Consider the following 57,671-nt stretch of genomic DNA (forward strand, 5'->3'; position numbering starts at 1 on the left):
CAATTCAAAGTTTTGCATGTTCCGCGCGCCGATCTGAATGACGTCAATGTAATCAATCGCTTGCTCAATGTGGGCGGGCGTTACGATTTCACTGATCACCGCGAGGTCATATTCATCAGCGACGCGTTTAAGAATTTGCAGGCCTTCAACGCCGAGACCTTGGAAATCATACGGACTTGTGCGGGGTTTAAACGCGCCCCCGCGCAGGATTTTAATGCCTTGTTTTTTCGCTGCGGCCGCTACTTCGGCAACCTGCTCATAGCTTTCTACGGCACAAGGTCCGACGATGAATCTCTGATCGCCGTCACCGATTTTTTCGCCTTTAATGTCAACGATCGTATCTTCTGCTTTTTTCTTCCGGGAGACGAGCAACGCTTTGCTGTGATCCTCTTCTTGAAGTTCAAGTCCGGCTTTGAAAATTTCTTTGAAAATATGCTGGATCGTTGAGTTTTCAAATGGGCCGTCATTGCTTTCAATTATGCGGTTAAGCATTGTACGCTCTCTGACAGGGTCAAATCGGTTGACACCCTGTGCTTCCTTTGCTTTACCGATTTCTTTTACAACGGCTCCGCGTTCATTGATTAATTTAAGGATTTCTAAGTTTAGTGCGTCTGCCTGCTGTCTTAGGCTCTCTAATTCCTTGTTGCTCATCTTTTTCATCCCTTCTATGCTATGTTTTATTTTAATGGTTAACATGCATCTTACTACAGTTATGCGAAAATAGGAATATGAAATAATAAATTTTTTCACATTCGGCTTTATCACCAAAACGCTTTTAAGCTTTTATGCGTTGAAGCGGTATATATTGATATCCTACATGATCCGGCTGAAATGATCAATAGTTTTTTTCAAAAAAAAAACCGCCGGTATCAACCGGCGGCCAGCAATTATGAAAGGTGCTGCTCTATTGCGTTTTTTGTGATTTGTGAATGAGACGCGTGCCATTTCACTTCGCCGTTTGCAATGACGAATACTTGCGGGCTTTCATGTTTCACGCCGTATGTCTCGGCGATATAGTTTGAAAGCGGCCGGCTGTCCTGCACCTGCAGGTAATAAGAAGGCACTTCTGAATGCGCCGATGCAAAGGCGTCAAACTCCTGAAACGCGGCTTGGCTGATCGGGCAGGTTGTGCTGTGTTTCAAAAACACGAGCTTGTTTTCTTTCTCAACGGCATTTTTGAACTCTTCTTCAGACGATATCAGCTGTTTTGTCATGTCGGTTATCTCTCCTTATTGAAGATCAGCGATTTGCCTGACCGGCTTTTTCCCCGGCGTCTTCCGCTTCGGCCTTTATGCTTTGTGCCGTGTCCTGCATTTCGCTTCTCGTCTCTTCGGCTTTCTCGGTTAGTGTGCTCTTAGAACGGTCTTTTAAATCCTTCACTTTATTCATAATCTGGCCTGACTGATCAGCTACCAGCTGGGTGATATTAGATGTTTTGTCTTTGGCGATGCTGACATATTGAGAGCCTTTTTCTTTCGCGTCGGCCGTCATTCTGTCCGTCTTATCCTTTAACGCAGAAGCCTGACTGCCGAGATCGTCGCGCAGCTCCTTACCTGATTTAGGCGCCAGAAACAACGCCGTTGTCGCGCCGATAATTCCCCCGATCAGCGTTCCGATTAAAAAATCCTTACTATTGATTCCATCTTTGCTCATTATGATTCCTCCTTAGTGGATTTTTCTTATGATTAAAGCGATGTTTTTTTCTTTTGCTTCCACTTGTCCCATATTTCCATAGCGGCCTGGCTCCAGGTGACAACCTGACTGATCTTATCCTGATTCTCTCTTACAGAGGCCGTAACGGAACCTGCTGTCTGCTTTATGGATGTATTAAACTGCTGGACGGAAGTTCCCACTTCCTGGACAGCATGGACAACCGTATTTAATTTCTCTGATTTTTCCTGAATGTCTTCCGCGAGACGGTTTGTCTTATGTAACAGCTCGGTTGTCTCTGCGGTAATGCCTTTCATCTGCCCTTCAAGGCCGTCTAAAGTCGAGGCAACGTTTGTTAAAGTCATCTGCACGGACTTTAATGTTTTGGACAGATAGATGACGAGGATGAGAAATGCAACGGCAATGAGTGCGACGCTTAAGTAAAGAATGATGATCATCTAATACCTCCTTAATGCAGGATATAGTGGTATATACCCAATTCTTAAAATGATAAACATATATGAAAGATCTGTATGTATACTATTTCTCCGTTTCTCGGTAAATCCCTTTGCAGCACGCGCAAAAAAGCAGTGAGAGCCCCACTGCTTTTTCGTTACGCTATGACGTTTTCATAGGCTCTCATATATTTTTGAATGTCTCCGGCGCCCATGAAGATCAGCACTGCGCCTTCATGCGCTTTTAACACGGATGTGTCATTTTCTTCAATGAGTTCTGCGTTAGCGATTTTTTCCTGAAGATCCGTGATCGTGAGCTTGCCGACGTTCTCGCGGGCAGAGCCGAAAATGTCGCACAGATACACGCGATCGGCCGCGCTTAAGCTTTCTGCGAATTCATCCAGGAATGATTGCGTCCGTGTAAACGTATGCGGCTGAAATACCGCGATGATTTCACGTTCGGGATATTTTTGACGCGCCGCCTCAATCGTGACTTTGATTTCAGTCGGATGGTGGGCGTAGTCGTCGATCAGTACCTGGCTGCCGATCACTTTTTCATTGAATCTGCGTTTGACGCCGCCGAATGATTCAAGTCCGCGCTTAATCATGTTCACGTCTATCTCTTCATAGTGGCAGAGCGCAATAACCGCTAAGGAATTGAGGACATTGTGATGCCCGTATGCCGGGATGTAGAACGTATCGTAAAACGTATTGCGGACAAAGACGTCAAATGTCGTGCCTTCCGTATTTTTCACGATGTTTCTCGCTTGAAAATCATTTTCTTCTCCCGTGCCGTAATAAACGACAGGCACATTGGCGTGAATTTTCGGCAGGTACTCGTCATCACCGCAGGCAATGATGCCTTTGTTGACTTGAAGCGCCATGTTTTGGAAAGCATCAAACACATCGTCAATGTTGGCGAAATAATCAGGGTGGTCAAAATCAATATTCGTCATAATCGCATAATCAGGCTGATAGCTTAAGAAATGACGGCGGTACTCACAGGCTTCAAATACAAAGTATTCGCTGCTTTCATTTCCTCTGCCCGTTCCGTCCCCGATAAGAAACGAAGTCGGCTTCGCCTGCTGCATCACGTGTGCCAAGAGGCCCGTTGTGGACGTCTTGCCGTGTGCGCCCGTTACCGCGACACTTGTGTATTTTTTCATATATTCAGCTAAAAATTTATGATATCTGATGACAGGAATCCCTTCAGCGAGCGCCTTTGCGATTTCCGGATGAGAATCAGGGAATGCGTTTCCGGCGATTACCGTTAAGCCGGGTTTGATGTTATCGGCGCTGAACGGATAGATCGGGATATTTCTTTTTTCAAGGGCAGCCTGAGTGAAAATCTGCTTCTCGATATCCGATCCCTGCACCTGATACCCTGTATCATGCAGGATTTGAGCAAGCGGGCTCATACCTGTCCCTTTTATTCCAACAAAATGATAAACAGTCATAATCGTACCTCCAACAAACGTCTATCTGTTCCCCAGTATATGACGCTCATTTCATTTTGCGACCGCCGCGGGCGAAAAGCCCGCACAGCGGCGCTTCCATTTATTTTTACGTTATCGTCAGTATCTGTAACTTTCTTTTTGATTAAACCTGCCGCATGATATTTCAGCGCGTGACAGTGATGCAGTTTTGATGGTCCATCCACTATCATACCATGTTTGTGAGAAAAATGAACGATATTCTTATTCTTGAGCAATGTCAGCGGCCGTAATCAGCACTTCACGGGGTTTGCTGCCCTTCGCTTCTGAGATCATGCCTTCGGCTTCCATCATGTCAATCAGCCTCGCGGCGCGGTTATAACCGATTCTGAACCTTCTTTGAAGGCTTGAGGTGCTGGCGCTGTTTTGCTCCACGACGAATTGGCACGCCTCAGGAAACAGTTCGTCTTCTTCCTTGAGGGCGGTTCCCTGCCTGATCAGTTCTTCCTGTTCAAACAAATAAGAAGGCGGCAGCTGCTTTCTGACATGAGAGACGACGCGGTCAATTTCTCTGTCGGATACAAAGTTGCCCTGCAGGCGCACCGGTTTTCCGGTACCGTTTTCCCAGTACAGCATGTCGCCTTTTCCGAGCAGCTTTTCCGCTCCCGCCATGTCGATGATTGTTCTGGAATCTACCTGGCTTGAGACGGAGAATGCAATCCTCGTCGGAATGTTTGCCTTGATCATTCCGGTAATGACATCGACAGACGGACGCTGTGTCGCAACAAGCAGATGAATGCCACAGGCTCTCGCTTTCTGCGCGATTCTGGCAATGCTTTCTTCCACATCGTTCGGCGCGACCATCATTAAATCGGCAAGCTCATCAATGACCACTACGAGGTACGGAAGCTTTTCGCCTGTCTTATGATCGGCGGTTAATTCATTAAAGCGGCCGATATCTCTCACACCCGAATGGGCAAACAGTTCATATCGCCGTTCCATCTCTTCCACAACCCATTTTAACGCGGCGGTCGCGGCTTTGGCGTCCGTGATGACGGGGCTGACCAAATGCGGAATTTGGTTATATGGCGCAAGCTCGACCATTTTCGGATCAATCAGAAGCATTTTGACATCACTCGGATCCGCCTTATAAAGCAGACTGACCAAAATGGTATTGATGCAGACGCTTTTTCCCGATCCTGTCGCACCCGCTATCAACCCGTGCGGCATCTTTTTCAAATCAATGACGACCGGGTTTCCGGAAATATCGACACCGAGCGCGGCTGTAAGCGGAGACGGATTCGTCCTGAAAGCGGCGCTTCTGATCATCTGCCTTAAATCAACGACTTTGCTTACGCGGTTCGGAACTTCAATGCCGATCGTGTTTTTACCGGGGATCGGCGCCTCAATCCGAATATCCTTGGCAGACAGGCTCAGTTTAATATCATCTGCTAAGTTTGTAATTTTGTTTACTTTCACTCCGGGCTCAGGATGCACTTCAAAACGTGTGACGGACGGGCCTTGTGTGACATGAACGACTTGGGCGCGCACATTAAAGTTTTTCAGTGTAACGTTTAAAAGCTCGCGCTGTTCTTCAATCCACGATTGGTCGTCATGTCTTTGCGCCGGCGGTACGTCCAGAAGCGACAGATTCGGAAAGACATAGCTCGCTCCGCCCTCTGGCGTCTTCGCCTGCTTGTGTTTATCGCTTTTAAGCATCATGACGTTAAACGGTACATTGCGCTCTTTCGGCCGCTCCGCTTTTTTCACAGTCTGAGGCTGTCCTTGATGCTCCGTTTTTTCTTCGGCAGGCCGGGACGAGGCATCGGCCGTCTCGATGCTTGCAGGTTCAGGCTCGGGGTCTGAATGCCGCGTGACTTCATTGTACTCAGGCTGAGAGTCTGCTTCCTGTTCCGCGTCGGTTTCAGCTGATTCGGGCTTGTCTTCAGACTGCGGCTGAACTTCCTCATCGTATCCGGGTTCTGTGTATGTATACACCGTTTCTTCCGCGGTTTCAAAAGGCGGTGCTTTTTCCGGCTCAGGCTCCTGATATTCCTCCTGCGGCGCCGCTTGTTCCTCTGTGTTTTCAGCCGTTCGGGATACTTCATACTCAGGCTCTTTAATAGGCTGCGGGCGGGTTTGTTCATGCTCTTGTTCTTCTGTAAAGCCGGCAGACTCCGCGCTTTCCGTGTGCTCCCGCTCTTCAGTCTGCTGCGGTTCTGCTGCTGCAAACACTTGCTCTTTTACATTCTCAGCCTCGGTGTGAAGCTCCTCTTTTTTAACGGCCGGGATTTCTTCCGTCTCTTGTTTCGCAAACGGTTCTGGCCGGTCATTCGTCTGTTTTGTTATGCCGGATGTTGTGAAGACGGGCTCTTTTTCTGTTTCCTGGCCGGCTTTTGGCGGAACAAATTGCTCCTCTGAAAGCAATGTTACGTTCTCTTCACGCCGCTTTTCGGAATTAGGCGCTTTTTTTATGCTGTGCTGAGATTGAAAGCCGTAAACCGGTGAAGGAATGGATGACGGTTTAAAGGGCTTTTTCACCGTTTCAGGCTCTTTATGTGTATGCTGTTTCCGCTCGGTTTGATCCTTCCCGGCGGCATAATCCCGGGACGGCTGGCGGCGTTCGTGCCTTTCCCGCTGTCTTTGGTTTTGCTCTGTTCGCTTATAGCCGTCCGGAACGACGGGGAAGCGGAAATTCCCTTTCGGATATTCGTAATATATTTTAGGATCTTCCATGCGCGTGAATTTGCCTTCTGGCTGATCCGGTATCTGCTGTTTCGGGATTTGGGCATGCGTGTTTGGTTCACGTTCATGCTCTTCTTCTTTTTCACCTAAAAATAAGTCAAAAAATTTATTCAGCCAACTCATGTTTAATCACTCTCTAACTCCCTTTTTAGTAGTCTGGGACGATATTTAGTATACCATTGCCGGGCGGCTCAGAAAAGATTAAGCTCCCAACTGAAGAAAGCCGTTAAGCAGGCCTGCTTAACGGCTTTCTCTCACATCATTCGATTCTGTGCGCTTATTTATGGGAGTTAGAATTGAAATGCTTCGCCGGCCTCGCGGCTGTCTTCAAGAACAAGAATCCCTTTTTCCGCCGGCGCATCCGGCAAAGCGAGTTCTTTCGCGGAGCAGATCATGCCGCTTGACGGAACGCCTCTTAATTCAGCGTCTTTAATCACAAGTCCGCTCGGCATCACCGCGCCGACTTTAGCGACGACGACTTTTTGCCCTTTGTCCACGTTCGGCGCGCCGCAAACGATTTGAAGGGTTTCCTCTCCCACATTCACTTGGCAGATATTCAGTTTATCCGCATTCGGATGTTTTTCTTTCGATTCAACGTGACCGACAACAAATTTCGGAGAAAGGTCAACCGTCAGCGTTTCTGAAACGCCGTTTCTGTTCAGTATTTCATTCACATCCTGAACGAATGTCTCAGACAAAGCGACGGGGCCGTTGTCCTCAATCTGTAGATAAGAAGACACATTAAAAATGTTAAAGCCCGTCGTTTCTTTTGTTTCTTTGTTAAAGATTCTGATGACATCGCCTTCTCTTTCATAGGCGATTTCTTCGCGTGCCGCATCTTTAAGAGAGATCAGAAGCGTATCTCCCACACCTTCTTTATTGTAAAAAGCGTTCATAAGAAAAATCCTTTCTAATCCTTTTTCGGCCGGCTTTTCGCCATGATAAACACAGGTTCCAGTCTGCCTTCATTATACAGAAATGAAAGGGCCGTAATCGGCACCGTGCCGCTTGCAAAGAAGCTCATGGACATTTGCCCTAAAATATCATAACCCGATTCATTTCGAATGTCAGCAAGTATTAATACATCCTGATGCGGGACGGAAATCGCCAATTCGCCTTCAGCGGCCTGCTTGTATTCATGAAGAATCGAATCATTGAGAATCCGGCTGGCGTCATAGCCGTCATTCGCCCTGAAAAAATAAAAATAATTGTCCGCAACCGTATCCTGTTTCACAACTGAAGGAAGAGAGCGGAGATTGAATGACGCCGTCTCCCTGATCCGTTCTTTTGTCCAGTTTTCTTTCTCGAGCATACGGCTGTCAATTAAGCGGTACGTCTTGCCGAGGTCAAGCGCGTAGTAGATTCTCGTTTCGGCCGTATGGTCATCATACACGAGGGGAATGCCGTCGCTCGTTTGATCGGGAAATGATGTGGAGCGGATGACAGGATAGATACCGGCTTCCTTTCCGGACATCTCCTGTCCGCTGCCTTCCATCGCCTCCATTGCTTCTGACACATAGTAGACGATTTCGTCGATCGCTTCTTCTTTTTTCGTCTCCCACTTCGCAATGATCGGCGGGAGCTCCAATGTGATGCCTTTTTTGGTCGTTTGATCCTCAACACGGAGGGTGTCTTTTTCTCTGTCAAAAAAGAAGGATCGGTTCTCGTGCTGCAGGCGCTGTTTTAATAAATCCGCCAGCTTCCTTGACGTCATTTTCAAAGCCCGTGGCCTCCTTTATGCTTTAGCAAGGGAATCGGTTAAAAATTGCTCAATTTCTTCTTTTGTTTTACGGTCTTTGCTGACGAAGCGGTTCACTTCTTTTCCTCCGTTAAACACAACAAAGCTCGGAATGCCGTAAATTTCCCATTCCGCGCATGTATCAATAAATTGATCGCGGTCTACGTAGTAATAAGTGAATTCAGGAAAGTCCGCTTCCAGCTCAGGGAGAAACGGCTCCACAAAGCGGCAGTCCGGGCACCAATCCGCTGAAAACATAAATACCGTCCAATCGTCTTGTACCGCTTTTTGCAATTCTTCCGTGCTTTCAATCTTTTTCATTGTCATTCCTCCATCTGGATTATGAGTTTTTTATATGCTGATGTTTGTCCAATTGGATCATACCAGACTGTTTACGGCAAGACCAACTATATGCAATATCATTATCATATTTCATTTGCATTATCAAGCAAGTTTCGTTTACCATTTTGCTTGTAGCCGTACGAAAATCTGAATATGTACATAAGGAGGGGCAAAAGATGCAGTTTGTCGTGTATTTAGCGGGTGAAATCCACAGTAATTGGCGGGACGAGATCAAACAAAAAGCAACAGCGCTGGACCTGCCGATTACGTTTGTCGGCCCGATGGAAAACCATGAACGCTCAGACAATATCGGAGAAGAGATTATGGGCGTGCAGCCCGATTCTGTTTTAAAAGACGCCAGAGCTTCTGATATCAACAATTTCCGTACAGAGGTGCTGATGGAAAAAGCCGATTTTGTGATCGCCCTGTTTGGCGAGAAATATAAGCAGTGGAATACCGCGATGGATGCTTCTTATGCCATCGCAAAAGGAAAGCCGCTCATTCTCATCCGTCCGAAAGAACTTCATCATCCGCTGAAAGAGCTTTCCGGAAAAGCGAATATCACGGTCGAAACCGTCAATCAAGCGATGAAAGCACTCTCTTATTTATTTGAAACAGAATAAGCAGGCCGCCTTTATGCGGTCCTGCTTACCTATTTACAATAGAATGATGTCAAGTCTTACTTTTCAGACTCTTTTCTCAAATCCAAAAGAATTTGTCCGCAATCAATTACTCCCACACCCACTTCATTCATAAATGATTTTACTCAACCTCAAACTAACTATATATTGTTTTCTTTATATGTAAGGAAGGAGAGCGAAATCCGTGCAATAACGGATACATATGCTGCTCGTTGAAATTGATTAAAACCAAAAAGTGGGATACTGCCGGTTATTTCGCAAGTTATTAATAATAACTGCTGCCGCAACAATAATTACAGACCCCACAAAAACCGGAAAAGCTAAATAGCTCCAGGCATACGCCCCTTGAATCACTACAATAGGGTCCGCTCCAGCAGGTGGATGAGTAGTCTTTGTAACCGCCATAAAAAATATAGCTAGCCCCACTCCTAAAGCCAATGTCCAGGGATGAGAACCAAAAAGATTATATATAACAAGTCCAGTCAATGTCGAGATGAAGTGTCCGCCAATAATATTTCTAGGTTGTGATAAAGGGGCATTCCACGCTCCGAAAGCCAGTACACAACTTGCCCCAAAAGGCGCCATCAGCCACAGAGATCCAGTTTTATAGGTTATCAGTGACAAGATTAAAATTGTTATAAAACCACCTAATAAGCCTGTTGAAGCATCTTTAACATTTACTTTTAAAGGACTTTTTCCTCCTCCTTTCATTTTTTTGAAATAATAACCTTTTTTACTTTGTGCATTTTCTGCTGTTTGCTCAATCTTCAATATAACCCCTCCTTTTCACTAAGTTTAAATCAACTTAACTAACCTGTAAATGACATTTTATGAGGTTATAATTTAAAGATTACAATCCATCCCTCTTCATGGATCATTCTTCTCTTCAAAAGGGATCCTTTAAGAACGCTTGCGGTAACATTTTTTTGTTTGAAATTTTAAACGTTCATTTGGTTTTAGCTACGAATGAGTTGTTTTATGAAACCATATTTTTGTTTTCGTTATGAATTGTTTTCAAAAAAGACAAACAGCCTTACCCAAAGAAATATTGAGATAAGGCTGTTCATTAATTTTTATTTATACATGATGATTCAACATTAAAATAAAGTGCAAGATTTGTTTCGACAACAATGTAGTAGAGGAAATTCGTTTTATGTTTTCTTAAGATGACGGGAAACCTTTTCTCTGTTACCGCATATTTTCATTGAACACCATTTTCTCCTTCCGGTGTTATCAAGGAACAATAGCACGCATTCCTCATTAGCACATCGCTTAATTAAATTGATCTTTTTTGTATATATAAGCGATAACCCTTCATAAGCGATGAGCGACATAATTGCATCATCAATTTTTCCAATCGGAATACGAGCGAGTTTAGCATCGAGAATCTTATATGAAAATGGAGCCGATTCAATCTTTTTTTCTAAAAAAGTGATAAAAGATTCTTCAGGTTCTTCATCATCTGCAATTTTCTCGAAATTTTCTCTTAGTATTGATCGAAACTTTAGTATTTTCTCAACCATCACAGTTGACAATTCATCTTTTGCTTTTTTTAAAGTTGATTGATTGAAAAAAGGGGTTCCTTTCCCCATTAACCTTAACCATTCCAAAAGATCCTCTTTTGATTTTATTAAATTATGACGCTTACCATAACTCACCACCTCAGTATTAACCAGATCAAGAGGAAGATGGTTAGAGATAAGAGGAAATTTTATGTTTGTCTTTTTTGGCATAATCATACCTCCTTGCAGAGCAAATAAAGCATACAAATGTCACTCGACTTTGTGAAATCACTACTCATCTCAATGCGTGCAGCATGTTTTTGATCTGAAACGTTACCTTCCAGATCAAATTCCGGCATTTGTTCACATCAATCCATGAATTAAGATAAAACCCTTCATAGTAACACTAAAGGTTCAGGATTGTTTATTTAGATTGGAACAATTTTGATAATAATATTGAGAAGCATTTACAATACGCTTTACACCTATATTCACAACAAAGAACTGTCTAGATCATGCGGCTTAAAACAAAATGTAAAAACAGCAGTCAATAAGTACTCAAGGAGACTTATTGACTGCTTATTTTTTCACACATTTTCTCTGATCGTTTCAACCGTCTGCTTGTCACTCGCCATGACCAGCTTAATGAGCATTTCTTTCGCCGCGGCATAATCATCGACATGGATGATGGCGGCATTTGTATGAATGTATCTTGAACAAATGCCGATGACGGCTGACGGAACCCCGCTGTTGGATATGTGAACCCGCCCGGCATCCGTTCCTCCGCCGGAAGCGAAATATTGATAAGGGATATTGTGCGTTTCCGCCATATCAAGGACGAACTCTCTCATCCCGCGGTGCATGACCGTCGTTCTGTCGAGAATGCGGAGCAGCACCCCCTCGCCGAGACGGCCGAACAGCTCCTTATCGCCGCTCATATCATTTGCCGGGCTGGCATCAAGCGCGAAAAAGAGATCAGGCTGAATCATGTTGGCCGCTGTCTGCGCCCCTCTCAAGCCGACTTCCTCCTGAACGGTGGCCCCGGCGTACAGATTGTTCGGCAGGTCTTTTCCGTGCAGCTCTTTTAATAGTTCAATGCTTAGCCCGCAGCCGTAGCGGTTATCCCACGCTTTGGACAATATTTTCTTCTCGTTGGCCATCGGGGTGAACGGGCAGACAGGCACGACCTGCTGTCCCGGTCTGATCCCCATTTTGACCGCGTCCTCTCTGTCATCGGCACCGATATCAATCATCATATTTTTGATCTCCATCGGCTTTGCGCGCTGGGCATCCGTTAAAATGTGGGGCGGGATGCTTGAGATGACGCCGATAATCGGTCCGTTATCCGTCTGCACCTCGACGCGCTGGGCAAGCAGCACCTGACTCCACCAGCCGCCGAGCGTCTGAAATCTCAGCATGCCGTTATCCGTAATCTGCGTTACCATAAACCCGACTTCGTCCATATGGCCGGCTACCATAACGGTCGGCGCATCTTCAGCGCCGCGCCTTACTCCGAAAACACTTCCGAGTCTGTCCTGCACGATGTCATCCGCATATTTCGCAAGCTCCCGTTTCATAAAGGAGCGGACCTGATGTTCATTTCCCGGTGCGCCGGGAAGCTGCGTCAGCGTCCGGAAAAGCGTTTTCGTTTCCTCATTCATATTTTCCCCTCATTTCTATGTAATGCTTTTATTTTATTAGAAAAACAACCGTTTTCCAAGCGCTCAGATTGAATGGGCTGGAAAACCGCCGCTTTACTTAACACCGTCTGGCATCTTCTGTATAATAAAAACTACGACATAATTGGAGGTGCTTCATATTGAAATTACGTCATTTTCTCTTAGGTGCAGGAGTCGGATTATGCGCTGCCATCGCAGTGAAAAAGTATGCGATGAAACCTTATATCTCTTCAGAAAAAGCGCTCCGTATCGTGAAAGCGGCTTTTAAACAGCGCGGGCCGATAGACGGATCATGGATTTACACAGAGCCCGAGCCCTACCAGGTAAACGGAGAAACCATCCAGGTATACAAGACCGGCGTGACACGTTCGGCATTCGGCGAACTGGAGCAATATGAAGTTATGGTCAATGCAAAAACAGGCCAGATTGTCGATGTCATTGATTCTGTCGCCTCATAATTCGGACAAGCAAAAAATAAAGCCCAAAACCATCAGCGTTTTGGGCTTTATTCGGTTACATCGGCCGAATTCGTTTATATACGGGGTGCCACATCGCGTCCTGCACCGCTTGGATCAGATCCTCGGGTTCCGTTTCCGCTACACCGTCCTGAATCGCAGCTTTAGCTACAGCTACCGCCACAGTTGCCGATACCGTCCTGAGATCCTCCACTTTCGGAAGCATCGGCGCCCCCGGCTTGCCGACGTCCACCATACCGGCGATGGCATTCGCGCAGGCAACGAACATATTGTCCGTAATGAGCCTTGCTTTTGTCACAATCGTGCCGAGTCCGAGTCCCGGGAATACGAGCGCGTTGTTCGCCTGTCCGATATGGTAGGTAACGCCGTTATACGCAACAGGCGGAAACGGACTACCCGTAGTGACAAGCGCGCGGCCTTCCGTCCATTTAATCAAATCTTCAGGTTTTGCTTCTGATAATGTCGTCGGGTTTGACATCGGCAAAATAGCGGGCCGTTTGACATGCGAGGCCATTTCTTTGACGATTTCTTCCGTAAATGCGCCTGATACGGTGGATGTGCCGATCAGAATCGTCGGCTTGGCCTGACGCACCGTCTCCGCCAGATCAATTGATCCGCCTTCACCGCTGCGGCCGTACTCTTTCACTTCATCAGCAGGGCGCGCGTACGGAACCTGAAAATCACGCAAGTCCTTCATATCATCCGTTAACAATCCGTTTCTGTCGATACACCAAAAATGGCTGTAGGATTCTTCTTCGCTTAATCCGTCATGCACCATGGCTTCGCGCAGCTGCTCAGCAATTCCGATACCGGCCGTTCCCGCGCCGAAGACGACGACTTTATGCTCTTTTAAAGGCACTTTTGATGCTTTTGCACACGCTAAAACAGCTGCAAGCGATACCGCGCCCGTTCCTTGAATGTCATCGTTAAACGTACAGACTTTATCTTTATACCGTTTTAATATGCCGCGGGCGTTAGCCGTACCGAAATCCTCCCAATGAAGCAGCGCATTCGGGAATGTTTCCCGGGCAAGCGAGACATACTCATCAATAAAGCGGTCATATTTCTCGCCGCGCACTCTTGAATGCTGGTTTCCGACATACAGCGGGTCATTTAAGAGGCTTTCCTGATTTGTCCCCGCGTCCAATACGACCGCAAGCACTCGTGACGGATCAATTCCGGCCGCCGCCGTATATACCGCGAGTTTTCCGACAGAAATGGCGATGCCGCCGACGCCCCAGTCACCGATTCCCAGAATGCCCTCCGCATCTGTGGCAACGATTAAGTCTATGTTTTCATTTTTTCCGAACTGCTGAAATGCGGCGCGCATTCCTTCAGGATCATCTATTGACAAATACAGACCGCGGGGTTTTCTGTACTCATGGCTGTAACGCTGGATCGCAGTGCCGACGGTCGGCGTATATACGATCGGCAGCATTTCGCCTAAATGATCATTTAACAGCCTGTAAAATAACGTTTCATTCCGGTCATGGAGAGCGGTCAAGTAGACATTTTTGCTCAGCTCATCAGGCTGCGAACTGAATTGTTCGTAGGCCCGCCTCGCCTGCTCTTCGATTGTCAATACTTTCGGCGGCAGAAAGCCCTCGAGCCCGAGTTCCTTTCTTTCCTCCTGTGTAAAGGCCACCCCTTTATTTAAAAAAGGCGTAGAAAGCACTTCTAATCCGCGCAGAGTTGTTTTGATTTCTCCATCTTTCGTCACTTGAAATTGATTCACCTGTCTCTTCCTTTCAAAGCAATTTGTCTTAGGTTTGCTTTTATTCCCGAAATTCATACAGGCAAATCATCGATCCGCTTATTTTTTCTCCCGTTTAACAGATGCAGCCACTTCGCCGTCTTCTCCCCATTTTACCGCTCTGTAAATCGCGTCGTGATAGAAAATCAGCCAGGCGTCTTTTTCTGCCGCGAACGTCTGCCATTTCTGCTTTTCTGGAATAGAGGTCATCGGATAATCATCATAGGCCAGCACCCATAACGGATTTTTATGCGCATTCGTCGGCATCAGGTCGGCAAAATGCACAGCCGCCTCCCCACCGTCTTCTAAGACGATGACGCTGTGGCCGTCGCTGTGGCCGCCGGTGTGGTGCATCGTAATGCCTTCTGTCAGCTGATACTCGTTTTCAAAGGTTTCGACCTGATCTTGTACCGCCTCCCAATTTTCTCTCCAATATGTATTTTTCGATCTGATATTAGGGTTTCTCATTTCGCGCCACTCTGTTGCAGAAGTGATAATGCGGGCATTCGGGAAAACAGAGACAAGCTCCTCTCCGCTGTACTCCGTCAGGCCGCATGCATGGTCAAAATGAAGATGGGTCATCGCGGCAATATGAATGTCCTCACAAGAAAGCCCGAGGTCACGAAGAGATTGTTTCAGATTGGATTCCTGTGTTACGCCGTAATTCCTTTTTTGTTTATCAGAGAATTTCCCTCGGCCGATACCCGCGTCAACCAATATATTCAGGCCGTTTTTTCTGATCAGAATCGGGTCTGTTCTTAATTCAATCTGGTTTTTGTCATTTACGGGGTATTTTCTCGACCATAAAGGTTTCGGAACAACGCCGAACATCGCTCCGCCGTCCATATGCGTTACACCGCCGTCCAGCCATGTTAATGAAATATTCCCAATATTCAATGTCTCCATCTTGATCCCTCCTGATGTAATGGTAGCAAATGGCGGCATAAAAAAACAGACTCCCGCATCAGAGTCTGTCTTTTGTTCTCCATTCAACTTCGGCCCGGTAAATCGGCTGGCCGAGCGCGGAGAATTTTTCTTCGTATTCTGTCATAATATTGCCCTTCGGATCGCTGTTGTGCAGATCAAGGCTGACTTCCGTCAGAAGCAGGCCGTATTCGGAAAAGCTTTTCAGAGAGTATTCGAATAAACCGCGGTTATCGGTTTTAAAATGAATCTCACCTGTTTCGCCCATCACTTCTTCGTATTTTTTCAAGAACGTTTTAAATGTTAAACGGCGCTTTTCGTGGCGGTTTTTCGGCCACGGGTCAGAAAAGTTTAAATATACGCGCTTGATTTCTCCCCGTTCAAATACGTCATTCAGTGTTTCCGCGTCTATATTTAACAAACGGACATTGTGAGCCCCGCTGTCCTTAACTTTTTGGACGGCAGTGACGATGACGCTTTTAAACAGCTCAATCCCGATATAGTTGATATCCGGATTCTGCTTGGCCATTCCTGAAATGAACTGCCCTTTTCCCGTACCGACTTCAATATGGATCGGGTTGTCATTGCCAAAGACCGTGTTCCACCGCCCTTTATACTGGGCCGGATCACTGATGGCGATGTCAGCGTTTTCTGCCAGAAAATCATTCGCCCAAGGTTTATGGCGCATTCTCATATGATTGACACCTCTATCTATAATTTCGAGTAACAACATACCATGAAACATAAAGAGCCGCAAGCGCCTTTTAAAGGCGCCGGCTGCATAAAAAAAGAGGCTCCCCGGTCCGGAACACTCATGTGATGCATAAAACCGCACCGCTTTGCACAATGTATGACACAGAAAGGATGTGTATATGAATCATGGGCTTAACAAGCGAACATCAGGTCCGGTTATTAAAGGACATACTGGCCGACCATCAATTGGATTGCTGCGGCACGGTTGCCGAGTATGAACAGCTGGAGCGCGTCATCAAATCACTGATGGCCAACACCGGGCTTGATTCAAATATAAAAAACGTGCTCGAGGATGTCTACCGCTACAGCCAGTCCGGCATCACGGCCGATTCCATCGACACGCATATTCAGGAGCACCAAAACCATTTGTCCCAATGGGTGGAGCAGATGGATTCGTACTCCTGACTACTTGACAATCCGCTTCATCAGGGCATGAAGCTCTTCCATGGCATCATGATACGCTTTGTCGTTTCCTTTTGATTTGTGCCAGGCGATGAAGGTGATGGTCTCTGATAACATGTACCACGCCATCCGCAGCCGAAGCCCTTCCGTGAGCTTCATGCCGTACATCCCAAGCCAGCTGTCCCACGCTGGCTCTTCGACGTAATGATACAATAAAGGGCCGAGATCCATGGCCGGATCAGCTATCATGGCGCCGTCCCAATCTATTAAATACAGCTGGTTGTCTTCAGACAGAAGCCAGTTATTATGATTCACATCACAATGGCAAACGACTTTTTCACCGAATTGCACCTGATCCACATGAGCTTCCAAATAAGCAAGGCCTTCCTGAATAAGCGGCGAAAATTGCCGCACGGCAAAGACGGCCTGCTTCAGCTGCGACAAAAGGGCGCCCGGATCAAGCGGTTCTTTTCCCAATCTTTTCAGCATGTCGAGCAAAGCTTTTGATGTGTGGATTTTGCGGAGCAGCTCAGCCACCGGGCGTCCGCTCATATCCTTTGCCTTCAGCTCCCTGCCCGCCATCCAATGCTGAGCCGTAATGACGTCTCCGTTTTCCATCCGTTTCGTCCAAACCAGCTTCGGAACAATGCCTTCGGCGGATAACACGGCTAAAAAGGGCGAGCTATTACGTTTTAAAAAAAGCTGTTGGCCGTTATGTTTCGCATAATATGCATCTCCTGTAGCTCCTCCGGCGGGGAAGATCTCCCAATCGCTACCTAGTAATTGTCCCAACCAGTTCATATCAATGTTCAACCCATCATTTCTTAAAATATTTTAGAATAGGCCTCCAGCCTTTCTCTATTGGCGGAGCGGCCTGTCATAAACAATTTCATGAGAATAAAAAAGACAGCTATTGAGAGTCTCATATGCTAATCAATAGCCGTCCTATAAATTTTAGCGCTACAGCACAAACTTCGTCAAGCAAAACTAGCAAGAACACCTGTGAATTCTGAAGATTTATGCCGCGAACCGCTCTTTGCCGTAAAACATTTGACGGGTTTCATTTGTTTATTATGTTTTTATTTTCAACGGCGTACCGCCCGGCATAAGCCGAAACGGCGTCGTTCCGATCAGCTCGCCGTCAGCGTGAAACGGAATTTTCCCATCTGTTTCAAAAACGAATTCCTTCCCCTTTATCATCGTCACTCCGTCCATTTTGATATGCCGGCCGAAGCTCATCGCCCATAAAAAACGATACAGCGAGAAAAAGGACAGGTTTTCTGCGATGACAATATCAAAATGGTTTTGACGGGGATTTGCTGAAGGCGCCGCTTTCATGCCGCCTCCGTAATAAGGGTGATTAGCCGCTATGACAAACCAGACATTGCGGAATTCTCGCCTCTGGCCGTCTGCCGTGCAAACAAATCTGAACGGCTGAAACCCCGAGGCCGTATGTAAATGCGCGAGCGGGTAAATCACAAAGCCGAGACGCAAAAACCGAAGAACGCGCGATAACGGAAAATTCGCCGCTGCCTTCAAAACTGAGGCATCGAAGCCGACAGACAGGTGGTTAATAAAATAAAGTGATTGCGTTGTGTCATGAAAAAAGTTGATGTTTCCCGCAAAAAATTTCCGTGTGAGCGGGCGGTGCAGACTTTTGATTTCTTGGAGGAGCGCCGACTTCTTAATACCGAGCCCTTTGGAAAAGTCATTGTACGAACCGGCGGGCACAAAGGTCAGCTCAATCTGGTCCGTTCCTTTCAGTCCGTTAATGACTTCATGCATCGTCCCGTCACCGCCGATGACGAACAGCCGCTTAAGCTTATGATCCTGCATCATTGAAATCTGCCTCGCCAGCACTTCCGCATGTCCGGGACGCCCGGTCAAAAAAGAGCGGTGGCTGACCCCGCGCCTGTTCAGCTCTTTTTGAACTGATTTCCAGACACGCCGGCCCCGCCCGCCTCCTGAGACCGGATTAATAATAAAAAACCATTGACTCATCGTTTGTTTTCACCTTCTTCATAGATGAAGAGACAGCCGGCAAACGTCCGTTTTAATCTAGCCATTCCTGTCTCCGGCTTGAATTGCTCAAGCCGTAAGACAAAAGAGCCTTCGCCGCCTTCAGCTGGTGGTGCTTGATCGGCGCCGTATTTTTCTGCTGCTTTTCCAGCCACTCTGCGGCAGTCCGTTTATCAGCTATTTCCAGCCCGTACGGCGGCTCCGGATAATCAATATAAGACGTTCTGCTGAGCAAAAGCTTCCGCACGGGAATGTCGGCCTTCTTTTCTTTTACGATTTGCGAAACGACCGAGCCTGTCCGGTGCAGGCTGAGAGACGGATTCAATACTTGACGCGTGCTGCCGGAGCCCCTTTCTTCCCAAAAACGGTGTTTTGAACCGATATATACGCTGTCCTCTTCCGCTTCCATAAAAGCGGCGCAGAAAATCTCCAGCGGCGAGATGATGATCATGCTCAGTTCGACGGACGCCTGCTGAATTTGCAGAACCGGATGATACATCACAAAATAGGAATCGGGCAGCTTTTGAGCCAGCATTTTTAACATCCCGTCCCTTTTGACCGCCTGTGAAAGCTCAGACTTTTGAGAAAGCGTGGAGCTCGCCCATTTTAATTGAAAGTCATACAGCTGATCTTTGAAAAAAGGCGCGAGCTCAGACTTTCGAGACGGGAGATTCCCGAACAGCGCCTCTTCTCCCTCCGGCTCATCAAACCATTGGTGCCTCTTTTCATTTATATCGGCCGTATTTTCTTCTTTTCTCTTTTTTAAGGAAAATATTTTCCTGGCCGGCGCTTGATCGGTTTCCCCGCCGGCAGCCGTTTCCGTTTCTTTTTCTTCCGTCATCCGGTCAAACGCTTCAAGAAGCGCCTCAAAGCGTTCTTTCTTCAGCCGGATAAACTGGTTCATATAATGATATGGATCAAGTTCATATCTGGATATGCAGTCGTGAATTTTGATGATCTGTGCCATGTGATTTCTCCACTCCGAATATTTGTTTATGTCAATTGAAACTGTGCGATTTCTTCGTATTTAGGCGACCGGTCAAGATGGGTCTGAAACAGGGAAAACCGGCTGACGGCACTTTGCACCCTGCCGCTTTCAAACGGCAGATCGTCAGGAAACGGCCGGTCTCCCGCCCACTTCCGCGCCATCGTCATATGAGGGTGATACGGGCGTTTTTCCACTTGAAAACCGGCTTTCAAAACAGCCTGTTTTGTTTTTTCCCGCAAATCAAAGAGCAGTTCATTCCGTTCGGGCTCAAGGTGAAGCACTCTCGGCTGTCTGCGGTCGCCGAAAATATCCAGATGCTGAAACTGGACGGTAAACGGCTGCGCTGCCGACGCAGCATCTGCGAGCAGAGACGATAATTTCGCAAGCCGTTCTTCATCCGCGGCTCCGAGAAAAATGAGTGTAATATGATAGTCATGCGGGTGCACCCATTTTTTGAATGATAACGCCGGCTCCTTTTTGGCTGCTTCCCAAATCGGTTCAGCAATGTCAGCCGGAATCGGAATGCCGATAAAATAATGCGGCAATGAAGCTCTCATACGAGGATCTCCCCCTCTTTGGTTATGGTGTTATTATAAAACGGATAAGCGGAGAGGAGAACCCTGTCCGCTCATTATGATAGGATATTATGTACCGAACGTTTTATACAGAAAGGAATGAGCCGGCCTTGAAAATCGTAAACAGCACGGCGGAGCTGATCGGCGGCACACCGATCGTAAAGCTCAATCGTCTTCAGCCAGAACATGCAGCACAGGTCTATTTAAAATTAGAATCGTTTAACCCGAGCGGCAGTGTCAAAGACAGAGCGGCTTACAATATGATCATTGAGGCGGAAAACAGCGGGCATTTAAAACCCGGCTCTGTCATCATCGAACCGACAAGCGGCAACACAGGCATCGGCCTGGCGATGAACGCGGCGGCGCGCGGCTACAAGGCAATCCTCGTCATGCCTGACACGATGACGAAAGAACGCATCAACCTCCTGAAAGCGTACGGCGCGGAGGTTGTGTTAACACCGGGGGCGGAAAGAATGCCCGGCAGCATCAAAAAAGCGAAAGAACTCGCCGAACAGATTCCGGGAAGTTTTATCCCTATGCAATTCGATAACGGCGCAAATCCAGATGCCCACCGAAAAACGACCGCCATTGAAATCTATCAGGCCGTTCAGCAGCTCAACAGACCGCTCGGTGCTTTTGTGGCAACGGCGGGAACGGGCGGAACCATTACCGGAACCGGAGAAACGCTGAGGGAGCTTTTCCCGGATATGATTGTTCATGTCGCCGAGCCCGCGGGGTCTCCCGTCCTGTCTGGCGGAAAACCCGGCGCTCATAAGCTTGTCGGGACAAGCCCCGGATTTATTCCCGGCATACTGAATCAGGACGTTTACGATGAAATCATGAAAATATCTGATGAAGATGCGTATACGACAACACGCCGTCTGGCCCGGGAAGAAGGTATACTCGTCGGCCCGTCTTCAGGCGCCGCCTGCTTCGCCGCCATTGAAACCGCAAAACGCCTCCCTTCCGAACAGATCGTCATCTGTATGACGGCCGATACGGGAGAACGTTATTTATCAACGGATTTATGGTCATTTGAATGATAAAAAGGGATGCCGCTTTCGGCGTCCCTTTTTATTATCACTTGGCAAGCTCATAAATGGCTTCGGCGTATAAAGCGGTTGACCGGAGAAGGTCATCGATTTCAATGTACTCATCCTTTTGATGCGCGCTGTCAGGCCGGCCGGGGAACAGCGGCCCGAACGCGACGCCCGCCGAAAGGGATCTCGCATACGTTCCTCCGCCGATTGAAATCAGATCCGCTTTCTTTCCCGTCTGTCCTTCGTAAACCTTTTGAAGCATCTTTACGAGCGGATGATCGGCAGAAACGTGGTGCGGTTTGCTGTCTTTAAATTCTTCAAGCCGGAATTCTTCAGCAGACGTAAAAGCATCACGGATGACTTTGCTGTCTGAAGTGACGGGATAACGGATGTTGATGCCGAGTTCTCCTTCCTCACCCTTTCTGTATGTAAAGGTGCCGACATTCAATGTAAGCTCTCCGCTGATGTCATCCCTGCAATTAATTTTCAGTTTTTTGCCTCGTGTATCATTTAAAAAATAGTCACTGACGGTTTTGACAAAGTGCTTTCCGGCTTCATCCAGCTCTGTTCCGTTAAGGCATTCAGCAAGCTTTAAGCCGGCATTGACACCATTATCCGGTTCCATCGCGTGGCATGATTTTCCGTATACCCGAAGCGTCAGTTTTCCATTTTCCGAAACTGCTTCACCTTGTGTTTTTGACTGCTCAAGCCATTTGCTGAAATATGCGTGCACGGCATCAAGACCGTCCCCTTCAATAACCGCTTCAGCCGCATCCGGCACCATGTTCAAGCGCAGTCCTGAACGGAATGACAGTAGCCCGTTTTTTGCGTCTTTGTCAGAAGCGCTTTTTGCAATGCGCAGTGACGCATCTATAATTCCTTTTTCGGCGTTAATGATCGGAAAATCCGCGTCAGGAGCAAAGCCGATGTCAGGCATTTTTTCGTGTTTGAAATAGTGATCCACACATCTCCAATCACTTTCTTCATCCGTTCCGATGATGATTCTCACGCGTTTGGATAAAGGGAGCTGCATGTCTTTGACGATTTTCAGCGCATAAAACGCCGCCATTGTCGGCCCTTTATCATCTATGGCGCCTCTGGCATATATCCGGCCGTCCCTGATATCGGCTGAAAACGGATCGCTCGTCCAGCCGTCTCCGGGCGGAACGACATCGACGTGGCACAGAACGCCGACGATTTCGTCACCCGTTCCCCATTCAATATGGCCCGCATAGCCATCAAGATTCTTTACGGTGAAGCCTTCTTTTTCACCGAATTCCAGCAGTGACGTCAGGCTGGCATTGACGCCTTCTCCAAACGGCCGGCCGGGACCGGCTGTTGATTCGTCCATTACGCTGTTGATCTGCAAAAACTTCTGCGTGTCACGGATCAGATCTTCTTTGTTTCTGATGACTTCAACTTCCCAGTTCATCACAAATCCCCTTTCTTGATAAAGACTTGCAAAATGTCGATAAAACGAATAATATAGATGATGTTTTGAAAAAATGTTCGTCATTGGAGGTACTTATGTTTCATCTCGACAAGCATCAAACGACAATAAAAAGAGAAATTACCGCGGGATTGACCACCTTTTTCACAATGGTGTATATCATTGTCGTCAATCCGGTGATCCTTTCCAATGCGGGAATTCCGTTTGACCAGGTGTTCACCGCGACGATTATCGCTTCCATTGTCGGAACTTTATGGATGGCTCTCGCTGCGAATTTTCCGATCGCCATTGCCCCCGGCATGGGCTTAAACGCGTATCTTGCCTTTCACGTTGTCGGCACAGGCAGCGGCATTACGTATCAGACGGCTTTCAGCGCCGTTTTTATCGCGGGAGTCATCTTTATTATTTTATCGTTAACGCCTTTAAGAAAACAACTTATAGAAGCGATTCCGGACAATTTAAAATACGGAATTACGACCGGCATCGGCTTATTTATCGCTTTTATCGGCTTACGCCAATCCGGAATCATCACGGCTGATAAATCTAATCTGGTCGCACTCGGCGATCTTCATTCGCCCGCCGTCATTTTAACGCTTATCGGACTTATCATCAGTATTGTACTGATGGTGCTGAATGTTAACGGGGCTCTGTTCATCGGCATGGCGCTGACCGCTATCATTGCCTTTTTGACCGGACAGATCCATTTCGCGAAAGGATTCATGTCCTTCCCGCACCTGCCGGAGGGGCTTTTGATCACAAATCCGTTCGGAGCCCTCGGGGATGTCGTGCATCACGGTCTGTACGCCGTTGTGTTTTCTTTTCTTCTCGTTACGATTTTTGACACGACCGGCACCATGATCGGTGTCGCCGAACAAGCGGGATTGATCAAAAACAATCAGCTGCCGAATGCCAGAAGAGCGCTGTTGGCTGATTCGACCGCTACGACGGTGGGAAGCATCTTCGGCACCAGCCCGACGACCGCGTTCGTTGAATCTTCAGCAGGTGTGGCGGCCGGCGGAAGAACGGGTCTGACGGCGCTGACGATTGCCGTTATGTTTGCCGTTTCCATGTTTTTCAGCCCGCTTGTCAGCGTCTTATCGGAAGTGTCCGCGATTACGTCACCGGCTCTGATTATTGTCGGCAGCCTGATGATGGGTGCTGTGTCGAATATCCGCTGGAATGAGCTTGATGAAGCGTTCCCGGCCTTTCTCGTCATTTTGGCGATGCCTTTAACGTCCAGTATTTCAACCGGAATCGCACTCGGCTTCATTTCATATCCGCTTGTTAAAGCAGCTAAGAAAAAATGGCGCGAAATCCATCCTTTAGTCATCATCTTCGCCGTGCTGTTTTTTCTTCAGCTTTTTATTTTGAACGGACATTAAGAAAAATCCCTTTCCTTTTTCGGAAAGGGATTTTCACATATAAAGAACGGAAAGAATCGCGGCAATGAGACACCAGGCGGAACAGATGACTTGGATGACGGTTAATGCGCTGTTTCGCGCCCTGAAATAGTCATCACTGTCTCTCTTGATACCGCTTAAAACCGGTTTATCCGTGATCCGGTCAAATAAAAGTGACGCGGCATAGCGGCTGACGATCGCAAACAAAATGAGGACTGCCGGCTTCACTAAGACCGGAAGAACGAGAATAAGAGCCGTAAAAGCCGCGGTTAAAAGGTAAAGCTGCCGGAGATACCCGCCGTTTCGGATCAGCACTTTAAAGAACAATTCTTTCCACGCCGTATACGCCGACCGTTTTGTAAAGATGTGCTTTGAGCCGGGATATAAAAACGGCTTGCTCCGCCCTTTATGTTTACCATTCGGGAGCTGCACATCATGGCTGAGCATCAAAACAGAGGCCGCGAATGAAAGCTTGCGCCTGTTCTCCTCAAGCACTTCTTCCTCAAAGGCTGATAATGTCTCCGTCCCTTTCCAAGTCAAAAGAGCGGAACAGATGAACAATATACATCCCGCCGGCCAAAGCCAATACCATTCGGCGGCAAAGACGATCATAAAAAACGCACCCGCCATCAGAACCATCACTTTCAGCCAGCCCGCCGCCTGATTCCCGAATGTCCGCCTGCTGTTTTTTCTGTGCCGGTGCACCGCTAATATTGCAGTATGGAAGCCGAACAGACAGCAAAACATACCCGAATATGCCGGTAAGGTACAGTCACCGTATTGGCGCCATAAGGGAAATAACAATACGGCAAGCGCACCCCATTTGATAAGAGAAAGGAACATCGAATACAAAAGCGCGTACCGTTTCAGCTTTTGCATCAGATGTTTTGCATGCACCAAAAATACGTGATCCGCTTCCAGCAAAAAGGTATGAATAAAACCCGTGCACAATAGCAGGGCACTGAATACATACAGCCAGCCCCATCCTAATACTCCTGCCGCTCCATTAAGAAGCCCTCTGCCGTTCAGCCAATCAGCATATTGATAAACGGCAAATGCGGCAGCGGGAAGAACGATATACAGCGCGACCGTCCAATCAATGACCGTCTGGAACACCTTCCATTGATACCGCCAATAATGAAACAGCCTTTGAAAAAACAAAGCCCGCCCGGTCATCGCTGACTGCTCCGAACCGCTGAATAAAAGCAATCCAGCAGTGAACGGCTCCCCGTTTTTTCCTGAAGCTCCTCTAACGTGCCTTGAAGAAGCAGAGCGCCCTGATCCAGCAAATAAAACCGGTCGCAGATTTTTTCCGCCGTATCCAGAACATGAGTGCACATCAAAATTCCCGCGCCCCTTTCTTTCTCAGCAATCAGCATGTCGGTAAACAGCTTCGTTGAGATCGGATCAAGTCCGATAAAAGGCTCATCAATGATGTAAATATCCGGCTTCGCCAAAAATGCCTGTATGAGCATCAATTTTTGCTGCATCCCTTTTGAAAAACCGGAAGGCAAATCATGTGTTACAGACGTCAGCGAAAACTCTTCAAGCAGCCGCCCTGCCCGCTCACGGCATTCTTCTCCTTCTATACCCCGCAATGACCCGGTCAGCTCGAGATGCTCCCAAAGCGTCAGTTCATCATAAAAACTCGGACGCTCCGGTATGTAAGCATAAGATGAATCATTCCACTCAATACCGCCTTCTATATCCCGGAAAAGCCCGAGAACCGCCTTTATCACTGTGCTTTTCCCCGCGCCGTTCGCTCCGATTAAACCGGCAATTTCACCAGCGTTGACTGACAGAGATACATCAGAAATCACCTTCGGCCTGTCAGCATAACCGGCGCAGACAATGTTTGCATTCAATAATTCTCCCAAACTTCTCACTCCCCCGTTTTCATACGGACATGTATAAAAAAAGTTTCAGTTTCCATAATATTAAAAGCGGACCGGGCATAGTAATGCACCAAGGCGGCACCCATTTGGAAAAAATTATCTGCGCTTATTCCTAGATTCATGTTGTCCATATCGTGTATAATGGAGGCAGTTAAAAGAGAAAAAACAGAATGTCATCCTTTGTTGCTTATTCGTACGAAGTTTTAGAGTCGAAAGTTGTGGTATATCAAGTCCATCCGATCTTATGATAGGGAGTGGTTTTTTGAAACCTTCAACAAATCGTATGCTGACTCGGATTAAATCAGTTTACATGTTCATCCAGGAAAAAGGCCTTGTGACAACACAGGAACTGGTTGATGAATTCGGCATTACACCTAGAACCATTCAGCGAGACTTAAATGTGTTAGCATACAATGATCTTGTTCATAGTCCTAGCCGAGGCAAGTGGGAGACAACACGAAAAAAAGTGAAAATTACATCTTAAGCGAACAATTACATAAGGCCCTTTTCGGCCTGACATGCTGCAAGGCAAAGCAGCGTCTTTGCCTTGTTTTTTGTTCCTCTATATAAAAAGCCCAAAACAAATCTGTTTTGGGCTTTTCTGATATCGATTACACTTCAGCGCCTCTCAGCGTTTCGAGCTCTTCTTCAGTCAGCTCGCGGAATTCTCCCGGTTTAAGATCCGGGTCAAGAGAAACAGCCCCCATCGAAAGCCGCTTCAAATAAGCCACTTCATTTCCGACTGCCTTTGCCATCAGCTTCACCTGATGATATTTGCCTTCTGTAATGGTCAAATGAATCACCGTTTCATCCGGGCTTTCTGTAATGATTTCAACGGCTGCCGGCTTCGTCTTATAGCCTCCTTCAATGACGACGCCTCTTTCCAGATGAACGATGTCTTCCGGTGACAGAGGCGAGGTTAACCGGACCTCATATGTTTTAGGCACATGCTTTTTCGGAGAAAGCAGGCGATGAGCGAGCTGCCCGTCATTAGTCAGAAGCAAAAAGCCTTCCGTATCCTTATCAAGACGTCCTGCCGGAAACGGTTCAAATCGCTGTTCTTCAGGTGTCAGCAGATCAACCACCGTTTGCTGGCGGCTGTCTTCGGTAGCGGACAGGACTCCTTGCGGCTTATTCATCATGACATAAATAAATTCACGATAGTCTGCCGGCTCTCCGTATACCGTGATGTCCTGTTTTTCCGGATCGACATGGGTTTTCACATCTTTCGCCGGCTCTCCGTCAATCATGACAGCCCCAGCCTTGACGATTTTTTTCACATCTTTTCTTGAGCCGAATCCGCTGTTGGCAAGCAGCTTATCAAGTCTCATCCTGATCCTCTCCTTTAAAAAGAAAAGCCCGCGATAAGCGGACTATTCATTATTTCTCAATGGGCGGAATGCCTGCCTCTCCTCAAAACGCGGGGCAGACGGTTTCCAAACATTTTCTGTAAAAATCCGATTCGGTACGCGGCAAACATGTACACCGCACCGCCGACAGCGGCGCAGACAAAGACGACAATCGCCGCATGCACCTGGCCGCTTTGGTATGTTACAAAGAAACTGAGCAGCCATTGAGTCAGCTTGACCGCGACTCCCATCACGACGGACAGGACTGCGATTAAAATGACCCGTTTTATAAGTACCGTATACGAATAGCCCGCATGGCGCTTAATCATGATAAAACCGTACAGAAGAGAAGCGATATAACCGAGCGCCGTTGCCAAGATGGCCCCGTCTCCCTGAAACAGCTTGATCAGCGGCACGTTCAGCACCACTTTTATAATGACGCCGATGAAAAGGCTCACGACAGCAAATTTCTGCTTATTAATCCCTTGCAGGATCGCGGCGTTTACGGTAAACAGAGAAAACAGAATCGCGACAGGCGCGTACCAGAACAATATATCCTGTCCGATATCCGGGCGAAGACTTTCAGAGCCGTAGAAGAACGTATAGGCCGGACCCGATAACACGGACATCCCGACAACTGCGGGAATAACCAAAAACAGAATGATTTGCATCGTCTGGTTAATCTGCTGGTTCAAAAGCTTATAATTCCTGCTCGTAAACGATTCAGTAATCGTCGGAATCAGCGTCAGACCGAAAGCGGTCGCCAGAGAAACCGGGATCATGACAAGCTTCGGCACATAAAGAGTGACAATCGCAAGCATGTCCTGGCTGATATCCTTATGGCCTGCCGCAATCATCGCTTTATTAAACGTATTCGTATCGATATAAGAATACAAAGGAATCGCCAGTCCGACAAATACGTAAGGAGCGGCATAACTAAAAAGCTCAATGAACATTTTTTTATAACTTAAGTTCGCAGACGGGACGAGATTCGGCTTCATCGCCAGAAGATCGCCCTTCCGCTTATTCCAGTAAATATAAAGGACGACAAGCCCTCCGAATGATCCGATCAGCGCCGCAAAAGTCGCGTATCCGACTGCGATGACAAGGCCGCCGTTGATCACTCTTAAAATCAAATACGTTGCGCCCAATAAAAAGATGATCCGGGCAAGCTGCTCCACAACCTGTGAAACAGCTGTCGGCCCCATCATCTGATGACCTTGGAAAAAACCGCGCACAAGACTCATAATCGGCACGACCAAAAGTGCCAGACTGACCATCCGGATAACATAAACGACGTGGTCAATCGTAAGTCCGTTGTTACTCGTGCCGCCGAGAGATGTTTCCGCAAAAAACGGCGCCGAAATATAAAGAATTGAAAAAGCGATCATCCCGGTTACGAGCATAACCGACATTCCCGCTCTCAGCATCCGCCTGCTCGTCTCATAGTCTCCTTTGGAGTTATATTTCGAGACAAATTTTGAAACCGCGGCGGGAAATCCCATCGTGGCAATGTTTAAAAACAGTGTATATTGATTATATCCGTATTGAAACAAAGCTCCGCCCGTCGCTCCGACCATCGCTCCGAACGGGATCAGATAAATCATCCCTAAAATCCGCGATATATAGGTGCCGAGCGTCAGCACGAACGTGCCCCTTAACAATTTGCTTGACATGTTTCCTCATCACCATTTTCTACGAAGATTCAACTTTTCTATTTTAACACAACTGGGCAATTAGACGGTAATAATTACAGCGGGAAACTTTTTGGGAAAACTCTTTAAAAAACAAAATACGTTTAAGGATTCCCTTTCTTTCGCTATAATAGCAGAAAGCGGACATTTCCGCCTATTATACGTGAAAAAGAAAGTTGTTGATGAAAGATGAAACATTATGACGTGATTGTGATCGGCGGCGGCCCGTCCGGTTTAATGGCTGCGATTGCGGCAGGCGAAGAAGGCGCGGACGTATTATTAATCGATAAAGGAAACAAGCTGGGACGGAAGCTGGCGATTTCCGGCGGCGGGCGCTGCAACGTGACCAACCGCCTCCCCGTTGAAGAAATCATCAAACACATCCCCGGCAACGGCCGCTTTTTATACAGCGCGTTTTCCGAATTTAATAATGAAGATATCATCGCCTTTTTTGAAAAACTCGGCATTCAGCTGAAAGAAGAAGACCACGGGCGCATGTTCCCGGTGACGGACAAAGCACAAAGCGTTGTCGATGCGCTTTTGAACCGATTAAAACAACTGAATGTCACCATCCGTACAAATGAAAAAATCAAAGAAGTGCGGTACGAGAACGGCAGGACAGCAGGCATTACGACAAACAATGACGAACACATTAACGCAGACGCCGTCATTATCGCGGTCGGCGGAAAATCAGTCCCGCATACCGGCAGCACCGGAGACGGCTATGCATGGGCGGAAGCGGCCGGTCATACCGTGACCGAACTCTTTCCGACGGAAGTGCCGGTTACGTCGTCAGAACCGTTTATTAAACAAAAAACACTTCAGGGGCTGTCTCTTAGAAACGCGGCCGTCAGCGTTCTGAATAAAAAAGGCAAACCAATCGTCACACACGTGATGGACATGCTGTTTACCCATTTCGGCTTGTCAGGCCCCGCCATTCTCCGCTGCAGCCAGTTTGTCGTCAAAGAACTGAAAAAGCAGCCAGAGGTCAAACTCCGCATCGATCTGTTTCCAGGCATCAACGAGGAAGAGTTATTTCAAAAGATGCACAAGGAACTGAAAGACGCACCGAAAAAAGCGCTCAAAAATGCGCTGAAGCCGTGGATGCAGGAACGGTACCTGCTTTTTCTTCTGGAACGGAACGGTCTTGATCCGCAGACAAGCTTTACGGAATTGCCGAAGGATCAATTCAGGGCTTTTGTCAAAGACTGCAAACAATTTACGGTTGCCGCTGACGGAACGCTTTCTTTGGACAAAGCGTTTGTCACAGGCGGAGGTGTTTCCGTAAAAGAGATTGAGCCGAAACAGATGGCGTCAAAAAAAATGGAAGGCTTATATTTTTGCGGAGAAATACTCGATATTCACGGCTATACCGGGGGCTACAATATCACTTCAGCCTTTGTTACGGGGCGTCTCGCCGGTTTGAATGCAGGACGTTTCTCACGCTCGCTCTAAATGGTTTAAAGCGCACTTACCTGAGCGTCCCCGTTGATAATTGACCAAAAACATGATAGAGTTTTCTGCGTTTTGTTTCACCTGATTGAGGGAATAGGAAGAAAGGATTGATCTGCAATCGTACGACCATACTAAAACAAAATGGCGTATTGAAAAAAATAGTCAGAGGGTGAGAACGTTTGAAGAAGAACATCTCCAGTGTTTTTTGGATTGTGATTGTCATCACAGCCGCTGCGGTTTTATGGGGGGCCATTTCTCCTGACAGCCTGCAGCAAGTCACTGATACGGCACAAAAATTTATTACGGATTCTTTCGGCTGGTATTATCTGCTGGTCGTTTCTATATTTGTCGGTTTCTGTCTCTTTCTCATTGTAAGTCCGATCGGCACAATAAAACTCGGAAAACCCGGGGAAAAACCGGAATTCGGCTTATTATCATGGTTTGCCATGCTTTTCAGCGCAGGCATGGGAATCGGTTTGGTATTTTACGGGGCTGCGGAACCGATCAGCCATTACGCCATCAGCTCTCCCTCAGGTGAAACAGAAACGCCCCAAGCATTTCGTGATGCGCTCCGGTACACATTTTTCCACTGGGGGCTGCACGCTTGGGCCATCTATGCGGTTGTCGCTTTATGTATCGCATATTTTCAATTCAGAAAAGACGCGCCCGGTTTGATCAGCAGCACACTGACACCGCTTTTGGGCGATAAAGTAAACGGGCCGATCGGCAAAGCGATTGACTGTATCGCCGTGTTTGCGACCGTTGTCGGTGTGGCGACAAGCTTAGGGCTCGGAGCGACTCAGATCAACGGCGGTCTGCATTATTTATTCGGCATTCCGAAAACATTTTCCGTTCAGCTGATCCTGATCGCTGTCGTGACCGTGTTATTTTTGATTTCTGCGTGGAGCGGCATCGGCAAAGGGATTAAATACTTAAGCAATACCAACATGGCGCTCGCGGCTATTTTAATGATCTTTATGCTCATTGCAGGCCCGACGGTGCTGATTATGAACTCATTTACCGATTCTATCGGCCAATATATCCAAAATATCGTGCAGATGAGCTTTCGCTTGTCTCCGAATGATCCCCAAAAACGCGAATGGATTAACAGCTGGACCATTTTCTATTGGGCCTGGTGGATATCCTGGTCGCCGTTTGTCGGCATTTTTATCGCCCGTGTATCAAGGGGCCGGACGATCCGGGAATTTTTAATCGGGGTATTGGTGACACCTTGTATATTGGCTTTCTTATGGTTTGCGATCTTCGGTGTATCCGCGATGGATCTTCAGCAGAAAGGCGTATTCAATGTCGCGGGAATGTCAACGGATACGATGCTGTTCGGCGCACTCAGCCACTATCCGCTGACAATGGTGACATCCGTATTAACGCTTGTTCTGATCGCTGTATTCTTTATTACATCAGCGGATTCAGCGACATTTGTGCTTGGAATGCAAACGTCTTACGGCTCATTAGACCCTTCAAACCGGGTGAAAATCATCTGGGGCGTCATCCAGTCCGCCGTGGCAGCGGTATTATTATATTCCGGCGGTCTGGCCGCACTGCAAAACACGGCCATTCTCGCCGCGGTTCCGTTTTCAGTCGTGATCCTTCTGATGATCGTGTCTCTGTACAAGTCATTAGCGAGCGAGAGAAAAGGAATCAAACAAGCGGAGAAATACCAAAAACCGAGAAGTCCCCGCGTCAAAAAAGCATAATGAACAACGAAGCCCGGCATTTCGTCCGGGCTTCTTTATTTTCGGTATAAAATGAGAGCGGAAAAACAATAAAGCTGCTCACCTTCAGGATCACAGGCCGCCGCTACCGTATATTTAATATCAACGAGCTGTTCATCAGAAATCCCCTTTAAAAATGTATTGACTTCAGTCTGCAGATCCTTTTCATGCTCCTCATCAAAAACAGCTATCTTCAGCACATCACCCTCTCCTTTCTCTATCAATTTATTCCGGTTCAATTGAAATATGATAGAGAAAAACAGATTTTCTTTTTTACTGATTTTTACTAAAAGTAACCGAAAATAGTTGTTGAAAACGCTTACTCTCGTATGATAATATCATTTTAACAATAACCAGTTCATTTCTGTTTAGTAAATATTTAGTAAAAAGGAGATGCGAAATGGTCCGTCTCAAAGATATTGCCTTACAGGCATCTGTATCCAGCGCGACAGTATCGAGAATTTTGAATAAGGATGACTCTTTGGCTGTGACTGATGAAACAAGAGAAAAAGTTCTGAGGATCGCCGATGAGCTGGGCTATCAGCCGTCGGCAAAAAGACGGAAGAACCGCAGCCGCAGCGATTCAGCGCCCCTGATCGGCGTTGTCAGCTGCCTGTCACCGGAAGAAGAACGGCAGGATCCTTATTTTTCGGCGATCCGAAAAGGCATTGAGGAAGAATGCTTTCGGCAAAAAATTTTTATCACATCTTCTATCCATCTCGGTTCTTTTCAAGAGCATATGTTTCACGAACTGGACGGCGTCATCGTCATCGGCAGCCTGCAAGACGAGGCGCTTACGAATATCAGCGCCGCTTTCAGGCACGCGGTATTTGTTAACGGCACCCCCGATCCCGCCCGCTACGATTCCGTCAGCGTGGATTTTTATGCCGCAACGCAAAAGGCGATAGAACATCTTCTGTCGCTCGGTTACCAACGGCTCGGTTATATCGGCGGCCGGGAGCGGGAGCATACCGTCATAGACGGTGTAAACAGCAATAAAACGATTGAGGATAAGCGTCTGACCGCTTTCTTACAAATGGCCGGCGCCGAGCCGGAGCATGTACTGATCGGCGAATACAGCATGCACGAAGGGTTTCGGCTGATGAATGAAGCCATCAAAGGCGGAAGTCTCCCCGATGCCTTTTTTATCGCAAGTGATTCGATGGCTGTCGGCGCTTTAAAAGCCTTGCAGGAAGCCGGCCTTCAAGTCCCGCGCGATACGGCGGTTGTCAGCTTCAACGGAATTGATGAGGCAGAATACGCCAGCACGCCGTTATCAACGGTAAAAGTATACACGGAAGAGATGGGCCGGACGGGTGTCAAATTGCTTCTCGACCGTTTAAACGGCAGAACCGTCCCGCTGGCCGTGACGCTCCCCACTTCATTGATTGTCAGACAAAGCTGCGGGTCACAAGAAAGGAGGTGACGTGTCCCGCAGCGTTTATATCATATTTAAAGGAGGAAAAGATGAAACGCTTACTGGCTTTGTTTCTTTCTTTTACTTGCATGATACTTCCCGGCTGCTCGGCAGAACAGAGCGGCGCCGGAGAAAAGCAGAAAACATTGACAGTCTATTCCACCATATCCTCAGACAGCGAACGCGCCGTATTCAGAAAGTTGGCTGATTCATTCCAAGAAGAACATCCGGACATTCAAGTAAACGTTCATTTCCCAGGCAATGACTACGAAAATATGATGAGGGTCAGAATGGCAGCCGGTGACATGCCCGATCTTTTCGACACACACGGCTGGGCCAAAATCCGCTACGGAGAATATACCGCCGACCTCAGCGGCATGTCTTGGACGAAGCGGCTCGATCCGAATTTAAACAGCATGCTCAAAGACGCCAAAGGCAGAATATACGCCTTCCCTCTGAATCAGGCAAAGGACGGACTGGCCTACAATCGCACGTTGTTGGAAAAATACGGAATCAAATCGCCGGAAACAATGGATGATTTTATGAAGGCATTGAGACAGATTAAAGAAAAAAGCGGCGGAACAGTCACCCCCTTCTGGTTTGCCGGCTATGAGAAAAGCTCATTTGCCCAATATTACGATCAATTCGCCGCACCGCTTCTCATCACAGATCCCGCACACCGTTACAAAAAACAACTGTTAAACGGAACCTTCCGCTGGACACACTTCACCTATTTATCTGACAAACTGAAAGAGATGCAAAAGGAAAACCTGCTCAATATAGATGCCGTGACGGCAAAACGGTCCCAGCTCATTGAACTGATGGCGCAAAACAAAATCGCCTTTACGCTGCAGGGCGGCACCCTCGGCCAAGACGTCGCTCAAATCAATCCGAAGGTAAAAGTCGGCATCATACCGACCCCGGCCGTCCACAAGGGAGACGCGCCGGTTTGGATCGGAGGCGAACGTTACACGCTGGCGGCATTCAAGGATTCCCCGCGGCTTGAAGAAGCGAAACAGTTTATCGCATTTATGGCCCGACCCGAGCATGCAAAATCAATTGCCGAAGCGACCTCGCTTCCGGCCGGATTAGTGAATGTGCAAACGGACATTTTCTACGCAAATGACTATAAGCGCTATCAGCATATTAAGGTGCAGCCTTATTTTGACCGCCTTTATTTGCCAAACGGAATGTGGGATGTGATGGGAACAGCCGGGCAGGAGCTGATGGCCGATATCTTAACCCCCGCTGAAATTTCAGCGAAACTCGGCAGGGAATATAAGCGGCTCCGGCTTCAATCTGATTCACGGGGAGCTGAAAAAGAATGAGTGATCTTGCAAGAGAAACCCAAGGATTTCAACATCAAAAGCCGGTAAAATCCGCGTCACTATGGTGGATGTACGTTCCCGCCCTTGCCACGGTTTTTATTTTCATGATTTTTCCGTTTGTCAAAGGCGCTTTTATTACGTTTACAAACTGGAACGGCTTCTCACAGACGTATCAATGGGTGGGAGTCACTCAATATAAAAGGCTTTTTACAGATCCGGACACGTGGCTTGTTGTGAAAAACACTTTGCTTTACGGCATCGGAAGCACTTTTTTTCAGAATATGCTCGGACTTTTATATGCGCTGCTCTTGAATCAGAGCTTAAAAATGAAGGCGCTCACAAGAACGATCGTCTACCTGCCCGTCATTATCAGTCCGCTGATTATGGGATACATTTGGTATTTTATTTTCTCATATGACGGGGGTGCGCTGAATGATGTGCTTGGCGCACTGGGAATCGGTCCTGTCAACGCCTTGGCAAGCCCTGCGGCAAACCCGTGGATTATCGTCATGATTAACACATATCAATACGCAGGCATTGCGATGATTGTATATTTGGCGGGGCTGCAAAGCATTCCGAAAGATTATTACGAAGCCGCAAAAATGGATGGCGCGGGAGGTCTTCAGCCGTTTTTCACCATCACCCTGCCTTTATTGATGCCGGCTGTCACCATCAACATGGTCATCAATATCATCGGCGGGCTGAAGCTGTTTGATGTCATTATCGCGCTGACCGCAGGCGGGCCGGGCAATTCCTCTCAATCGATGTCAACGTTTATGTATGATTTATATTTTAAACGGCAGGATGCGGGATATGCCGCCGCCCAAGGCGTGTTTATGTCCGTCATTATTCTTGTCATCAGCTTTTCGGCTCTCGTGTATTTCAAGCGAAAGGAGACGGAAATGTCATGAAAACAGCCCGAATGCGGATTTTTACGCTGTTGGCAGCCGTTATCTCGTGCATTCATATTGTCCCCTTTTATATTTTGCTGACCACGTCATTAAAAGCAAAAGGAGACTACAGTTCAAAATGGTCGCTGCCATCCGCCTTTTCTTTTCAAAATTTTCGTGAAGCATGGGAACGTGCCTCTCTCGGGCAATCCTTTCTGAACACGATCATCATTACAGCCGTTTCCGCCGCCTTGTTAATTTTCATGGGTTCGCTTGCCGCATACCCGCTCGCAAGAAGAAATACAAAGCTGAACAAAATCGTCTTCGGCCTTTTGATTTCAATCATGATCATCCCGCCTTTGACTTCCATGGTTCCTTTATACAAGATGGTCGCTGATGCGGGGCTGATCAATACGCATGCCGCAGCCATTCTCATTAATACGGCTGCATATATGCCGCTGACCGTTTTCTTATATTCAGGGTTTATCCGCTCTTCCATTCCGAAAGAGCTTGAGGAAGCCGCCAGGATGGACGGCGCGGGATTGATCAGGACTTTTTATACAATCGTGTTTCCTTTGTTGAAACCGATTACCGCAACGGTCTGCATTATTTCCTGCGTGTTTATCTGGAACGATTACCAATTTGCGATTTTCTTTTTACAAGATCAAAAGGTGCAGACATTGACCGTGGCCATGGCGGGATTTTTCGGCGAAAACGCGAACAATCTTCACTTAGTCGCCGCAGCCGCGATCATGGCGATGCTGCCGATGGTCGTATTGTTTTTGGCGCTTCAAAAATATTTTATCTCAGGGCTGTCCTCCGGGGCGGTCAAAGGCTGAGAAGAAAAGGGAGGAATTTCTGTTGAAGAAAATTACATTTATCGGAGCGGGAAGCACGATTTTCGCAAAAAATGTATTGGGGGACTGCTTACTGACTGAAGCATTAAACGGATTTGAATTCGCGCTTTATGATATTGACGCTGTACGGCTGAAAGAATCCCAGCTCATGCTGGAAAACATGAGAGACCGCTACAATACGAGTATATCCATCATCTCCTACGATGACCGAAAACAGGCGCTGAAACACGCCGGCTATGTGATAAACGCCATTCAGGTCGGAGGCTATAAACCCGCGACGGTCATTGACTTTGACATCCCGAAGCGGTACGGTCTCCGCCAGACGATTGCCGATACCGTCGGAATAGGCGGCATTTTCCGTTCCCTTCGCACCATCCCCGTTTTATTTGACATCGCAAAAGACATGGAAGAGGTCTGCCCGGATGCGTGGCTGTTAAACTATACAAATCCGATGGCCTCTCTGACCGGAGCGATGCTCAGACATACAAATGTCAAAACGGTCGGCCTGTGCCACAGCGTCCAGGTATGTACCAAAGATCTGTTTGACTCACTCGGCATGGATCACGAAGGGACGGAAGAACGCATTGCCGGCATCAACCATATGGCTTGGCTTTTGGAGATTAAAAAAGACGGAATTGATTTATATCCTGAAATTAAAAGACGGGCACGCGAAAAACAAAAGACGAAACATAAGGACATGGTGCGGTTTGAGCTGATGGATAAATTCGGCTGCTACGTAACGGAATCATCTGAGCATAATGCCGAATATCACCCGTATTTTATAAAAAGCCGGTATCCGGAGCTGATAGATGAACTCCAAATTCCGCTTGATGAATATCCGAGGAGATGCGCGGAACAAATCAACAATTGGGAAACGATGAGAGACGGCATCATCAACAACCAAAACCTGACGCATGAACGCTCAAAAGAATACGGTTCGAGAATTATTGAAGCGATGGAGACGGGCAAACCGTTCACATTCGGCGGCAATGTGCTGAATACCGGGCTGATACCGAATCTGCCGGCGAAAGCGGTCGTTGAAGTGCCTTGCACAGCCGTCAAAAACCACATTATGCCGTGCTATTCGGGCGAACTTCCCGAGCAGCTCGCGGCGCTCAACAGAACAAACATTAACACACAGCTTTTAACCATCGAAGCGGCCGTTACATTAAAAAAGGAAGCCGTATATCAGGCGGCCATGCTTGATCCGCATACGAGCGCCGAGCTTTCCATGAATGACATCATATCTTTGTGCGATGACTTATTTGAAGCGCACAAAGACCGGCTTCCGGCTTATCACTGATCATTCGCGTTCCGGTCCTGGGCGGCCGGACGCTTTTATATGTTCAGTACCAGTTTGACCGTCTGTAAAGTGTGTCCTTTAAAGTCTTCTTCAAATTCACATACCCATTGAAACCCTTTCGCTTGATAAAAGGATAAGGCAATGCGGTTCTCTTTTTCTGCATGGACATAAAGCTTTTTTACCCCGCCGGACTGCCTGATGCATTCTTTAAGGAGTGCCGTGCCTATCCCGTTTCCCTGGCAATCCGGGTCAATATAGATGGCGGTCAGCTCCGCATTTCCGTCTTTTTGAACCGGGGTGGCATTTGCAAAACCGAGCACTCGCCCCTCTTCTTCTGCCACAAAGAACAGAGAATGCAAGAGCCGGCGTTCCATCATCTCATCCTGATAGGCGGATTCGAGAAACTGATCTTGAATGTGTCTGGGAATAATCCCTTCATACGTATGATGCCAGCTGCGTTCTGCGACTTGCCGGACCTGTTTGATATCGTTTGTTTTCATCGCGCGGATCATCGGTTTCACCTGATTCGCCTCCCGTTTTTTTATAAAAAAAGAAGAAAAAGACGCATATCCCTTTTCTTCTTTCACTTCAAAGCGTTATTTCTTCGGCTTTGTTTCGCCTTCCCACTCCAGCATGCCGCCTTCAACATTAACCGTACGGAAGCCCTGCTCATGTAAATACATACAAACGTTCATGCTTCTTTTTCCGGAACGGCAGATAAATACATATTCCTTGTCCTTGTCTAACGCATCCATCTTCTCAGGGATGTCCCCCATGCGGATGTGAACGGCCTCCGGAATCATTCCTTCGGCAACTTCTTCGTCTTCTCTGACATCAATCAGATACAGCTCTTCTCCCGCTTTTAATTTTTCTTCCAGTGCGGCTGTGCTGATTTCATTTATTTTCAATGTGTGACACTCCCATTCATCTTTATGGTATTAAGTATACCAAAGCCCGCGGTGCAATTTCTATGATAGAGGCTGATAAAAAAGCCCCTCTCTGTAGGAGAGGGGCTTCGCCCGGTCAGTTTGCCACGATATTGACAAGCTTGCCCGGTACGGCAATGATTTTTCGGATCGTTTTTCCTTCAAGCTGCTCTTTTACTTTTTCGTCAGCTTGTGCGAGCTGTTCTAACGCTGCTTTATCAGCATCAGCCGGAACCATTAATTTCGCTTTTACTTTTCCGTTCAGCTGGACGACGATTTCCACTTCATCGTCCACCAGTTTTGATTCGTCATAGGCAGGCCAAGCCTCATATGCAATCGAACCTTCGTGGCCGAGTTTTTCCCACAGCTCTTCAGCCAAATGCGGCGCAATAGGAGAAAGCAGCTTCACAAAACCTTCGATATAGTCTTTCGGCAGTTCATTCGCTTTGTAAGCTTCATTAATGAAGACCATCAGCTGAGAAATGCCCGTGTTAAAACGAAGGGCTTCGAAGTTTTCTGTCACTTTCATGACCGTTTCATGATAGACGCGCTCAAGAGTTTCGCCTGCGCCTTCTGTCACTTTGCCCGTCAGCTCGCCGTTTTCCTCGATAAACAAACGCCATACGCGGTCAAGGAAGCGGCGCGCTCCGTCAAGACCTGATTCAGACCAGGCGATAGATGCATCAAGCGGCCCCATAAACATTTCGTACAGGCGGAGCGTATCTGCTCCGTGAGACGCCACAATTTCATCCGGATTGACGACGTTTCCGCGGGATTTACTCATTTTTTCATTGTTTTCCCCGAGAATCATTCCTTGGTTATACAGCTTTTGGAACGGTTCTTTCGTCGGCACGACACCGATATCGTAGAGGAATTTATGCCAGAAACGCGCGTACAGAAGGTGAAGCACGGCATGCTCCGCTCCTCCAATGTAAATATCAACGGGCAGCCATTTATCCAGTTTCTCAGGTGAAGCGAGCTGATCCGGATTTTTCGGGTCGATAAAGCGGAGGAAATACCAGCAGCTTCCCGCCCATTGCGGCATCGTGTTCGTTTCTCTTCTGCCTTTTTTGCCCGTTTCAGGATCAGTGACTTCCACCCACTCTTTAATGTTGGCAAGCGGTGATTCACCTGTTCCGCTCGGTTTGATCTCATCGGTTTTCGGCAGAATCAGCGGCAGCTCTTCCGCCGGAACGGCTGTTGACGTGCCGTCTTCCCAATGAATGACCGGAATCGGCTCGCCCCAATAGCGCTGGCGGCTGAACAGCCAATCACGCAGACGGTATGTCACTTTTTTCTCACCGTTTTTCGTTTCTTCAAGCCAGGCGATCATTTTTTCAATCGCTTCCGCTTTATTCAGTCCGTTCAGAAAGCCGGAATTGACATGCTCTCCGTCTCCCGTGTACGCTTCTTCTTCCGTGTTTCCGCCTTTTACGACTTCTTTGACAGGCAGGCTGAACACTTTGGCGAATTCAAAATCACGTTCGTCATGCGCCGGCACGGCCATTACAGCGCCCGTTCCGTAAGAGGCGAGGACATAATCCGCTATCCAGATCGGCAGCTTTTCCCCGTTTGCAGGGTTTACGGCATATGCGCCCGTGAAGACGCCCGTTTTTGTTTTCGCAAGATCCGTCCGTTCCAGGTCACTTTTCGCCTGAACTTCTTTAACATAAGCATCTACCGCTTCTTTTTGTTCAGGCGTCGTGATGGCCTCAACAAGCTCATGCTCAGGAGCCAGTACGGCATAAGCCGCGCCAAACAGCGTGTCCGGTCTTGTCGTAAACACGGTAAACGTGTCATTAGTGCCGTCGATCGCAAAATGCACGTTTGCGCCTTCTGAGCGTCCGATCCAGTTGCGCTGCATGTCTTTAATGCTTTCCGGCCAGTCAAGGTCTTCTAAATCTTCAAGAAGCCTGTCCGCATAAGCGGTGATTTTCAGCATCCATTGTCTCATCGGGCGGCGTTCAACCGGATGGCCGCCCCGCTCGCTTTTGCCGTCAATGACTTCTTCGTTCGCAAGCACCGTTCCGAGCGCCGGGCACCAGTTGACCGGCACTTCGTCTACGTAAGCGAGCCCTTTTTCGTACAGCTTGGTGAAGATCCACTGCGTCCATTTGTAATAGTCCGGATCAGTCGTATTGATTTCACGATCCCAATCATATGAAAATCCGAGCGATTGGATCTGGCGGCGGAAATTATCTATATTTTGTTTTGTGAACTCAGCCGGATCATTCCCCGTGTCAAGCGCGTATTGCTCGGCAGGAAGCCCGAACGCGTCCCATCCCATCGGATGAAGCACATTGTATCCTTGCATGCGTCTCATGCGCGAAAGGATATCGGTTGCCGTATAGCCTTCCGGATGTCCGACATGAAGGCCGGCTCCTGAAGGATACGGGAACATGTCAAGCGCGTAAAACTTCGGCTTGTCATTCTCTTCACTGACGGCGAACGTTTTATGATCCAACCAGTAATTCTGCCATTTCTTTTCTATTTTTTCATGCTGAAAACTCAACGTAAAAACCTCCTTCTGATTGAATACGGCGTATGTAGTCCAAGTATTGACGGGATGAGAAAGATTATATTCAGATTATTCTAAAACTAAAAAAACTCCCTCATCCCAAAAAGGGACGAGAGATTTTTATTTCCCGCGGTACCACCCTCGTTAGCGCGGTTTTGAGCCGCACTCACTTGATACTTTTAACGCAGTTATGCGTCAGCGGTTTTGCCGCTGCAACTCTGAGGCGAGTTCGGAAACAGACTTGATTGACTTGCACCGGCCGTCAACTCTCTGATTGCAAAATCTGCTTCTTACTGCTCCTCTTCACTGTTCTTATCGCTACCGTAATCTTACCTGTATTTTATAGAATTCTGTTCATAAGTGCAAGCAGGTTTGTATACAATGGGAATGTACCCGGAACGGGTCATGAGCGGGGATATTATTTTGATGGAGGATTTTTTTGCTGGTGTGGTTTTGCTTCGGCCGAATCACTGTTTTGTTCTCTGACAAAATCAAAGCTCCTGAGAACAGCTTCTCCGCCGTAGCCTGCGATTATGGATAAGATGACGAGTTGAATTCCTGAATCGGGGTCAGCGGATAAGACAAGTAAGATGGAAGCAGCCATTCCGATAAAACCATCTTCCAAAAAACCGAGATAGATAAACCGCTTTGTCATTCTGGGTTTCTCCAGCCTGCCTCTCTTTTTCACATGACCGAGAACCCCCATGATTCCTCCAATTACACAAGCAATTATTACCTGATGCAGCATCTTCATCACCTTCCTAAAGCCCTTATTTAGTAAAGCGACTTCAGGCCATCCAGCCCCCTTACGAATACGATGATTTTCGATATCTACATACCGGCGATTGAGCAGGAAAGTAAAAAGCTTGTTTCTTCCATTATATGTGAACACATGATCGGTAAGCTTGATGCATTAGATTCATTTTTCACCCAGTGACAATGACCTAGTCACTTACTTAGCGATGATGTGCCTTCCCCTTATATATTCAGTGTATATGAGGACAAGCCCGAATGACAAATTGCAAACTTCGGTTGCTTGAATCAGAACATATGTTATGCTACGGTTACTGTAGATTCATTTAAAAAGGGGAGAAACAATGGCTGAAAAAGCGCGCAGCTTTACGGCCAAAAGGGGGTTTTACATGGCTGACTCAAATGTATCCGGAAAACTGGAGCAGCTGGAGCTTATCAAAAAGGCGCTTGATCACGCACGCATCGGCGTGGTGATTACAGACCCCTCTCTTGAGGACAATCCCATCATATATACAAATCAGGGATTTATGGATATGACAGGCTACTCTTCCGAAGAGATATTAGGTAAGAACTGCAGATTTCTGCAAAGCAAAGAAACCGACCGTCAACAAGTCGCGAAAATCAGAAAGAGCTTAACCCAGAAAGAAAAGATCACGGTGCGGCTGAAAAACGTCAAAAAAGACGGCACCCCATTTTGGAATGAACTCAACATTGATCCTCTTTATGTTGAAGACAAGCTCTATTTTGTCGGTTTTCAAAAAGACATTACAGAGCAGAAAGAATACGAAAAGCTCCTTGAGGATTCCCTCACAGAAATCACGACGCTGTCAACACCGGTTGTTCCGATCCGAAACGGCATCTCCGCTTTGCCGTTAGTGGGAAACTTAACGGAAGAACGATTTGATTCAATTGTGACAACTTTGACGGACATATTAACCGCATCTAAAGATGATTACTTAATTATAGACTTATCAGGTCTGGCCGAGGTAAACGAACAGACCGCAGACCGGATTTTCAAATTGCACCACCTGCTTAAATTAATCGGCACGGAATTGATTATCACCGGTATCAAGCCTACCCTCGCCATGAGAATGAATCAGCTTGATGCCAGCTTTTCTTCATTAAAGACGTATTTAAACGTTAAGGACGCCGTCAACGTGCTTCCGGTCGTATAAACAAAAAAATCCCGCCGAAACAGCGGGATTTTTTTATGTCGTCATCGTACTTGGACATTTTGTTTATTAACGGTTTTCAGGCGTTTGTCGTACAGCACCGTCGCTGCGATGCTGACAACAAGAAGCACCATCAGGATCAACAGCAGCACGCTCATTCCGTACTGATCAACCAGCACGCCGCCAAGAAGCGGCCCGATCATTCTGCCGCCCGTCGCCGCACTGTTGACGAATCCTTGGTAAAACCCTTCTTTCCCCTTAGGCGCAAGCTGATTGGCAATGGTAGGCACGGCAGGCCAGACAAGCATTTCTCCGACGGTTAAAATCACCATTGCGGTGAGATACATCGGAAATTGCTTGGCGCTGAGAAGCACGCCGAACGAGACGATAAAAATACAAAAGCCGATGACCATCTGCGTTTTTAACGCACCGGACCATTTTTTCAGAACAGCTCCTATGAGAGGCTGTCCGGCGACAATTAATATTCCGTTTACGGTCCAGAGCACACTGTATAATGAAAGCGGCATACCGATGCTTTGAGTATGTGACGCAACGGTTGTGGACCACTGCGAATAGGCGATCCACCCGAGAACATACCCGCCGCTCAATATGAGAAGCGCCGTAAATTTCGTTCTGCTGCTGACAGGCTCGTAGTCCAGAACAGAAACCTGGCTCGCATGCTGAGTTTTGATATTTCGAAACCCGAAAAATACGATAAGGAAAAACAGCACATACAGCATAGCATTGGCTAAAAACACGTACGTAAACGAGTACGCCGCAACCATCCCGCCGAGTGCCGAGCCCACGGCGACACCTGCGTTCTGAGCTACATAAATCGCATTAAAAGCTCTCCGCCCGCCTTCTTTCCATACCGCTCCCGCCATGGCGTAACTGGCCGGAAACACGATACCGGAACCGAAGCCGACAATGATGAGCAGCCAAATATAAACGGGCCATTGGTGAAACAGAACGAGTCCGAGAAGACTTGCCAATGTGATCATAATGCCCAGCATAATGGATTTGAATCCGCCGATTTTATCAAACAAAAATCCGCCGCATAAATTCCCCGCCACACTGGCACCGGAATTCAGCATCAGAACAATCCCCGCAACAGTCAGCGATTTCCCTAAATGATTATGAATATAGATCGTATTCAGCGGCCACAAAAAAGATGCGCCCGTCACATTGATAAACATTCCGATGATTAATATCTTCAAAGCGCGCGGCATACCGATCCCCCTCTCTCTATAAAAAACCCCATGAAAAAACGGAAACCGCAAGCCGCGGCTCCGTATCGAACACGTTATCATAGCACATTCATTCTATCGCCGCGGACATCTTTTTTCAACATCAGAATCTGAAAAAAATAATGCCGGAATGTTGAAAAAATTACAAATGATTGGATTCACAAAAACAGGCCGGCCTCACGCTCTTTTCCTCAGCAGCCAAAACGGGATATACAGAATGAAAAAGCTCAATATCACCGCCGCTTCCATTGATAGAAGATACCACGGCCAAGGTCCGAAAACATTCAGAAGCGAAGCGGTCTTCGGTTTTTTCATTAAATATAAGTAATTTGCATTCAGCATACGATCAATAAAAAAGACACACGCCCCGTACAGATTTACGATCAGCACCGATACCCACAGTCCGCGCGCCGACGGTCTGTACCTTTCTGCAGCGGCCATGAATAGACAGGTAAGAAAAACACAGCCGTGGGAGACGAAAAACACGATGTACCGAAAATGAGGGAAAGAATACGCCCCTAAATCAGGTGTTGTCATCGCCTGTACGGCGCTGCCCAAACCGGCAAAATAGAGGAAGGCGAACAGTTTTTTGCTTTTTGTCATGACCATCAGCATCGCCAAATAGACGGAAAGGTCGCTCAGCTGCAGCGGCAGAGCTGTTTTCAGCGACCAGGCATGATGACAAAGCAGCCATATATGATAGCTGATCTGCGACACGGCAAGGAGAATGAATAGTACATAGCGGATCATGCGACTCTGGTTGAGCTGTTTCCGGAATATGATCACGCACACCCCAAGCAATCCGATGATCAACAGCGTGAAAATGTGTTCCCTGGAAAATAGATGAAAGGCCCCTGTTTCAGATTTCAATTGAAAATACTTCTGCATAAGGCTCCCCCGCGCGAAAAAATGACGTATGTCTATTCTTTTAAAAATCGCTTTCTTCTATTCATACAAAAAAAGCCTCCGCTTATGCGGAGGCTCCTCGACTTGTTTTACAAGGCGGATTGAATGACCTTTTTATAATATAGCACCGACAGCATGCCGAAGATGGAGTACAGCAGCGTATACAGCGCCATGACGATGATCATCGGCGTCCACACTTCCGTTCCGAATAAAAACCATCCTGACTGAACGGCAAAATAGCTGTGGAACAGCCCGAGAACGAGCGGAATCCCGAAATGATACGCCTGCTTCCGGCGGATGCCTTTCAGCAGATCTCCCGTTGTGAAGCCGAGCTTCCGCAATATCGTATAATCAGCCTTCTCATCCTCACACTCGCCCATTTGTTTAAAATAAAGGATACAGCCTGAGGTAATCAGAAAGGTTAATCCTAAAAACCCGACAATAAACATGACCAGCCCCATGTTTTTCTTTTGCGTGTCAGCCGTTTCAAATTGTGAAAGCGCACCGTCTGAATAGTGCTGCGCCTGAAACAGACCATCAGCTTTTTGGATGTCCTCTTCACGTTTGAGTGTAATGCCGAAAAAACGATTTGATTTTCCCTGAATGGACGGATCGATATCTTTCTCGATCCGGTCAAATACCTGCTGCGTGACGATAACGGTCGGCAGCCCTCCGCTTGTAAATGTATATGACAGGAGGAAGTCGTTCTTCAAGCCCTTATACGCCAGCGGTATTTTATCCGTTTTACCGTTTATATCAATGGATCCTGACGTTTTCAGGTCGAGAAATCTTTTCATCATATCATTATATCCGGTAAACACGGCTTCTCCGTCAGAAAGCTCCGTCCCTTCCGCGTCTTTCTCGCTTATAATCGGCAGCGCCAAGCTGGACGGGTCTTGTTGAAAGCTTTTCATATCGCCGTTTATGATGTTCTTCATATTGACACCGGCTTGAATGGTCTTGATTGTTTTCACTTTGTGTTCAATTCCGTTTTTCTTCAATAAAGCGGTAAATGAGTCAGTCTCCTTTTGGTTATCAAACGCAAAATCCGCGGCTGTATTTTGCTCAGCCGATTTTTCCGCGGAATAGTACGAGATGTAGCTTAAAGACAGCAAACCGATTGCCAGCGCCGAAAGAGTCGTAATAATCGTCAGCAGGACGGCGTTTGACTTCATCCGGAACATGATGGATGACAAAGACAGCACTTCACTGACATTCAGATACCCGCCTTTTGATTTTCGGATGAGATTTGCCAGAAAGCTGACCGAACCTTTATAAAACAGATAGGTTCCGATAATGACCGAGCCGAGAATAAACACCATGGCCGAAAACAGTTCATTCATGCTCGTAAAACTGCCTCCGAATAAATCCGCGGACACGGCATAGCCGGCGATAATGGCCGCAATACCGACAACACCGATCGACATCTGCACCCAAGAAAGCCGTCTTATGCCGCTTTCTGACGATGACGCGGTTTTAAATAAAGACAAAATGCTTTGCCGTTTAATAAATAAGTAATTCATCATCATAATCAGCACGTAAATCGCCCCGAACACAATTAACGTCTGAACGAGCGCCTTGTTTGAAAAAAACAGTGAGACAGAGGCTTTCACACCGACTGTATGAAACAGCATCATCATACATAATTTCGAGAGAGAAAAGCCGGCAAAAATACCGATCCAAATCGATCCGAAATACAAAATGAAATTTTCTGTGCTGAGTATGCGGAAAATGTGCATTTTCGTCATGCCGATTAATCGGAATAAGCCGATTTCCCGGCCGCGCCGTTTAATAAAAATAGTGTTGGCGTACAAAAGAAATACCGACACGATCGCCACAAGCAGTACAGAGGCTGCCCGGATTGCCGCCGCTCCTTTTATGGAGCTTTTCATTTCATCAAGCGCCGGATCGTATTGCATCGTGACAAACGCGAAATAAAGGGCGGCGCTGAACACCAGCGCAAAAACGTAAAGGTAATAGTTTTTCAAATTCTTTTTCAGGTTCTGGAAGATCAAATGATGAATACTCATGCCTGAACCCCGCCCAATACACTTTGCGTTTTCATAATATCCTGAAAAAAGTCCGGTCTGTCCTGGCCGCCTTTATTCAGCTGTGTATACACACGGCCGTCTTTAATGAAAATCACACGTCCGGAATAGCTGGCGGCAACCGGATCATGCGTCACCATCACAATGGTGGCGCGGCGTTTTTGATTCAGACGGCTGAGTTTATTCAGTAAATCCATGGCAGCCTTTGAATCGAGCGCTCCGGTCGGCTCATCAGCAAAAATAATGCCCGGTTCGTGAATAACAGCTCTTGCGGCAGACGTCCGCTGTTTTTGCCCGCCGGAAATTTCACTCGGATACTTATGTCGCAAATCATAGATCCCAAGCTCCTCTGCCGTCTCGGCAAATCGCAGGTCCGCCTCTTTCTTAGACATTTTCGTAATGGATAACGGCAGGAGTATGTTTTCTTTCACGGTCAGGGTGTCCAATAAATTATAATCCTGAAAAATAAAGCCGAGATGCCGTTTTCTGAATTCGGCAAGCTGCTTTTCTTTCATGGATGTAATCTCCGTCTCATTCAGTTTAATGGTGCCCGCGCTCACTTTATCAATGGAGGAAAGCACATTCAAAAGGGTCGTTTTCCCTGATCCCGACGGGCCCATAATGCTGACGAATTCCCCTTTGTGAATCTGAAGATCAATTCCTTTCAGCACCTCTTGTTTATTCAGCTTGTTTCCGTAGCTTTTTTGGATATTGCCTGCTTCTAAAATCATCACGTTCTGATTCTCCTTTTACATTGGTTATCTTTATTTTAAAAACAGAAGCCGTTTTTTTCGTTTGATTAAGCGAACAAAAGAGAAAAGCATGTGACACTTTTGTCACACGCTGAACATGCTGACGGCATCGTTCTGTTTCGGAAACACCAAGGTAAAAACCGTGCCGCTTTCCGGCTCAGAGCGCACGCTGATCTGGATAAGAAGCGGTGCCGCGGCTTTTTGAGCCAAATACAGGCCCATCCCCGTTGACGCGTGATCACGCCTCATTCGCGTCGAGGTAAATCCCTTTTCAAAAATGCGCGGAAGATCTTTGGGCTCGATGCCGATGCCGCGGTCTTCGATATCCACATGCACCCGGCCGTTTTGTTCATAGCTTTTTACGGTAATGTCATCCGCCTCACTGTATTTGACGGCATTGCTTAACAGCTGCCTGATGATGAAGGAAAGCCATTTTCCGTCACTGTGAACGTCTGGTGAATCAAGCTGAATGTCAAACCCGATCCCTTTTTGTATACACCATGATTGCAGATTTTTAATTTCTTTGAAAACGAGCGGCCTGAGCTGAATTCGCTGGAATGATAAATCATTTTCAATAAAGGACAATCGTTTCTGATGAAGCTGCTGGTCCAGAAGATGGTGAATCCGCAGCCATTCATACAGCAAAGGGGCTTTCAGCGGCTGTTCATCAAGGCGCTCAATCATGAGATGCATCGCTGTCATCGGTGTTTTGACCTCGTGAATCCATGACATCAGATCGTCCTTTTCATGCTCTGACGCCGCCTGAAGATCAAGTGAGCTTTTTCTTAACTGCTCTGTCTGCCCTTCAATGCTTTCTTCAACGATAGACTCAAACGGACTGTCAGGCGCTTTAAGGTAAGACATGTCTAAATTGGCGTCCCACTCTCTTAAGCTTTTATAATAGGCGGTCTCTTTACGATAGCGGAACAAGAGAAATACAAGAAACACAAGAAGCGACAAGTAAACAAAATACAGCACTGAAAGAAACGGAATAGACGGATCAATATATGCCGCAAAAAGGAGCACAGCCTGCTGCAAAAGAAACATCGCGATCCAGCTCTTTCTTTCGAGCAGAAATGATTTAATCATAAAGACCGTCTTCTTCCTTTGCGATGTATCCCTGCCCCACCTTGGTTTCAATCATTTTCCCGATGCCTAATTGATCGAGTTTTTTCCGCAGCCGGTTGACATTCACCGTCAGCGTATTATCACTGACGAAACGCTCATCATTCCATAGGCTTCTGATGAGTTCTTCCCTGCTGACGATTTTATTTTTCTGCTCAGCCAGCAGTTTTAAGATCAGCATTTCGTTTTTGGTCAGCTCGACCGAACCGTTTTTACGGCTGACCGTGTTGGTTTCTGTGTCAATGACCGCCCCGCACCATCTTTTCATCAGCGCAGGTTCTGTGCCGTATTGATGCACACGGCGGAACACCGCCTGTATTTTCGCGATTAACACATCAAAGTGAAAAGGCTTCTGAATAAAATCATCTGCCCCGAGCTGCATCGACATGACCATATCCGCGGGATGATCGCGCGAGGACAAAAAGAGAATCGGCACGTTTGATTGGGAGCGTATCATTCTGCACCAATGAAAGCCGTCAAATTTCGGCAGCTGTACATCAATGATCACCAAATCAGGCTTGATTTCAGAAAACTCCCGGATGACCCGGCTGAAATCTTTTATTCCGTGCACCGCAAATGACCAGCCCGTTAATCTCTCTTTCATCTCATGAAACAAAGTGTTATCATCTTCTATTAACAAAATGTGAAACATGGTATCCGCCCTTTTCTGATAGATAGAGGAAAAACCGGCTGATGTCCAGCCGGCTTTTTTCCTTTACAGTTCTCTTCTTAATGCAGTCAGAACGTTGGTTTTTGTCGCTTTGCGGGCCGGATTCATACCGGAAATTACCGCGACCCCCGCACAAATGACAACTGCAATCACAACGAGGCTGAGCGGGATATAGGAGAAGGTATAATGAAGATCTTCGGCTCCGGTGTTTCCCCCTACCGCTTTCAAAATAACCGGCACAGCCAGATTGACGGCAAAACTCACTCCGTAAGAAATGATAATCCCGATGACAGAACCTAATATCCCGATATAGGCGCTTTCCATCAGGAACATTCTGCGGATGATGGACGGGCTTGCGCCGATCGCTTTCATAATCCCGATTTCCTGCGTTCGTTCCGTCACCGCCATCGTCATCGTATTGAAAATACCGATGGCAGAAATCACGACGGCGATAAAGCCGACAAAGATCAGGCCGATTTTAAAGACGAGGAAAAAGGTGTTGACGCCCTTCAGCTCGGTTGTGACAGATCTGACATAAAAGCCGTCATCCGTGAGGTCATGGGTAAGCTGATCGACATGATCGAATTTGTCTGCATACACATTGATGCTTTTTTCCGCATTTCCATTCTTCAGATCCAAGAATGTTGAGAAGTCCTTCTTGAATTGATCACTCACAAAAATATTTGTATCCTCCATCCAATCTTGGGACGGTTTTTTTGTAATTCCGACTACTTTGAAGTCGTACGTTTTCGTTTTTTCAACGTCTCCGTCTTTGTTTGTTTTGGAGATGCTCAGCTGTATCGTTTTATTAAGCAGGTCTTTCGTATAGCCTTTTGGTTTTTTCACCTCCGACATGTCGCCTTGGTGATCATTTAACTCTTTGTCGTAAGCGTCAGCCTCTTTTTTCGTCAATAGGTTCTTCGCAAAATCATAGCCGACCACGATTTCATTCTCTGTGCGGGCGACTCTTCCCCGATCAAGCTCCATATTGGCTTTGACTTCATCGTTCATGTTTGTCAGCACAATGGCTGAATCTTCATTTGTTCGGTTTCCCAATGACGCTTTGTTCGGTTCATACACTTGTGTTCTTTCAACGACAGACTTGACATTTTTATACTTTTCCAAGTCTGACTTCTTCACGGCTTTTCCGTTCTCTTGGCCGAGCACATTGATTTCCGTAACAATCTGCTGGCTCATCGTAATGTCTGTAATCGTTTTTTGGATGCCGAATCCGACGGAAGCCAGCACCACTAAAAACGCGCACGCCATTGTCGTCGCCAGCACCGTCATGAAAACACGCAGCCGGTTTTTCTTCATATTTCTTCTGATAAAGTGAATCTGATCCTTAAATCTCAACAGTAACGCCCCCTTTTAATACACCGTCATGCAGCTGGAATTTTGAATGCGCGATCGAAGCGACTTCATCGTCATGCGTAATGATGACAAATGTAATCCCGCGCTCCCGGTTCAGCTGCTGAATTAATGCAAGCACCTCAAGTTCCGTTTCTGAATCAAGGCTTCCCGTCGGCTCATCAGCTAAAATAATCGACGGATTTAAAATCAGGGCTCTTGCGATACTGACACGCTGCTGCTGGCCGCCTGACAGCTCATTCGGATAATGATTCGCATGATTCTCAAGTCCGACCCGTTTCAGCATGTCCGCGACTTTCTGCTTGCGTTCAGACGGTTTGACGCCTTTTAAGGCAAGCGGCATTTCAACATTTTCATAGGTTGTCAGACTCGGAATGAGCTGAAAGCTTTGAAAAATAAAGCCGAAATGCCCGAGGCGGAACTGCGCCCACTCTTTTTCACTGAAGCCCGTCACATCAGTGCCGTTAATGACGATACGGCCCTTCGTCGGCGCTATGTATCCGGATATTAAATTCAGAAGCGTTGATTTTCCGGAACCGCTCCGCCCGACGATACAGGCAATTTCCCCTTTTTCAACGGTCAAAGAGACATCCTTCAGCACCGGAACCTCACTCTCTCTGCCTTTCCTGCCGATTTTAAATGAATGATCAATATGCTGTACTTCTATCACGTACACCACTCCCCCTTATATCTGTTTCGTTTTTTTATAGATGAAGTAATAACTGATGAAAAACCCGATAACCGCGCCGATAAGCATGCCGAATATGTAACCGGTATACGAACCGTTATAAGCATATCCGCACACCCCCGCACTTCCCAGCATACTGAGCACCATGACGAGCACTTGAATGATGCGTTCAATGTGTTTGCTCAGGATAAAATGTCCGCTTCGTTCACTCGGCATTTTAAGGAAATTCACATAGCCGAATAGATAGAAACAACATCCCATTAATGCGGAGATTAACAATGCGTGTTTCATGTAATACATCCATGATGTATGGATGTAAGCGGCAGGCATGAAATAGATCAGAAATCCGCTCCAAGGGAAATCAATATCCGGCACAGCCTGCCTGCCAAAAAGGAACTCGGCGTTTAACAGGTAAATCGTCATAACCACGATCGGAAAGACGGAAACCGTGAACGCTGTGATCAGCTGCGCCGCTAAATTGCCCGTTATCGTGCCGGCAGCTGTCACTAATGCATAAATCATCAAGCTGATGACCAGCATCCCTGCGCTGAATGATTGAAAATGATGGACAGCGTCAGGTTTAAGCGCTAGAAACAATATGTCAGATACTCCGTAAGAAACAAATTGCGAGCCGGCTAACACAGCTGCTCCCAAGAAAAACTTCGTATGAAATATCCGGCTTCTCGAATACGGAAGGCTCAGTGTAAACATCCTTTCAGCCCGGCCTCCTCTTATCAGAAAAAGCCCCATCATAACCGGAGGAATGAAATGAAGCCCAATCAAATTCCGATTGCTGTAATCAATGCTGAACGTACAAACTGAACCTGAATATTGATGAAGCACACTCAAACAATCCTTATAGTGAAAATACTCATTTATAATTGCCAAAGGGCCTAAAATAACTAAGAACCCCGCTGTGAGAAGCAGCAGTGTCTGCCGCTGCTTCCATTCTTTATAAAGCAAACCGCTAATCGGCACCTTGCCTTCCTCCAAACTGCTCATTTTCAAACAGATCTACATATGCTTTGACTTCCTGTAAACCGTAAAATAACTGATGAAAAACCCGATAACCGCGCCGAAGATAATGCCGGCTAAATAGCCGAACATCGTGTCTGTGACCCCGTATCCGAAAACGCCGAAACCCATAACGGCAAAGGCAATCACCAAGATCTGCGCCGGCCGGTCCAACTTACTCCAAAGAAAGAATCTGCCGTTCCGTTCATTCGGATGTTTCAGAAAGCTGACGTAACCGATCAGATAAAAGACAAGGCTCATCACAATCGGAATGATTAAAACCAAATCCCTTTCTCTGATCCAGTCGTTAAACACATATCCAATAGGGGTTACAAATATAAAAAGACGGGATTCGATATAACTGCTGATAAAAGAAAATTGACTTCCCACACTAATATCGAAAACGACCTCCAAATTCGCGGCCGGCAGACCGATGAGTAAAAAGGGCAGAACCGTGACGGTAAACGCCGTTAACAGCTGGGCGAATATCTGTCCCGTTAATGCGCCGGATGCCATTAACAAGGCGTAAGCCATAAAACTGATGACAATCATTCCGATTGAAAAATGATCAAAATCGTACGTATGGCTCGGTTTCAGCAAAGATATCAGCAATGACGCCGCTCCATAGCCTATCGCCTGAGGAACAACAATGACTGCTGCGCCAAGCCAGAATTTCGTCTGAAAGATTTGGCCTCTGCTGTAAGGCATGCTTAACAAAGCATCCATCGTTCCCTTTGTCCGTTCCAAGCCTAATAAGAAGACGGCAATGATGACACTCACAATCCAGCTGAAGGAAAGAGGCGACCCATTCGTATAATTGACAACGAATTCACAATCTTGAAGAGCTGGGTTATTCAAACATTCTTGATATGTTGAGTAGTTGTTATAAACCATAAAAGGGTTTGCCGCCATTAAAAGAATGCCGCTGCATAAAAACAACCACTGATTTTTTTTCCATTCTGTGTACAACAGTCCCCGCGGTATCATTCCGGTCCTCCTCTCTTACACATGCTTTGTTTTTTTATAAATCACAAAATAACTGACCAAAAATCCGACCGCTCCCCCGACAATCATTCCGGCCACATATCCTGTCATCGTATGTCCCGTCGAGTACCCCGCCAGGCCAAAACCGAGAACAGCGATTATGATCACCACAATCTGAATGGGCCGGTCAAGCTGTCTCCAAAGGAAAAAACGGCCGTTCCGTTCCACCGGCTGCCTGACATAGCAAAAGTACCCGATGGCATAAAATACAATGCTCATCACTGCCGGGATGAGTAATATATACTTGCTGGCAGATACCCAATCTGTATCAATGTACATGATCGGATTCAAGTATTGAAAAAGATTGTATACTTTGATATAAGCATCGACTGACGGCATCAGCTCATACATGCCGGCTCCGAAGATGACTTCTACATTGGACAACGGCAACGTAATGATCAAGTATGGTGATATCGACACAGTAAACGCCGTCAACAGCTGGGCGAACGTATTCCCCGTTAAGCAGCCCGCGCTCGCAACCAATGTAAAAGCCAAAACACTCACAATAATCTCTCCGACGCTGTAATGGTGAAAGAAATATACGCGCTCAGGCTTTAACAGAAGAATGAGCAGCTCAGCCAGCCCGTAGCCGATCACCTGAGCGCCGGCAATGACCGCCGCTCCGAGCCAAAATTTAGTGTGAAACACCTGAGCGCGGGAATAAGGCAGACTGAAAAGCGCATCAATCGTTCCTTTCGTACGTTCCAGTCCGAATAAGCAAACCGCCAAAATGACAGCGGGCGCCCAGTTTAAGTTCAGCATTCCGCTATCCAAAGAATTCACATAAAACTTACAATATGCTCCGTGGGTGTCCAGACAGCCTTGATAAACCAGATAGGTATTTAACACTTCAAATGGATTGACCGCCGCTAAAAAAATGCCGACCATCACAAGAACAGTTCGATTCTGCACCCATTCCCTGTACAGCAATCCCCTGTCTACCATCTCCGGTTCCCTCCAAACTTCGCGATGAAGACCTCTTCTAAGTTCACAGGAAGTTCATTCCATACTTTCGGCCGCAGCTCTTGCAGAAAGTTCTTTTTCTTCTCATCGTTCTTTTGAATCAGCACCGTATAAAACACACCGGCATGGTCGAGAATCGGTATGTTTTGTTCTCTGATCTTCAAGGCGACGTCCTCTTCAAATGCCATTTGGATTTTCATGTACTCTTCCTTCATATCATCCAAGTCCATCACATTCGTCAGCTGATTTCCTTCCAAAAATCCGATCCGGTTGCACATTCGCTCAATATCTTCTAAACGGTGTGAGGTAATCAGAATACTCGTTTCCCGTTCAGCCACTTCATCCACCATAAGCTGCAGCACGTCATGACGCGTTACGGCGTCAATTCCGTCCGTCGGTTCATCCAAAAGGATAAGAGCCGGGCGTGAAGCAAAGGCAAGCACGAGCGCAAGCTGTTTTTTCAGGCCTGTCGATAATTCACGGTATTTCTTCGTTTCCGGAATGCCGTACCTGTTCATCAGCTCATTGGCGTAAGTCACATCAAAATTCGGATAGATTCTGCTTACAATCGCAACAAGCTGTTTATATGTATACTTGTCATAAAAAGGATTTTCAACAGGCATATAAATGATGTTCTGTTTGACTTTCGGATGCCGCTTTATTTCCACCTGATTAAATAAAACCGTCCCTTGATCCGGCAGCAGAATCTGCTGAATAAGCCGGAGCAGTGTTGTTTTCCCTGATCCGTTTCGCCCGAGCAGCCCGAAAATTTCACCTTTTCCGATAGTGAGCGAAATATCCTTGAGCACTTCTTTACCGTCTATCGTTTTTGAGAGATTCCGCAATTCAATCATGATCCTTGCCTCCTTTCACATCAGCGCTGATTTCCTTTATCCATTCCTGCAGCTTCTCCAGCTCAACTCCCGCGTAATGGGCATCGATGATGAGCTGTTTCAATTGCTCTTTTATCATCGTCATCTTCCCTTCAACCAATGTCGTTTTTGCATTCTCCGATATATACGTTCCTCTTCCCCTCAGCGTTTCAATGACACCATCGCGTTCGAGCTCCTTGTACGCTTTGCTGACTGTGTTCGGATTGGCGATAATGATCGTTGCCAATTCCCTGACAGAAGGAAGTTTATCCCCCGGCTTCATGATCCCTTTTAAACAAAGCTCTTTCAGTTGCTGTATGATCTGCTCATAAATCGGAGTTGAGCTTCTCGGATCGATTTGAATCATTTACTTCCCTTCTTTCTTTTACGAGCTGCTCTCTTTCTTTAAATGTTCTGCCATTGAAAACCGATGACGACAAGAACGACAAACAGACTGCTTGCCAAAACCGAGGCGGCGATAATAAGAGGCACATCTTGTTTTACGGATCTTTTGTTTTTCATGAAAGTTCCCCTTCCCTATGGTTAACATTTATATGTCGATTTCATTTTTCGAGTGTTTTATGTGTATTACATCAAGTAGTACACGTAATACAATAAACACACTCCGCCCTATTGTCAATTCTTTTTTTAAAAGAAATACAAAAAAACCCGCCGGGATTCCGGCAGGTTTGCTGAACCATTTGAAACGGCGCGGTCAGTAATCAAAATTACGCTGCAAAATCATATTGTTTTGCAAGGTCTGCAGCTGCAATCTCATTCGGTAAAGCTGCTCTCTTTGCTGATCATTCGCAGATAATGACAGCTTGTTTAATTCATTCACCGCGTTTTCAAGCATCATTTGCGCTTCACTGTACTCATTATCATTATAATGCTCTTGTTTCGAAGCGGTCATAAATTGCTCATTCGCAAATTCATACGCCTGTTCGCTTCTTTGGAGATGTTCATCTACTGATTGTCTTGTTGCCATTAAACAGTCCTCCTATTGATAATGTCATATCAATAGTATTTCTTATTCCAAATAAATTCTCACAAGAAATTTCAGGTAATTCATACACAAGACGAGATGGTATAAAATACGATTAAATGTAAAACTTAATCAAGACAGAATGAAATCTTTATAAAAATCCGCCATTTTAGAACGATAACTTAATTCTTCTTTTATTAAAAACATTAAAATTTTCTCACATCACTCACAAGATCTTCTGTTCGCTTTAAATTGTTCACCATCAAATTATCTTTTTTGTGTAAAACACCCAGGATTCATCATATTTTTTGGGTATCCAATTCATTAGACGATCTGTTTTTATTAGCTTTAATTATCATCCCGAAACTAACACCAACTATAAAACCAAAACCTTTTTTACTCATCCCCATCTAAGCCTGGAACAGCTTTAAATTTTTTCAACAAACCGTTCAAAAGAGAATCGAATTTTGAAGAATTAAGATAATAGTATGTTTTATTTTGATTTCTCGTACTCTCAACTAAACCTTGCAATGTCAAAATTCTCATATGGTGTGAAATCGTTGCATTGGTTAAATTTAGCTGTTCAGCAATCTCATTAGCATACATTTTTTTATGACTAAGTAAAATTAATATCTTGAACTTACTTTTATCCGATAAAAGCTTCAAAAAATCAATGATGTGATTAATCTCTGCTTTCTCCAATGTATTTTCAAAAATTTCATCAACTTTAT

The 57,671-nt window shown here is 46.7% G+C and carries 59 protein-coding genes and 1 other annotated feature (2 of these 60 running past the window's edge); of the genes, 14 read left to right on the forward strand and 45 right to left on the reverse strand.

What is annotated here, in order from left to right:
* From NYE68_RS15515 to NYE68_RS15555, 9 genes are all read right to left on the reverse strand, one after another.
* Positions 1-651: the 5' portion of a bifunctional 3-deoxy-7-phosphoheptulonate synthase/chorismate mutase gene (locus NYE68_RS15515; RefSeq protein WP_003152383.1), read on the reverse strand. It extends 426 nt beyond the left edge of the window; only the first 651 of its 1,077 coding nucleotides appear in the window; the start codon lies at positions 649-651; its stop codon lies beyond the left edge, outside the window.
* Positions 652-887: 236 nt separating this feature from the next.
* Complete coding sequence (ytxJ, locus tag NYE68_RS15520) at positions 888-1,214, reverse strand: bacillithiol system redox-active protein YtxJ (RefSeq protein WP_033574218.1); 327 nt, start codon at positions 1,212-1,214, stop codon at positions 888-890.
* Positions 1,215-1,239: 25 nt separating this feature from the next.
* Positions 1,240-1,653, reverse strand: coding sequence for a YtxH domain-containing protein (locus NYE68_RS15525; protein ID WP_003152380.1), 414 nt, complete (start codon positions 1,651-1,653; stop codon positions 1,240-1,242).
* Between the two features lie 32 nt (positions 1,654-1,685).
* A complete protein-coding gene (locus tag NYE68_RS15530) occupies positions 1,686-2,108 on the reverse strand; it encodes a DUF948 domain-containing protein (protein ID WP_324636511.1) in 423 nt (140 codons plus the stop codon).
* Positions 2,109-2,263: 155 nt separating this feature from the next.
* A complete protein-coding gene (gene murC / locus NYE68_RS15535; RefSeq protein WP_015418019.1) occupies positions 2,264-3,562 on the reverse strand; it encodes a UDP-N-acetylmuramate--L-alanine ligase in 1,299 nt (432 codons plus the stop codon).
* 240 nt (positions 3,563-3,802) lie between these two features.
* Positions 3,803-6,406, reverse strand: a complete 2,604-nt coding sequence (locus tag NYE68_RS15540; protein ID WP_060674834.1) for a DNA translocase FtsK — start codon at positions 6,404-6,406, stop codon at positions 3,803-3,805.
* A gap of 167 nt (positions 6,407-6,573) precedes the next feature.
* Complete coding sequence (ytpR, locus tag NYE68_RS15545) at positions 6,574-7,179, reverse strand: YtpR family tRNA-binding protein (protein WP_022552814.1); 606 nt, start codon at positions 7,177-7,179, stop codon at positions 6,574-6,576.
* A gap of 14 nt (positions 7,180-7,193) precedes the next feature.
* Entirely contained in the window at positions 7,194-8,003 is an 810-nt protein-coding gene (locus NYE68_RS15550) for a DUF1444 domain-containing protein (RefSeq protein WP_012118213.1), read from the reverse strand.
* Positions 8,004-8,018: 15 nt separating this feature from the next.
* Positions 8,019-8,342 carry a thioredoxin family protein gene (locus tag NYE68_RS15555; RefSeq protein WP_324636509.1) on the reverse strand — a complete coding sequence of 108 codons (324 nt, stop codon included), beginning with the start codon at positions 8,340-8,342 and terminating at the stop codon, positions 8,019-8,021.
* Between the two features lie 197 nt (positions 8,343-8,539).
* Here NYE68_RS15555 and NYE68_RS15560 point away from each other — a divergent pair, with 197 nt between their 5' ends.
* Positions 8,540-8,986, forward strand: a complete 447-nt coding sequence (locus NYE68_RS15560) for a YtoQ family protein (protein WP_007408781.1) — start codon at positions 8,540-8,542, stop codon at positions 8,984-8,986.
* A 240-nt stretch (positions 8,987-9,226) separates the two neighbouring features.
* On the opposite strand, the gene NYE68_RS15565 is transcribed toward NYE68_RS15560, so the two are convergent.
* The 3 genes from NYE68_RS15565 to NYE68_RS15575 all read right to left on the reverse strand — a co-directional run bounded on the left by NYE68_RS15565 (position 9,227) and on the right by NYE68_RS15575 (position 12,167).
* Entirely contained in the window at positions 9,227-9,715 is a 489-nt protein-coding gene (locus tag NYE68_RS15565) for an HPP family protein (protein ID WP_324636946.1), read from the reverse strand.
* Positions 9,716-10,155: 440 nt separating this feature from the next.
* Positions 10,156-10,737 (reverse strand): CGNR zinc finger domain-containing protein, encoded by a 582-nt coding sequence (locus NYE68_RS15570; protein WP_324636508.1) that lies wholly within the window; start codon positions 10,735-10,737, stop codon positions 10,156-10,158.
* 356 nt (positions 10,738-11,093) lie between these two features.
* Positions 11,094-12,167, reverse strand: a complete 1,074-nt coding sequence (locus tag NYE68_RS15575; protein ID WP_003152370.1) for a M42 family metallopeptidase — start codon at positions 12,165-12,167, stop codon at positions 11,094-11,096.
* A 158-nt stretch (positions 12,168-12,325) separates the two neighbouring features.
* On the opposite strand from NYE68_RS15575, the gene NYE68_RS15580 reads away from it, so the two are divergent.
* Positions 12,326-12,643 (forward strand): PepSY domain-containing protein, encoded by a 318-nt coding sequence (locus NYE68_RS15580; RefSeq protein ID WP_003152366.1) that lies wholly within the window; start codon positions 12,326-12,328, stop codon positions 12,641-12,643.
* 55 nt (positions 12,644-12,698) lie between these two features.
* On the opposite strand, the gene NYE68_RS15585 is transcribed toward NYE68_RS15580, so the two are convergent.
* The 3 genes from NYE68_RS15585 to trmB all read right to left on the reverse strand — a co-directional run bounded on the left by NYE68_RS15585 (position 12,699) and on the right by trmB (position 16,032).
* Positions 12,699-14,396, reverse strand: coding sequence for an NAD-dependent malic enzyme (locus NYE68_RS15585; protein WP_007408782.1), 1,698 nt, complete (start codon positions 14,394-14,396; stop codon positions 12,699-12,701).
* Between the two features lie 78 nt (positions 14,397-14,474).
* A complete protein-coding gene (locus NYE68_RS15590; RefSeq protein WP_012118216.1) occupies positions 14,475-15,320 on the reverse strand; it encodes an MBL fold metallo-hydrolase in 846 nt (281 codons plus the stop codon).
* A gap of 58 nt (positions 15,321-15,378) precedes the next feature.
* Entirely contained in the window at positions 15,379-16,032 is a 654-nt protein-coding gene (gene trmB / locus NYE68_RS15595) for a tRNA (guanosine(46)-N7)-methyltransferase TrmB (protein WP_003152359.1), read from the reverse strand.
* 185 nt (positions 16,033-16,217) lie between these two features.
* On the opposite strand from trmB, the gene NYE68_RS15600 reads away from it, so the two are divergent.
* A complete protein-coding gene (locus NYE68_RS15600; RefSeq protein WP_003152357.1) occupies positions 16,218-16,496 on the forward strand; it encodes a YtzH-like family protein in 279 nt (92 codons plus the stop codon).
* Here the strand turns inward: NYE68_RS15600 and NYE68_RS15605 are convergent, their stop codons facing one another.
* The 4 genes from NYE68_RS15605 to thpR form a co-directional block, all read right to left on the reverse strand.
* Positions 16,497-17,294 (reverse strand): phosphotransferase family protein, encoded by a 798-nt coding sequence (locus tag NYE68_RS15605; protein ID WP_003152355.1) that lies wholly within the window; start codon positions 17,292-17,294, stop codon positions 16,497-16,499.
* 270 nt (positions 17,295-17,564) lie between these two features.
* On the reverse strand, positions 17,565-18,494 hold the full coding sequence (locus tag NYE68_RS15610) for a YegS/Rv2252/BmrU family lipid kinase (protein ID WP_324636507.1): 930 nt from the start codon (positions 18,492-18,494) through the stop codon (positions 17,565-17,567).
* Positions 18,495-18,546: 52 nt separating this feature from the next.
* The gene (locus NYE68_RS15615; protein WP_324636506.1) at positions 18,547-19,479 is read right to left on the reverse strand and encodes a hypothetical protein; all 933 of its coding nucleotides are present in this window, start codon (positions 19,477-19,479) and stop codon (positions 18,547-18,549) included.
* Between the two features lie 26 nt (positions 19,480-19,505).
* Positions 19,506-20,057 carry an RNA 2',3'-cyclic phosphodiesterase gene (gene thpR, locus NYE68_RS15620; protein ID WP_061890775.1) on the reverse strand — a complete coding sequence of 184 codons (552 nt, stop codon included), beginning with the start codon at positions 20,055-20,057 and terminating at the stop codon, positions 19,506-19,508.
* A gap of 89 nt (positions 20,058-20,146) precedes the next feature.
* On the opposite strand from thpR, the gene cysK reads away from it, so the two are divergent.
* Positions 20,147-21,118: a cysteine synthase A gene (gene cysK / locus NYE68_RS15625; RefSeq protein WP_095352847.1), complete on the forward strand. Its 972-nt coding sequence runs from the start codon at positions 20,147-20,149 to the stop codon at positions 21,116-21,118.
* Positions 21,119-21,155: 37 nt separating this feature from the next.
* On the opposite strand, the gene pepV is transcribed toward cysK, so the two are convergent.
* Positions 21,156-22,547 carry a dipeptidase PepV gene (gene pepV, locus NYE68_RS15630; protein ID WP_324636505.1) on the reverse strand — a complete coding sequence of 464 codons (1,392 nt, stop codon included), beginning with the start codon at positions 22,545-22,547 and terminating at the stop codon, positions 21,156-21,158.
* A gap of 95 nt (positions 22,548-22,642) precedes the next feature.
* On the opposite strand from pepV, the gene NYE68_RS15635 reads away from it, so the two are divergent.
* Positions 22,643-23,947: an NCS2 family permease gene (locus tag NYE68_RS15635; protein WP_324636504.1), complete on the forward strand. Its 1,305-nt coding sequence runs from the start codon at positions 22,643-22,645 to the stop codon at positions 23,945-23,947.
* Between the two features lie 33 nt (positions 23,948-23,980).
* On the opposite strand, the gene NYE68_RS15640 is transcribed toward NYE68_RS15635, so the two are convergent.
* Together NYE68_RS15640 and NYE68_RS15645 are read right to left on the reverse strand one after the other, a co-directional pair.
* Positions 23,981-25,141, reverse strand: coding sequence for an ABC transporter permease (locus tag NYE68_RS15640; protein ID WP_015418029.1), 1,161 nt, complete (start codon positions 25,139-25,141; stop codon positions 23,981-23,983).
* Positions 25,138-25,842 carry an ABC transporter ATP-binding protein gene (locus NYE68_RS15645; RefSeq protein ID WP_324636503.1) on the reverse strand — a complete coding sequence of 235 codons (705 nt, stop codon included), beginning with the start codon at positions 25,840-25,842 and terminating at the stop codon, positions 25,138-25,140. The genes NYE68_RS15640 and NYE68_RS15645 overlap by 4 nt, the downstream gene beginning before the upstream one ends.
* A gap of 280 nt (positions 25,843-26,122) precedes the next feature.
* Here NYE68_RS15645 and NYE68_RS15650 point away from each other — a divergent pair, with 280 nt between their 5' ends.
* A complete protein-coding gene (locus NYE68_RS15650) occupies positions 26,123-26,344 on the forward strand; it encodes a DeoR family transcriptional regulator (RefSeq protein WP_003152337.1) in 222 nt (73 codons plus the stop codon).
* A gap of 127 nt (positions 26,345-26,471) precedes the next feature.
* On the opposite strand, the gene NYE68_RS15655 is transcribed toward NYE68_RS15650, so the two are convergent.
* Both NYE68_RS15655 and NYE68_RS15660 read right to left on the reverse strand, forming a co-directional pair.
* Positions 26,472-27,191: a pseudouridine synthase gene (locus NYE68_RS15655; RefSeq protein ID WP_007408795.1), complete on the reverse strand. Its 720-nt coding sequence runs from the start codon at positions 27,189-27,191 to the stop codon at positions 26,472-26,474.
* Between the two features lie 56 nt (positions 27,192-27,247).
* The gene (locus NYE68_RS15660) at positions 27,248-28,885 is read right to left on the reverse strand and encodes a polysaccharide biosynthesis protein (protein WP_003152313.1); all 1,638 of its coding nucleotides are present in this window, start codon (positions 28,883-28,885) and stop codon (positions 27,248-27,250) included.
* 207 nt (positions 28,886-29,092) lie between these two features.
* Between NYE68_RS15660 and NYE68_RS15665 the strand changes: the two genes are divergently transcribed.
* Together NYE68_RS15665 and NYE68_RS15670 are read left to right on the forward strand one after the other, a co-directional pair.
* The gene (locus tag NYE68_RS15665; RefSeq protein ID WP_007408798.1) at positions 29,093-30,358 is read left to right on the forward strand and encodes an NAD(P)/FAD-dependent oxidoreductase; all 1,266 of its coding nucleotides are present in this window, start codon (positions 29,093-29,095) and stop codon (positions 30,356-30,358) included.
* Between the two features lie 179 nt (positions 30,359-30,537).
* Entirely contained in the window at positions 30,538-32,073 is a 1,536-nt protein-coding gene (locus NYE68_RS15670; protein ID WP_007408799.1) for a BCCT family transporter, read from the forward strand.
* Between the two features lie 35 nt (positions 32,074-32,108).
* Here the strand turns inward: NYE68_RS15670 and NYE68_RS15675 are convergent, their stop codons facing one another.
* The gene (locus NYE68_RS15675; protein ID WP_003152309.1) at positions 32,109-32,291 is read right to left on the reverse strand and encodes a sporulation protein Cse60; all 183 of its coding nucleotides are present in this window, start codon (positions 32,289-32,291) and stop codon (positions 32,109-32,111) included.
* A gap of 200 nt (positions 32,292-32,491) precedes the next feature.
* Between NYE68_RS15675 and NYE68_RS15680 the strand changes: the two genes are divergently transcribed.
* From NYE68_RS15680 to melA, 5 genes are read left to right on the forward strand one after another with little or no spacing between them, the layout of a single operon-like run.
* Positions 32,492-33,517, forward strand: coding sequence for a LacI family DNA-binding transcriptional regulator (locus NYE68_RS15680; RefSeq protein WP_324636502.1), 1,026 nt, complete (start codon positions 32,492-32,494; stop codon positions 33,515-33,517).
* A gap of 41 nt (positions 33,518-33,558) precedes the next feature.
* On the forward strand, positions 33,559-34,836 hold the full coding sequence (locus NYE68_RS15685) for an ABC transporter substrate-binding protein (RefSeq protein WP_229041202.1): 1,278 nt from the start codon (positions 33,559-33,561) through the stop codon (positions 34,834-34,836).
* On the forward strand, positions 34,833-35,747 hold the full coding sequence (locus NYE68_RS15690; protein WP_053573106.1) for a sugar ABC transporter permease: 915 nt from the start codon (positions 34,833-34,835) through the stop codon (positions 35,745-35,747). The genes NYE68_RS15685 and NYE68_RS15690 overlap by 4 nt, the downstream gene beginning before the upstream one ends.
* Positions 35,744-36,565 carry a carbohydrate ABC transporter permease gene (locus NYE68_RS15695; protein WP_053573105.1) on the forward strand — a complete coding sequence of 274 codons (822 nt, stop codon included), beginning with the start codon at positions 35,744-35,746 and terminating at the stop codon, positions 36,563-36,565. Before NYE68_RS15690 ends, NYE68_RS15695 begins: the two co-directional genes overlap by 4 nt.
* Before the next feature lie 22 nt (positions 36,566-36,587).
* Positions 36,588-37,886: an alpha-galactosidase MelA gene (gene melA / locus NYE68_RS15700; RefSeq protein ID WP_007408804.1), complete on the forward strand. Its 1,299-nt coding sequence runs from the start codon at positions 36,588-36,590 to the stop codon at positions 37,884-37,886.
* 35 nt (positions 37,887-37,921) lie between these two features.
* Here melA and NYE68_RS15705 read toward each other — a convergent pair whose 3' ends face one another.
* From NYE68_RS15705 to NYE68_RS15720, 4 genes are all read right to left on the reverse strand, one after another.
* On the reverse strand, positions 37,922-38,398 hold the full coding sequence (locus NYE68_RS15705) for a GNAT family N-acetyltransferase (RefSeq protein ID WP_079891821.1): 477 nt from the start codon (positions 38,396-38,398) through the stop codon (positions 37,922-37,924).
* A gap of 84 nt (positions 38,399-38,482) precedes the next feature.
* On the reverse strand, positions 38,483-38,794 hold the full coding sequence (locus NYE68_RS15710; RefSeq protein ID WP_003152299.1) for a rhodanese-like domain-containing protein: 312 nt from the start codon (positions 38,792-38,794) through the stop codon (positions 38,483-38,485).
* Between the two features lie 115 nt (positions 38,795-38,909).
* Entirely contained in the window at positions 38,910-41,324 is a 2,415-nt protein-coding gene (leuS, locus tag NYE68_RS15715; RefSeq protein WP_061860803.1) for a leucine--tRNA ligase, read from the reverse strand.
* A 108-nt stretch (positions 41,325-41,432) separates the two neighbouring features.
* Positions 41,433-41,646: a binding site (T-box leader), on the reverse strand.
* Between the two features lie 102 nt (positions 41,647-41,748).
* Positions 41,749-42,084, reverse strand: a complete 336-nt coding sequence (locus NYE68_RS15720; RefSeq protein ID WP_015418038.1) for a DUF4257 domain-containing protein — start codon at positions 42,082-42,084, stop codon at positions 41,749-41,751.
* Between the two features lie 388 nt (positions 42,085-42,472).
* Between NYE68_RS15720 and NYE68_RS15725 the strand changes: the two genes are divergently transcribed.
* Complete coding sequence (locus tag NYE68_RS15725; protein ID WP_031378730.1) at positions 42,473-43,258, forward strand: STAS domain-containing protein; 786 nt, start codon at positions 42,473-42,475, stop codon at positions 43,256-43,258.
* A gap of 41 nt (positions 43,259-43,299) precedes the next feature.
* Here NYE68_RS15725 and NYE68_RS15730 read toward each other — a convergent pair whose 3' ends face one another.
* The 16 genes from NYE68_RS15730 to NYE68_RS15805 form a co-directional block, all read right to left on the reverse strand.
* Complete coding sequence (locus tag NYE68_RS15730; protein ID WP_053573103.1) at positions 43,300-44,484, reverse strand: MFS transporter; 1,185 nt, start codon at positions 44,482-44,484, stop codon at positions 43,300-43,302.
* Positions 44,485-44,679: 195 nt separating this feature from the next.
* On the reverse strand, positions 44,680-45,390 hold the full coding sequence (locus NYE68_RS15735) for a TIGR02206 family membrane protein (RefSeq protein WP_033574235.1): 711 nt from the start codon (positions 45,388-45,390) through the stop codon (positions 44,680-44,682).
* 107 nt (positions 45,391-45,497) lie between these two features.
* Entirely contained in the window at positions 45,498-47,438 is a 1,941-nt protein-coding gene (locus NYE68_RS15740) for an ABC transporter permease (RefSeq protein WP_031378727.1), read from the reverse strand.
* Positions 47,435-48,190, reverse strand: coding sequence for an ABC transporter ATP-binding protein (locus NYE68_RS15745; protein ID WP_031378726.1), 756 nt, complete (start codon positions 48,188-48,190; stop codon positions 47,435-47,437). The genes NYE68_RS15740 and NYE68_RS15745 overlap by 4 nt, the downstream gene beginning before the upstream one ends.
* 102 nt (positions 48,191-48,292) lie before the next feature.
* Positions 48,293-49,297, reverse strand: a complete 1,005-nt coding sequence (locus NYE68_RS15750) for a sensor histidine kinase (protein ID WP_053573101.1) — start codon at positions 49,295-49,297, stop codon at positions 48,293-48,295.
* Positions 49,290-49,985 carry a response regulator transcription factor gene (locus NYE68_RS15755; RefSeq protein ID WP_014418686.1) on the reverse strand — a complete coding sequence of 232 codons (696 nt, stop codon included), beginning with the start codon at positions 49,983-49,985 and terminating at the stop codon, positions 49,290-49,292. Before NYE68_RS15755 ends, NYE68_RS15750 begins: the two co-directional genes overlap by 8 nt.
* 63 nt (positions 49,986-50,048) lie before the next feature.
* A complete protein-coding gene (locus NYE68_RS15760; protein WP_031378724.1) occupies positions 50,049-51,359 on the reverse strand; it encodes an FtsX-like permease family protein in 1,311 nt (436 codons plus the stop codon).
* On the reverse strand, positions 51,349-52,044 hold the full coding sequence (locus NYE68_RS15765) for an ABC transporter ATP-binding protein (protein WP_007408816.1): 696 nt from the start codon (positions 52,042-52,044) through the stop codon (positions 51,349-51,351). Before NYE68_RS15765 ends, NYE68_RS15760 begins: the two co-directional genes overlap by 11 nt.
* A gap of 15 nt (positions 52,045-52,059) precedes the next feature.
* Positions 52,060-53,040, reverse strand: a complete 981-nt coding sequence (locus tag NYE68_RS15770) for a hypothetical protein (protein WP_031378723.1) — start codon at positions 53,038-53,040, stop codon at positions 52,060-52,062.
* A gap of 36 nt (positions 53,041-53,076) precedes the next feature.
* Positions 53,077-54,063 (reverse strand): ABC transporter permease, encoded by a 987-nt coding sequence (locus tag NYE68_RS15775; protein ID WP_039254158.1) that lies wholly within the window; start codon positions 54,061-54,063, stop codon positions 53,077-53,079.
* Positions 54,064-54,078: 15 nt separating this feature from the next.
* On the reverse strand, positions 54,079-55,065 hold the full coding sequence (locus tag NYE68_RS15780) for an ABC transporter permease subunit (protein ID WP_031378721.1): 987 nt from the start codon (positions 55,063-55,065) through the stop codon (positions 54,079-54,081).
* Complete coding sequence (locus NYE68_RS15785) at positions 55,059-55,937, reverse strand: ABC transporter ATP-binding protein (protein WP_020956239.1); 879 nt, start codon at positions 55,935-55,937, stop codon at positions 55,059-55,061. Before NYE68_RS15785 ends, NYE68_RS15780 begins: the two co-directional genes overlap by 7 nt.
* Positions 55,930-56,322, reverse strand: coding sequence for a GntR family transcriptional regulator YtrA (ytrA, locus tag NYE68_RS15790; protein ID WP_003152275.1), 393 nt, complete (start codon positions 56,320-56,322; stop codon positions 55,930-55,932). Before ytrA ends, NYE68_RS15785 begins: the two co-directional genes overlap by 8 nt.
* 38 nt (positions 56,323-56,360) lie before the next feature.
* Positions 56,361-56,477 (reverse strand): hypothetical protein, encoded by a 117-nt coding sequence (locus tag NYE68_RS15795; RefSeq protein ID WP_003152273.1) that lies wholly within the window; start codon positions 56,475-56,477, stop codon positions 56,361-56,363.
* A 193-nt stretch (positions 56,478-56,670) separates the two neighbouring features.
* Positions 56,671-56,943, reverse strand: a complete 273-nt coding sequence (locus tag NYE68_RS15800; RefSeq protein ID WP_003152272.1) for a YtzC family protein — start codon at positions 56,941-56,943, stop codon at positions 56,671-56,673.
* 393 nt (positions 56,944-57,336) lie between these two features.
* Positions 57,337-57,671, reverse strand: partial view of a metalloregulator ArsR/SmtB family transcription factor gene (locus tag NYE68_RS15805; RefSeq protein WP_254003362.1) — the end only. Its footprint extends 778 nt past the window's final position; the window shows 335 of its 1,113 coding nt (coding positions 779-1,113); the start codon falls outside the window, past its right edge; the stop codon is at positions 57,337-57,339.

This window comes from Bacillus sp. FSL R5-0447, from assembly GCF_038606125.1.
Taxonomy (GTDB): domain Bacteria; phylum Bacillota; class Bacilli; order Bacillales; family Bacillaceae; genus Bacillus; species Bacillus velezensis.

What these genes read in the sequence shown, in the direction of transcription:
- NYE68_RS15660 (WP_003152313.1), bottom strand. Translation starts at nt 28,885, where the DNA reads ATGTCAAGCAAATTGTTAAGGGGCACGTTCGTGCTGACGCTCGGCACC.
- NYE68_RS15540 (WP_060674834.1), bottom strand. Translation starts at nt 6,406, where the DNA reads ATGAGTTGGCTGAATAAATTTTTTGACTTATTTTTAGGTGAAAAAGAA.
- NYE68_RS15680 (WP_324636502.1), top strand. Translation starts at nt 32,492, where the DNA reads ATGGTCCGTCTCAAAGATATTGCCTTACAGGCATCTGTATCCAGCGCG.
- trmB (WP_003152359.1), bottom strand. Translation starts at nt 16,032, where the DNA reads ATGAGAATGCGCCATAAACCTTGGGCGAATGATTTTCTGGCAGAAAAC.
- NYE68_RS15525 (WP_003152380.1), bottom strand. Translation starts at nt 1,653, where the DNA reads ATGAGCAAAGATGGAATCAATAGTAAGGATTTTTTAATCGGAACGCTG.
- NYE68_RS15730 (WP_053573103.1), bottom strand. Translation starts at nt 44,484, where the DNA reads ATGCCGCGCGCTTTGAAGATATTAATCATCGGAATGTTTATCAATGTG.
- cysK (WP_095352847.1), top strand. Translation starts at nt 20,147, where the DNA reads ATGTACCGAACGTTTTATACAGAAAGGAATGAGCCGGCCTTGAAAATC.
- NYE68_RS15600 (WP_003152357.1), top strand. Translation starts at nt 16,218, where the DNA reads ATGGGCTTAACAAGCGAACATCAGGTCCGGTTATTAAAGGACATACTG.
- NYE68_RS15615 (WP_324636506.1), bottom strand. Translation starts at nt 19,479, where the DNA reads ATGGCACAGATCATCAAAATTCACGACTGCATATCCAGATATGAACTT.
- NYE68_RS15725 (WP_031378730.1), top strand. Translation starts at nt 42,473, where the DNA reads ATGGCTGACTCAAATGTATCCGGAAAACTGGAGCAGCTGGAGCTTATC.
- ytrA (WP_003152275.1), bottom strand. Translation starts at nt 56,322, where the DNA reads ATGATTCAAATCGATCCGAGAAGCTCAACTCCGATTTATGAGCAGATC.
- NYE68_RS15575 (WP_003152370.1), bottom strand. Translation starts at nt 12,167, where the DNA reads ATGAATGAGGAAACGAAAACGCTTTTCCGGACGCTGACGCAGCTTCCC.
- NYE68_RS15785 (WP_020956239.1), bottom strand. Translation starts at nt 55,937, where the DNA reads ATGATTGAATTGCGGAATCTCTCAAAAACGATAGACGGTAAAGAAGTG.
- NYE68_RS15690 (WP_053573106.1), top strand. Translation starts at nt 34,833, where the DNA reads ATGAGTGATCTTGCAAGAGAAACCCAAGGATTTCAACATCAAAAGCCG.
- NYE68_RS15555 (WP_324636509.1), bottom strand. Translation starts at nt 8,342, where the DNA reads ATGAAAAAGATTGAAAGCACGGAAGAATTGCAAAAAGCGGTACAAGAC.
- ytxJ (WP_033574218.1), bottom strand. Translation starts at nt 1,214, where the DNA reads ATGACAAAACAGCTGATATCGTCTGAAGAAGAGTTCAAAAATGCCGTT.
- NYE68_RS15665 (WP_007408798.1), top strand. Translation starts at nt 29,093, where the DNA reads ATGAAACATTATGACGTGATTGTGATCGGCGGCGGCCCGTCCGGTTTA.
- NYE68_RS15565 (WP_324636946.1), bottom strand. Translation starts at nt 9,715, where the DNA reads ATGAAAGGAGGAGGAAAAAGTCCTTTAAAAGTAAATGTTAAAGATGCT.
- thpR (WP_061890775.1), bottom strand. Translation starts at nt 20,057, where the DNA reads ATGAGAGCTTCATTGCCGCATTATTTTATCGGCATTCCGATTCCGGCT.
- NYE68_RS15590 (WP_012118216.1), bottom strand. Translation starts at nt 15,320, where the DNA reads ATGGAGACATTGAATATTGGGAATATTTCATTAACATGGCTGGACGGC.
- NYE68_RS15800 (WP_003152272.1), bottom strand. Translation starts at nt 56,943, where the DNA reads ATGGCAACAAGACAATCAGTAGATGAACATCTCCAAAGAAGCGAACAG.
- NYE68_RS15655 (WP_007408795.1), bottom strand. Translation starts at nt 27,191, where the DNA reads ATGAGACTTGATAAGCTGCTTGCCAACAGCGGATTCGGCTCAAGAAAA.
- NYE68_RS15530 (WP_324636511.1), bottom strand. Translation starts at nt 2,108, where the DNA reads ATGATCATCATTCTTTACTTAAGCGTCGCACTCATTGCCGTTGCATTT.
- NYE68_RS15635 (WP_324636504.1), top strand. Translation starts at nt 22,643, where the DNA reads ATGTTTCATCTCGACAAGCATCAAACGACAATAAAAAGAGAAATTACC.
- NYE68_RS15780 (WP_031378721.1), bottom strand. Translation starts at nt 55,065, where the DNA reads ATGGTAGACAGGGGATTGCTGTACAGGGAATGGGTGCAGAATCGAACT.
- NYE68_RS15755 (WP_014418686.1), bottom strand. Translation starts at nt 49,985, where the DNA reads ATGTTTCACATTTTGTTAATAGAAGATGATAACACTTTGTTTCATGAG.
- NYE68_RS15775 (WP_039254158.1), bottom strand. Translation starts at nt 54,063, where the DNA reads ATGATACCGCGGGGACTGTTGTACACAGAATGGAAAAAAAATCAGTGG.
- NYE68_RS15795 (WP_003152273.1), bottom strand. Translation starts at nt 56,477, where the DNA reads ATGAAAAACAAAAGATCCGTAAAACAAGATGTGCCTCTTATTATCGCC.
- ytpR (WP_022552814.1), bottom strand. Translation starts at nt 7,179, where the DNA reads ATGAACGCTTTTTACAATAAAGAAGGTGTGGGAGATACGCTTCTGATC.
- NYE68_RS15605 (WP_003152355.1), bottom strand. Translation starts at nt 17,294, where the DNA reads ATGAACTGGTTGGGACAATTACTAGGTAGCGATTGGGAGATCTTCCCC.
- NYE68_RS15640 (WP_015418029.1), bottom strand. Translation starts at nt 25,141, where the DNA reads ATGACCGGGCGGGCTTTGTTTTTTCAAAGGCTGTTTCATTATTGGCGG.
- NYE68_RS15695 (WP_053573105.1), top strand. Translation starts at nt 35,744, where the DNA reads ATGAAAACAGCCCGAATGCGGATTTTTACGCTGTTGGCAGCCGTTATC.
- NYE68_RS15705 (WP_079891821.1), bottom strand. Translation starts at nt 38,398, where the DNA reads ATGATCCGCGCGATGAAAACAAACGATATCAAACAGGTCCGGCAAGTC.
- NYE68_RS15560 (WP_007408781.1), top strand. Translation starts at nt 8,540, where the DNA reads ATGCAGTTTGTCGTGTATTTAGCGGGTGAAATCCACAGTAATTGGCGG.
- pepV (WP_324636505.1), bottom strand. Translation starts at nt 22,547, where the DNA reads ATGAACTGGGAAGTTGAAGTCATCAGAAACAAAGAAGATCTGATCCGT.
- NYE68_RS15570 (WP_324636508.1), bottom strand. Translation starts at nt 10,737, where the DNA reads ATGCCAAAAAAGACAAACATAAAATTTCCTCTTATCTCTAACCATCTT.
- NYE68_RS15685 (WP_229041202.1), top strand. Translation starts at nt 33,559, where the DNA reads ATGAAACGCTTACTGGCTTTGTTTCTTTCTTTTACTTGCATGATACTT.
- NYE68_RS15740 (WP_031378727.1), bottom strand. Translation starts at nt 47,438, where the DNA reads ATGAGTATTCATCATTTGATCTTCCAGAACCTGAAAAAGAATTTGAAA.
- NYE68_RS15610 (WP_324636507.1), bottom strand. Translation starts at nt 18,494, where the DNA reads ATGAGTCAATGGTTTTTTATTATTAATCCGGTCTCAGGAGGCGGGCGG.
- NYE68_RS15720 (WP_015418038.1), bottom strand. Translation starts at nt 42,084, where the DNA reads ATGAAGATGCTGCATCAGGTAATAATTGCTTGTGTAATTGGAGGAATC.
- murC (WP_015418019.1), bottom strand. Translation starts at nt 3,562, where the DNA reads ATGACTGTTTATCATTTTGTTGGAATAAAAGGGACAGGTATGAGCCCG.
- NYE68_RS15735 (WP_033574235.1), bottom strand. Translation starts at nt 45,390, where the DNA reads ATGCAGAAGTATTTTCAATTGAAATCTGAAACAGGGGCCTTTCATCTA.
- NYE68_RS15750 (WP_053573101.1), bottom strand. Translation starts at nt 49,297, where the DNA reads ATGATTAAATCATTTCTGCTCGAAAGAAAGAGCTGGATCGCGATGTTT.